At 61.8% G+C, this 55,783-nt stretch carries 56 protein-coding genes and 2 pseudogenes (1 of these 58 cut by a window edge); 16 read left to right on the top strand and 42 right to left on the bottom strand.

Annotated features, from left to right (window positions below):
- The 8 genes from ACOI1H_RS08375 to ACOI1H_RS08340 form a co-directional block, all read right to left on the bottom strand.
- Positions 1–654: the beginning of a phage tail protein gene (locus tag ACOI1H_RS08375; RefSeq protein WP_422436598.1), read on the bottom strand. It extends 2,805 nt beyond the left edge of the window; 654 of the gene's 3,459 nt are visible here — the first part of the coding sequence; its start codon is at positions 652–654; its stop codon lies beyond the left edge, outside the window.
- Between the two features lie 6 nt (positions 655–660).
- Positions 661–1,113, bottom strand: a complete 453-nt coding sequence (locus ACOI1H_RS08370) for a C40 family peptidase (RefSeq protein ID WP_422436597.1) — start codon at positions 1,111–1,113, stop codon at positions 661–663.
- Positions 1,103–2,158 carry a DUF2163 domain-containing protein gene (locus ACOI1H_RS08365; protein WP_422436596.1) on the bottom strand — a complete coding sequence of 352 codons (1,056 nt, stop codon included), beginning with the start codon at positions 2,156–2,158 and terminating at the stop codon, positions 1,103–1,105. Before ACOI1H_RS08365 ends, ACOI1H_RS08370 begins: the two co-directional genes overlap by 11 nt.
- Complete coding sequence (locus ACOI1H_RS08360) at positions 2,155–2,757, bottom strand: DUF2460 domain-containing protein (protein ID WP_422436594.1); 603 nt, start codon at positions 2,755–2,757, stop codon at positions 2,155–2,157. Before ACOI1H_RS08360 ends, ACOI1H_RS08365 begins: the two co-directional genes overlap by 4 nt.
- An 11-nt stretch (positions 2,758–2,768) precedes the next feature.
- Positions 2,769–5,219 (bottom strand): phage tail tape measure C-terminal domain-containing protein, encoded by a 2,451-nt coding sequence (locus tag ACOI1H_RS08355; protein WP_422436592.1) that lies wholly within the window; start codon positions 5,217–5,219, stop codon positions 2,769–2,771.
- Positions 5,200–5,370, bottom strand: coding sequence for a DUF7697 family protein (locus ACOI1H_RS08350; protein ID WP_422436591.1), 171 nt, complete (start codon positions 5,368–5,370; stop codon positions 5,200–5,202). The genes ACOI1H_RS08355 and ACOI1H_RS08350 overlap by 20 nt, the downstream gene beginning before the upstream one ends.
- A 68-nt stretch (positions 5,371–5,438) precedes the next feature.
- Complete coding sequence (locus ACOI1H_RS08345; RefSeq protein WP_422436589.1) at positions 5,439–5,876, bottom strand: hypothetical protein; 438 nt, start codon at positions 5,874–5,876, stop codon at positions 5,439–5,441.
- Positions 5,876–6,814, bottom strand: coding sequence for a phage tail tube protein (locus tag ACOI1H_RS08340; RefSeq protein ID WP_422436587.1), 939 nt, complete (start codon positions 6,812–6,814; stop codon positions 5,876–5,878). The genes ACOI1H_RS08345 and ACOI1H_RS08340 overlap by 1 nt, the downstream gene beginning before the upstream one ends.
- Before the next feature lie 68 nt (positions 6,815–6,882).
- On the opposite strand from ACOI1H_RS08340, the gene ACOI1H_RS08335 reads away from it, so the two are divergent.
- Positions 6,883–7,269, top strand: coding sequence for a bactofilin family protein (locus ACOI1H_RS08335; protein WP_422436586.1), 387 nt, complete (start codon positions 6,883–6,885; stop codon positions 7,267–7,269).
- Here ACOI1H_RS08335 and ACOI1H_RS08330 read toward each other — a convergent pair.
- Positions 7,242–7,661, bottom strand: a complete 420-nt coding sequence (locus tag ACOI1H_RS08330; protein WP_422436584.1) for an acyl-CoA transferase — start codon at positions 7,659–7,661, stop codon at positions 7,242–7,244. The two genes, ACOI1H_RS08335 and ACOI1H_RS08330, sit on opposite strands and share 28 nt — an antisense overlap.
- Before the next feature lie 236 nt (positions 7,662–7,897).
- Here ACOI1H_RS08330 and ACOI1H_RS08325 point away from each other — a divergent pair, with 236 nt between their 5' ends.
- Entirely contained in the window at positions 7,898–8,704 is an 807-nt protein-coding gene (locus ACOI1H_RS08325) for a class I SAM-dependent methyltransferase (RefSeq protein ID WP_422436583.1), read from the top strand.
- A 156-nt stretch (positions 8,705–8,860) separates the two neighbouring features.
- Here ACOI1H_RS08325 and ACOI1H_RS08320 read toward each other — a convergent pair whose 3' ends face one another.
- From ACOI1H_RS08320 to ACOI1H_RS08280, 9 genes are read right to left on the bottom strand one after another with little or no spacing between them, the layout of a single operon-like run.
- Entirely contained in the window at positions 8,861–9,490 is a 630-nt protein-coding gene (locus ACOI1H_RS08320; RefSeq protein ID WP_422436582.1) for a DUF6441 family protein, read from the bottom strand.
- The gene (locus ACOI1H_RS08315) at positions 9,487–9,798 is read right to left on the bottom strand and encodes a head-tail joining protein (protein ID WP_422436581.1); all 312 of its coding nucleotides are present in this window, start codon (positions 9,796–9,798) and stop codon (positions 9,487–9,489) included. The genes ACOI1H_RS08320 and ACOI1H_RS08315 overlap by 4 nt, the downstream gene beginning before the upstream one ends.
- Positions 9,798–10,811, bottom strand: coding sequence for a major capsid protein (locus ACOI1H_RS08310; RefSeq protein WP_422436579.1), 1,014 nt, complete (start codon positions 10,809–10,811; stop codon positions 9,798–9,800). The genes ACOI1H_RS08315 and ACOI1H_RS08310 overlap by 1 nt, the downstream gene beginning before the upstream one ends.
- A 25-nt stretch (positions 10,812–10,836) precedes the next feature.
- On the bottom strand, positions 10,837–11,214 hold the full coding sequence (locus ACOI1H_RS08305; RefSeq protein ID WP_422436578.1) for a head decoration protein: 378 nt from the start codon (positions 11,212–11,214) through the stop codon (positions 10,837–10,839).
- A 4-nt stretch (positions 11,215–11,218) separates the two neighbouring features.
- A complete protein-coding gene (locus tag ACOI1H_RS08300) occupies positions 11,219–12,313 on the bottom strand; it encodes a head maturation protease, ClpP-related (protein WP_422436576.1) in 1,095 nt (364 codons plus the stop codon).
- Positions 12,314–12,317: 4 nt separating this feature from the next.
- Positions 12,318–13,841 carry a phage portal protein gene (locus tag ACOI1H_RS08295; RefSeq protein ID WP_422436574.1) on the bottom strand — a complete coding sequence of 508 codons (1,524 nt, stop codon included), beginning with the start codon at positions 13,839–13,841 and terminating at the stop codon, positions 12,318–12,320.
- A 3-nt stretch (positions 13,842–13,844) separates the two neighbouring features.
- On the bottom strand, positions 13,845–14,060 hold the full coding sequence (locus ACOI1H_RS08290) for a phage head-tail joining protein (RefSeq protein ID WP_107718955.1): 216 nt from the start codon (positions 14,058–14,060) through the stop codon (positions 13,845–13,847).
- A 4-nt stretch (positions 14,061–14,064) separates the two neighbouring features.
- The gene (locus ACOI1H_RS08285; protein WP_422436572.1) at positions 14,065–16,065 is read right to left on the bottom strand and encodes a phage terminase large subunit family protein; all 2,001 of its coding nucleotides are present in this window, start codon (positions 16,063–16,065) and stop codon (positions 14,065–14,067) included.
- Positions 16,013–16,573: a hypothetical protein gene (locus ACOI1H_RS08280; protein WP_422436570.1), complete on the bottom strand. Its 561-nt coding sequence runs from the start codon at positions 16,571–16,573 to the stop codon at positions 16,013–16,015. Before ACOI1H_RS08280 ends, ACOI1H_RS08285 begins: the two co-directional genes overlap by 53 nt.
- A 111-nt stretch (positions 16,574–16,684) precedes the next feature.
- Here ACOI1H_RS08280 and ACOI1H_RS08275 point away from each other — a divergent pair.
- The 3 genes and pseudogenes from ACOI1H_RS08275 (at position 16,685) to ACOI1H_RS08265 (ending at position 17,786) form a co-directional block, all read left to right on the top strand.
- A pseudogene (locus tag ACOI1H_RS08275) lies at positions 16,685–16,954 on the top strand (hypothetical protein).
- A gap of 5 nt (positions 16,955–16,959) precedes the next feature.
- Positions 16,960–17,178, top strand: a complete 219-nt coding sequence (locus ACOI1H_RS08270; protein WP_422436568.1) for a hypothetical protein — start codon at positions 16,960–16,962, stop codon at positions 17,176–17,178.
- A 92-nt stretch (positions 17,179–17,270) separates the two neighbouring features.
- Entirely contained in the window at positions 17,271–17,786 is a 516-nt protein-coding gene (locus ACOI1H_RS08265; RefSeq protein WP_422436566.1) for a DUF3489 domain-containing protein, read from the top strand.
- Here ACOI1H_RS08265 and ACOI1H_RS08260 read toward each other — a convergent pair.
- From ACOI1H_RS08260 to ACOI1H_RS08180, 17 genes and pseudogenes are all read right to left on the bottom strand, one after another.
- Positions 17,768–18,088: a DUF7220 family protein gene (locus tag ACOI1H_RS08260; protein ID WP_422436564.1), complete on the bottom strand. Its 321-nt coding sequence runs from the start codon at positions 18,086–18,088 to the stop codon at positions 17,768–17,770. The two genes, ACOI1H_RS08265 and ACOI1H_RS08260, sit on opposite strands and share 19 nt — an antisense overlap.
- The gene (locus tag ACOI1H_RS08255; protein ID WP_422436614.1) at positions 18,085–18,570 is read right to left on the bottom strand and encodes a hypothetical protein; all 486 of its coding nucleotides are present in this window, start codon (positions 18,568–18,570) and stop codon (positions 18,085–18,087) included. Before ACOI1H_RS08255 ends, ACOI1H_RS08260 begins: the two co-directional genes overlap by 4 nt.
- A 202-nt stretch (positions 18,571–18,772) precedes the next feature.
- Positions 18,773–19,282, bottom strand: a pseudogene (locus ACOI1H_RS08250) (DNA cytosine methyltransferase); the annotation flags it as partial.
- Between the two features lie 3 nt (positions 19,283–19,285).
- Positions 19,286–20,539, bottom strand: a complete 1,254-nt coding sequence (locus ACOI1H_RS08245) for a site-specific DNA-methyltransferase (protein WP_422436612.1) — start codon at positions 20,537–20,539, stop codon at positions 19,286–19,288.
- Positions 20,540–20,956: 417 nt separating this feature from the next.
- Entirely contained in the window at positions 20,957–21,385 is a 429-nt protein-coding gene (locus ACOI1H_RS08240; protein ID WP_422436562.1) for a DUF6362 family protein, read from the bottom strand.
- Positions 21,378–21,578: a hypothetical protein gene (locus tag ACOI1H_RS08235; RefSeq protein ID WP_422436560.1), complete on the bottom strand. Its 201-nt coding sequence runs from the start codon at positions 21,576–21,578 to the stop codon at positions 21,378–21,380. The genes ACOI1H_RS08240 and ACOI1H_RS08235 overlap by 8 nt, the downstream gene beginning before the upstream one ends.
- Complete coding sequence (locus ACOI1H_RS08230) at positions 21,575–22,039, bottom strand: crossover junction endodeoxyribonuclease RuvC (RefSeq protein ID WP_422436611.1); 465 nt, start codon at positions 22,037–22,039, stop codon at positions 21,575–21,577. Before ACOI1H_RS08230 ends, ACOI1H_RS08235 begins: the two co-directional genes overlap by 4 nt.
- Before the next feature lie 408 nt (positions 22,040–22,447).
- The gene (locus ACOI1H_RS08225) at positions 22,448–24,823 is read right to left on the bottom strand and encodes an AAA family ATPase (protein ID WP_422436558.1); all 2,376 of its coding nucleotides are present in this window, start codon (positions 24,821–24,823) and stop codon (positions 22,448–22,450) included.
- The gene (locus ACOI1H_RS08220; protein ID WP_422436556.1) at positions 24,775–25,542 is read right to left on the bottom strand and encodes a hypothetical protein; all 768 of its coding nucleotides are present in this window, start codon (positions 25,540–25,542) and stop codon (positions 24,775–24,777) included. Before ACOI1H_RS08220 ends, ACOI1H_RS08225 begins: the two co-directional genes overlap by 49 nt.
- The gene (locus tag ACOI1H_RS08215; protein ID WP_422436554.1) at positions 25,542–25,967 is read right to left on the bottom strand and encodes a DUF6511 domain-containing protein; all 426 of its coding nucleotides are present in this window, start codon (positions 25,965–25,967) and stop codon (positions 25,542–25,544) included. The genes ACOI1H_RS08220 and ACOI1H_RS08215 overlap by 1 nt, the downstream gene beginning before the upstream one ends.
- Positions 25,964–27,655, bottom strand: a complete 1,692-nt coding sequence (locus tag ACOI1H_RS08210; protein WP_422436553.1) for a DEAD/DEAH box helicase family protein — start codon at positions 27,653–27,655, stop codon at positions 25,964–25,966. The genes ACOI1H_RS08215 and ACOI1H_RS08210 overlap by 4 nt, the downstream gene beginning before the upstream one ends.
- A gap of 10 nt (positions 27,656–27,665) precedes the next feature.
- A complete protein-coding gene (locus ACOI1H_RS08205; RefSeq protein WP_422436551.1) occupies positions 27,666–28,331 on the bottom strand; it encodes a hypothetical protein in 666 nt (221 codons plus the stop codon).
- A 14-nt stretch (positions 28,332–28,345) separates the two neighbouring features.
- Positions 28,346–29,245, bottom strand: coding sequence for an ATP-binding protein (locus ACOI1H_RS08200; protein WP_422436550.1), 900 nt, complete (start codon positions 29,243–29,245; stop codon positions 28,346–28,348).
- An 88-nt stretch (positions 29,246–29,333) separates the two neighbouring features.
- Positions 29,334–29,822: a hypothetical protein gene (locus ACOI1H_RS08195; RefSeq protein WP_422436548.1), complete on the bottom strand. Its 489-nt coding sequence runs from the start codon at positions 29,820–29,822 to the stop codon at positions 29,334–29,336.
- 44 nt (positions 29,823–29,866) lie between these two features.
- The gene (locus ACOI1H_RS08190) at positions 29,867–30,232 is read right to left on the bottom strand and encodes a hypothetical protein (protein ID WP_422436546.1); all 366 of its coding nucleotides are present in this window, start codon (positions 30,230–30,232) and stop codon (positions 29,867–29,869) included.
- Positions 30,229–30,441, bottom strand: coding sequence for a helix-turn-helix transcriptional regulator (locus ACOI1H_RS08185; RefSeq protein ID WP_422436545.1), 213 nt, complete (start codon positions 30,439–30,441; stop codon positions 30,229–30,231). Before ACOI1H_RS08185 ends, ACOI1H_RS08190 begins: the two co-directional genes overlap by 4 nt.
- Before the next feature lie 272 nt (positions 30,442–30,713).
- Positions 30,714–31,409 carry a hypothetical protein gene (locus ACOI1H_RS08180; protein WP_422436543.1) on the bottom strand — a complete coding sequence of 232 codons (696 nt, stop codon included), beginning with the start codon at positions 31,407–31,409 and terminating at the stop codon, positions 30,714–30,716.
- 106 nt (positions 31,410–31,515) lie between these two features.
- Between ACOI1H_RS08180 and ACOI1H_RS08175 the strand changes: the two genes are divergently transcribed.
- The 6 genes from ACOI1H_RS08175 to ACOI1H_RS08150 all read left to right on the top strand — a co-directional run bounded on the left by ACOI1H_RS08175 (position 31,516) and on the right by ACOI1H_RS08150 (position 41,974).
- Complete coding sequence (locus ACOI1H_RS08175) at positions 31,516–32,187, top strand: XRE family transcriptional regulator (RefSeq protein ID WP_422436542.1); 672 nt, start codon at positions 31,516–31,518, stop codon at positions 32,185–32,187.
- A gap of 75 nt (positions 32,188–32,262) precedes the next feature.
- Entirely contained in the window at positions 32,263–34,515 is a 2,253-nt protein-coding gene (locus tag ACOI1H_RS08170) for an ATP-dependent RecD-like DNA helicase (RefSeq protein WP_422436541.1), read from the top strand.
- Positions 34,516–34,672: 157 nt separating this feature from the next.
- A complete protein-coding gene (locus tag ACOI1H_RS08165) occupies positions 34,673–36,925 on the top strand; it encodes an McrB family protein (RefSeq protein ID WP_422436539.1) in 2,253 nt (750 codons plus the stop codon).
- Complete coding sequence (locus ACOI1H_RS08160; RefSeq protein ID WP_422436537.1) at positions 36,922–38,211, top strand: McrC family protein; 1,290 nt, start codon at positions 36,922–36,924, stop codon at positions 38,209–38,211. Before ACOI1H_RS08165 ends, ACOI1H_RS08160 begins: the two co-directional genes overlap by 4 nt.
- 304 nt (positions 38,212–38,515) lie before the next feature.
- Positions 38,516–39,514 carry an AAA family ATPase gene (locus ACOI1H_RS08155; protein WP_422436535.1) on the top strand — a complete coding sequence of 333 codons (999 nt, stop codon included), beginning with the start codon at positions 38,516–38,518 and terminating at the stop codon, positions 39,512–39,514.
- A gap of 264 nt (positions 39,515–39,778) precedes the next feature.
- Positions 39,779–41,974, top strand: a complete 2,196-nt coding sequence (locus tag ACOI1H_RS08150; RefSeq protein WP_422436534.1) for a S8 family peptidase — start codon at positions 39,779–39,781, stop codon at positions 41,972–41,974.
- 450 nt (positions 41,975–42,424) lie between these two features.
- Here ACOI1H_RS08150 and ACOI1H_RS08145 read toward each other — a convergent pair whose 3' ends face one another.
- The 3 genes from ACOI1H_RS08145 to ACOI1H_RS08135 form a co-directional block, all read right to left on the bottom strand.
- Entirely contained in the window at positions 42,425–42,901 is a 477-nt protein-coding gene (locus ACOI1H_RS08145; protein ID WP_422436533.1) for a hypothetical protein, read from the bottom strand.
- 161 nt (positions 42,902–43,062) lie between these two features.
- A complete protein-coding gene (locus tag ACOI1H_RS08140) occupies positions 43,063–44,244 on the bottom strand; it encodes a plasmid recombination protein (RefSeq protein ID WP_422436531.1) in 1,182 nt (393 codons plus the stop codon).
- 502 nt (positions 44,245–44,746) lie between these two features.
- Positions 44,747–45,229: a hypothetical protein gene (locus ACOI1H_RS08135; RefSeq protein ID WP_422436530.1), complete on the bottom strand. Its 483-nt coding sequence runs from the start codon at positions 45,227–45,229 to the stop codon at positions 44,747–44,749.
- 66 nt (positions 45,230–45,295) lie between these two features.
- Here ACOI1H_RS08135 and ACOI1H_RS08130 point away from each other — a divergent pair, with 66 nt between their 5' ends.
- Positions 45,296–45,895 (top strand): hypothetical protein, encoded by a 600-nt coding sequence (locus ACOI1H_RS08130; RefSeq protein ID WP_422436528.1) that lies wholly within the window; start codon positions 45,296–45,298, stop codon positions 45,893–45,895.
- On the opposite strand, the gene ACOI1H_RS08125 is transcribed toward ACOI1H_RS08130, so the two are convergent.
- Complete coding sequence (locus ACOI1H_RS08125; protein ID WP_422436526.1) at positions 45,892–47,121, bottom strand: DNA methyltransferase; 1,230 nt, start codon at positions 47,119–47,121, stop codon at positions 45,892–45,894. The genes ACOI1H_RS08130 and ACOI1H_RS08125 overlap by 4 nt on opposite strands.
- A gap of 823 nt (positions 47,122–47,944) precedes the next feature.
- Positions 47,945–48,583: a hypothetical protein gene (locus ACOI1H_RS08120; RefSeq protein ID WP_422436525.1), complete on the bottom strand. Its 639-nt coding sequence runs from the start codon at positions 48,581–48,583 to the stop codon at positions 47,945–47,947.
- A gap of 550 nt (positions 48,584–49,133) precedes the next feature.
- Between ACOI1H_RS08120 and ACOI1H_RS08115 the strand changes: the two genes are divergently transcribed.
- The 3 genes from ACOI1H_RS08115 (at position 49,134) to ACOI1H_RS08105 (ending at position 52,419) form a co-directional block, all read left to right on the top strand.
- The gene (locus ACOI1H_RS08115; RefSeq protein WP_422436523.1) at positions 49,134–49,685 is read left to right on the top strand and encodes a hypothetical protein; all 552 of its coding nucleotides are present in this window, start codon (positions 49,134–49,136) and stop codon (positions 49,683–49,685) included.
- A complete protein-coding gene (locus ACOI1H_RS08110) occupies positions 49,682–50,131 on the top strand; it encodes a hypothetical protein (protein WP_422436522.1) in 450 nt (149 codons plus the stop codon). The genes ACOI1H_RS08115 and ACOI1H_RS08110 overlap by 4 nt, the downstream gene beginning before the upstream one ends.
- A gap of 584 nt (positions 50,132–50,715) precedes the next feature.
- Positions 50,716–52,419, top strand: a complete 1,704-nt coding sequence (locus ACOI1H_RS08105; RefSeq protein ID WP_422436520.1) for a recombinase family protein — start codon at positions 50,716–50,718, stop codon at positions 52,417–52,419.
- A 570-nt stretch (positions 52,420–52,989) separates the two neighbouring features.
- Here ACOI1H_RS08105 and groL read toward each other — a convergent pair.
- Entirely contained in the window at positions 52,990–54,636 is a 1,647-nt protein-coding gene (groL, locus tag ACOI1H_RS08100) for a chaperonin GroEL (protein ID WP_422436519.1), read from the bottom strand.
- Between the two features lie 66 nt (positions 54,637–54,702).
- Positions 54,703–54,987, bottom strand: a complete 285-nt coding sequence (gene groES / locus ACOI1H_RS08095; RefSeq protein ID WP_422436517.1) for a co-chaperone GroES — start codon at positions 54,985–54,987, stop codon at positions 54,703–54,705.
- Positions 54,988–55,181: 194 nt separating this feature from the next.
- On the opposite strand from groES, the gene ACOI1H_RS08090 reads away from it, so the two are divergent.
- Positions 55,182–55,783, top strand: a 602-nt coding sequence (locus ACOI1H_RS08090; RefSeq protein ID WP_422436515.1) for a DUF1989 domain-containing protein, incomplete at its 3' end; no start/stop codon positions are given.

Here is a 55,783-nt window from a genome sequence, read left to right as displayed (position 1 = left end):
GCCGGTGGTGATAAAGTCCAGCACCTGTGCGGGTTTTTGCGCGCTGCTGCGGAAGGTGATCTCGGCGGTGATGTTCGGGATCCGGTTTCCAAAATCCTCCAGCGCCAGGTCTTCAAAGACGATGTAGCAAAGCCCGCGATGCGCCGGCACGTTGCCAGCGCCCTCGACAGACTCGATCAGCGGATCGGGCAGTTGCGTGTCCGAGCCCGGATAAAACCGCATCTTGAAGCTTGATTTTGCCACGCGCGTGCCGGTGCCGCGCTTGTCATAGATCAGCTTCCCGTCTGCCCAGAGGCGCAGCACATCCTCGGCGTCACCCTCGGCGAAGGCAATGCCGAAGGAGGCAAAGTAGGTATAGGTGGTAACCTTGGCCCCACCACCCTTGCCTTGACGTTCGGTGGTCTTTTGCTCGCGGATGCCGGAGGACCAGATGATGTTGCCGGACATGCGCAGGGTGCCCCAGCCGATCGGAACCGGCGCGCCGTAAGCCGATGAGGTGACCGACAGGTCCGCCAGACGCGGTCCCTCCTGATCGGGCACCTTGTTGAACAGGAGCGATCCGACCGTAGAGCCGAGAAGCCAGCCCGCTTGCCAGCCAAAGCCGAGCGCCGCCGAACCCCAAGCGCCCAGACCTGCAACCGCAAGAACCGCCATGAGGGTTTACTCCTTGATCAACTGCGCAAAGCGGAAGGCGAAGCGGGCCTTGGCGGGCCATTCGCCGAGATAGGGTTCTTCGATGACGCAGCGGCGCGGGGCATGGGCGTGGATGAGATGGGCCACGTCGTGGCGCTGCGACAGAAGCCCGGTGTGGCACGGATAGATCGTTTCGACGAAGATCAGGACATCGGCGGGGCCTGCTTCCGAGAGAGGGATCTCGGTGAGATGTGCCCGGAAATGCTCCAGAAACCCCATGCCCTCTGCGCGGCGCGTGTAGCCTGTGATATCCTCATGGGGCAAATTGAGGGCCCGGGCGATCGCGATGAGCAGGCCCACGCAGTCGAGGCCATCTGGCGTGCGTCCCTGATGGCGAAAGGGCGTGCCGAGATGGCGGCGCGCCTCTGCAATCACGGCGGCGCGGGTCAATCCGGGCGGCAGCGCGGGCTCAGCTTGCATCGGGATAGCTCAGGATCGAGTCCACGCCGGGCACAAAGGGCTCGCCGCGGAAGTTCAGGACATTGGCGAACTTGGTCTTGCAGGTCGCCAATCGCTTGTCGCAGCCTGGTGCCACCCTAAAGACATGGCCCGCCTCAATCGCATAGCCAACCGGCAGATAGAGCTCGAACTGACCGGTCTCGCTGTTCCAGGTCTTGACCTCGATTGCGCGGCCAGCGTTTGGCCCGTTCACCCAGGTCAGGACCCCGCCTGCAAACCAGTCGGCCGCCACATCAGCACCGCCGACAGTGGCGATGAACACGGTGCGGGCACTGACCGTCAGCACCTCGCCGGGCCGCGTCAGCGCTGCTTCAGCCACAAAGGTCGCTGTGCCGTCCAGAGTGCCGGCCCCGATGGTCGCGTCATAGGCCGGTTGCGCCGCCTCCGTTGTGCCTGCGCCAGTGCAACGAAAGACCACCGCACCATAAGGCCAGGGGCTGGCGTAGAGCGGCACCCGCATCATCGCACCGACCGCGTAGGCGGTGGCGCGCAAGATTACCGTTGGAAGCACCGGCACTTTGCAACGCGGATCGCCCAGATCGGCACGGCATTCTGCCGAATAGAGCTCGCCGATCTCTTGCTGCAGGGCTTGTGTGAGCCCGCGCAGCTCCGAGCGGAACATGCCGTTCTCGGTGATCATCAGCTCGCCCAACCAGCCGCGCCGCAATCTGAGCGCGCCCATGGCCGGATCGGCCCAATTTACCAGGAACAGCCGCACCTCGGCATAGTCGAACAGCCCGGCACGCATGTCTGCCTCGGTGATGGCCTCATCATCGAAAAACCCGTCGACGTCGAGATTGTCGACCGCAAGCTGCGCATCCGACGTGACCGCCGTGCGCGCGTAGCCAAAGCGCGCAAGATAGACCTCACCGTCAAAGGTGATATCGCGGTCATGATCGGTGAACCGAAACCTAGCACCGTCGCGGCGGGTGATTGACCAGCAGGTGGCCAACGTGGTGACAGGCCCGGCCAGATGCGTCGCGAGCGCGGTGGACACTTCCTTCATGGCTTGATCTCCACGATTGCGATCTGCGGCCAGGCACCGTGCTCGTAGTTGTCCAGGCTGAACGACATCTGATCGGTGTCAAAGCGCACTGGCACGTCGAACTCAAAAGCGGCGGAGACCACGACCGCCGCTCCCGGTGCCATCGCGAAGCTCGCTATCCCGGTCGCGGTGTCCACAGTTACCCCGCTGGTGACCAGCACTCCGTCGCGAAAGATATTGACCGTGCCCGCCACCGGCTTGGTGAGGGTGCGCAGCACCTCGACGCCGCCCGAGGCGTAGCGCTTCACCAGCTGAAAGGCCTTCTGTGTGCCGTTTCCGGTGCCGAGGATCACTGCCGGGGTGGCAAAGTCGGTCCAGTCCTTGAACCGAAACCCGTAGGCCCTGCCCTGCCGCGCCCGGAAGAATGCGATCAGCGCCTCAAAATCCGCGCGCCGCTTGATGCCGGTCCCGACGTCCCAACGCCCGCGCGCTTGCTGCCAATTGGCATTGCGGCGCTCATAGCCTGCAACGGTGGTGAGGATGGTGGTGTCATATCCCGGCCCGCCGGTCGCCCCGCGGGCGATGGCATCGGGAAAGCGGACCTCATGGAACCCGTTCATATTGTCCCCGCTCAGCTGTTACGCGATGCGCGGCCGAGCGCGCGCCGGGCATCTGCCATGATCTGGCCTTGCGACAGCCGGAAGGAGTTGGCGTCCGGTGTGGTGATGTTCATGACGACCTGCACGCCCCGCCCTTGACCTGCCCCTGCCCCTGCCGCGACCTCGCGGCGCGACAAGACGCGCTCGCCGCGCTGCAAGATGGCGGGGACCTCGTCGGGCCGCAGCCCGGCCCAGCCGCCGGTATGCATGCGGGGCGCGCCGGCGAAGGCCAATGCGGGCACCGCGCGCATTGGCGAGGGCTGGCCCACAATGCCACCCTGGTGAAACACCCCCGCCAAAACGCCGGTGCCACCGCCAAAGACCCCTGACATGGCATTTGCCAAGGGCCCGAGGATGGCCTGCCGGATTGCAATGCGCGTGACATCGGCGAGGATCGAATTGGCCAGGCTCTTGAAGTCGAGCTTGCCGGTGGTGACAAACGCCACAAAGGCGTCCTCAGCCGCCTTGAAGGCATTCACCAAGGCGCTGCCAATCTGCTTGCCCTGTTCCATGGCATCGCGGGCATAACTCGCGAGCGCCTCGGTGACGGCGCGCCAGCCGGTCGCAGCTTCTTCCGCTGCGGCCTTTGCGGCAGCGCCGGCTTCGCGGGCAGCAGCACCGGCGCCCTCTGCTTTTGTAGCGGTGTCTGAAAGCGCAGCGTCGAGCGCGCCAGCAGCCTCGGTGGCTCCGGTGAGTGCGTCTTCGCTGGCCGTGCCGGTATCCGTCGCTACGGCTTTCAGCGCATCCCAGGCTGCCAGCGGCCGGGTGGCGGCGTCGCTCAGCATGCGCTCCGCCTCGCGGTAACCGTCGGCCCGGGCGCGGGCATCCTCGGCTGCCGCACCGAGACCAAGGTCAGGCGCATCGACATAGCTGCGTGCCAGGGCCGCGGAAAACGCATCGGCCGCCGCAGATCCCGCCGCCTCGGCCGCGCCAGCGAACGGGTTGTCGACCCGGCCGAGGGCGACCGGATCGAGCGTACCGATCCGTACGCCGCCTGTCCCGATCGCCCATTCGGGAAGCAGGTCCAGAGCGCCATTCAGCGTTGTGATGAAGCCGTTGATGCGTGTAACGACGCCGTTCAGCATCGCCTCGACGCCGCCGATCAGACCGTTTGCCGCCTGGAAGGCGAAGTCGCCGATGGCGCCGGGGAGACGCCCCCAGATCGCCTTCATCGCATCGAACGCACCCTGAAAGATCGCCACCGAACGATCGCCGAAGCTGACGACGCCGGTGAGGGCGCCATCGAGCGCAGTCAGCGCCGTGGCCTTCAACCCCTCCCACCCTGCTGCCATGCGAGCCAGGGCCGCGTCGAGCGCGAGGCCCATGCGGCCCCAGACTTCGGAGGCCAGATCCGACAGCAGTCGAAACGCCTCGCCAAGCCCACCGACGCGCTCCACAAGGCGGGTGAACTGGTAGACGAGTTCGCCCGCGCCAACGATCAGCGCGCCGATGCCGGTGCGGATCAGCGCCCCGCGCAAGAGGACCAGTGCCGTGGCGAGGCCACGCACCGAGAGCGCGGCGGCGGCCATGCCCGCCACCCAGCGTCCCGCGAGTAAGGCCGCGAAGGTGGCAGCATAAGTGGTCAGACGGCCGATGTTGTCGAAGAGGCCGCGGATCGCGATGCCGAGTGGGCCGGTGCGGCTGGCCACCGCCGCCATCGCGTTGGCGACGGCTTCCAGCGCCGGAGCCGCGGCGACCGCGAGCTGGTTCGACAGCCCGCGCCAGATCAGCCCCAGCCGGGAGATCGCGTCGTTCGTCCGCTCGATCTGATCGGCATCCTGCTCCGACACGACGACACCGAAGGCGAGAACATCCTCGGTCGCCTGGCGCAGCGTCGCGGTGTCGATCCGGCTCATGGCGATGGAGCCTTCCTCGCCGAACAGCTGGCCCGCCACTGCCGCGCGTTCTGCGGCAGGCACGAAGCTTTCGATGGCGGCGTTGATCGCACCCACGCGCTGGTCCAGCGGCAGCGCGATCAGCTCATTGGCCGAGAGCCCCAGCCGATCCAGCGCGTCGGCGGCAGGACCGGTCCCGGCGGCCGCCTGGCTGAGCCGTCGCGTCAGATCCTTGGTCGCCTGTTCGATGCCGGAGATCGAGACGCCCGCGAGTTCACCCGCCCGCTCCAGCGTCTGGATCGAGGCGACCGTTGTGCCGAGCGACTGCGCGAGCTTCGCCTGCGCATCGACGGTCTGCAGGCCCGAGCGGACCATGGCGACGCCTGCAGCAGCGGCGGCGACAACGGCTGCTGCGGCAGCGACCGCGACACGCCGCGAGAATGCCGCAAGCCGGGTGTTGGCCGCTTCCATTTCCCGGCTAAGCCGCCCGAAGCCGCGCGCACCGGCTTCGCCGACACCTTCCAGTTCGGCGCGCACTTGCCGTCCGCCGACCGCCGCAAGGCGGACGCTAACCCGTTTCTCGGCCATGGGAATGATCCATCTGTTCGTTGAGTTTTGTGACCATCACCGCCTCAACGGCGGGCAGCAGTTCGGCCATGGCCAGGGGCGGGATGCCGAGCGCGTCCCCGAGGGCGAGCGCGGCCGACATATCCCAGCCGATCACCGCACCGGGCAGCACGCGGAGCTGGCCGCCGAGACGGCCGACCAGGTCCCAGACCTGCCAGCCTTCAAGGGTGGCGGGTCGGTTCAGCCGCGCCGGACAGTCCTGGCAGCTTTGCGAACAGGCTTGGCAGTATCGCTCGCCCCCGCCGAAGGACCATTCAGCGAGAGCGCGGAGACGTTTTTTTCCTGTTCCAGCAGCAGACCTTTGGAAACGTAGGTCAGCTGGAAGGCTTCGAAGATCGGCCAGATGTCGAGAAGCGCGTCGACAGCGTCGGGACTGGGGTCGATGGGGTTGCCAACTGCGTCGCCAATGCCCTCCCAAGCGAGCACCGCACGCCGCGCCAGCGCCTTGGCAAAGGCAACGCCGCGTTCCTCGTCGGAAGCATCCTCAGGAACCGTCTCCACGCCGGGATCGCTGCGCGTCGCCACCATCAGCGCCGTGGTCAGAGGGCGCAGCTGCACACGCACCCCGGGTGCGAGATCATGCCAGCGCGGCTGGTTCGTCAGATCGAGCGTCAGCATCAGTATACCTCAATGTCGTTGATCAGGGTGGCGGTGCACATCCGGCCGACCGTGCTGTCGCGCGCGGCCTGCCAGTCGAAGGTGGCCTGCACGCCCTGCGGCCCGGAGATCTCGATCCGGGGGCGCGGTAGGTAAACGGCGTGCACGGTGAAGGTGAAGCTCTCGCCAGAGGGCAGCACATAGGCGAACTCCAACTCGCAGGGATCGCCGTTGATCGCCTGCGTCACCAGCGTCTGGTCGGCGAAGCGCACCTCGATGGAGCCGGTCAGAGCCGCAATGGACGGGTCCGCGCCGTCGATGCGGCCGTCCGAGCGGATGGTCTCGATGCGGTCGAGATTGTTGGCGTAGATGATGTCGGCCGAGACAACATTGCCGAGGGCCGACCCGTTGCGGGTGATCGCGCCGTTGAAATGGCCAAACCGCTGCAATTCAAGAGCAGCTGGCGTCCCGGCGCTGGTCGTCGTGCCCACGGTCTCGCCCTGCGCCACCAGCCGCGCCGTCGCGGTCAGCAGACCTGAACGCTGCATCTGCCAGTTGATCTGGTCGAGAACGCATCCGGAATACATCGCGTAGCGCGGCACCTCGGGCATGCCGGTCTCGATGGACATGCTGGGCAGCGTCCAGGACCCCGACTGAAACTCGTGCGTCCAGGGGCCGGTGCCGGTCGTGGTCGGGTCACCAAAAGCCGCCTTCAGCCAGAACCCGAATGCCTCGGCGTCGAGCGGCAAGACGACATCGCCGTCCGCCGTCACCGCGTCCTTGATCGGCGCCAGCGGATCGCGGCCATAGCCCAGAAGTTCCGAGTTCAGCAGCGGTTGCTCCGCGCCGAGCGAGGTGCTGGCGAAGGGCATCTTCGTGAAGCCGCCCACGGGCGGCGTTCCATAAGTCGTCTCGAACGCAAGCGCCATCTGCGCCCGCGCCCCTTGGGCTCGTGCCATGAAGGATTCTCCTGTATATTGAAGCGGATGAGCCCGGGATGGGCCAGAACTCAAAAGGACGAGATTGAATGGCGGATCAAAACTACTCTGAGGCCGGTGGCCGCTCGCATCTCGGCTCAGGCTCGCGCATCACGGGCGAGCTGTATTTTCCCGGCACTGTCGAATTGCCCGGTTACGTAAAGGGGCGTGTGGAAGCGTCCGCGATCGTCATCGAGGAGGCAGGCGAAGTCGAAGGCGAAGTCCATGCAGCCAGCATCGACATAAAGGGGCGTTTCAACGGCCAGGTCACGGGTGGCAAGGTCAGGTTGCATACAAGCGCGCGGGTGACCGGCGAAATCACCTATGAGAGCCTGAGCATCGAGAGCGGCGCGCAGGTTGAGGGGACGTTCAGGTTCCGACCCTATTCCAAAGACGCAAAGCCGGTTGATCAGGCCAAGGAATCGGCCGTGGAATAGTGCAGCACCACCGGAATGACGGCCGCCTTGAGCGCCGCAGCACCCTCGATGGGCAGATCAACTGGACGGGGCGCTTCCGCCTCAATCCAGTCGCAGAGACCGCCCAGCGTGCGGTCAGCGGCAATCGCTAAGCCGATGCTGGCGCAGAGCGTGCCGAAGGCGGCGTCACGGTCAGCGCCCTGCACGACTGCCTCGATTTCGGCGCGATGCTGGTAGTGGTAGCGTAGCGGCGAGAGCGTCACCTCGGGCTCCCCCGGCTCGCCGTCACGCAGGATCAGCAGGCCATCGGTCGGGACGCGCTCGGGCAGCACCTCGCCGCGCAAGGCGGTGGCGGGCAGCGCATGCAATAAGGTGTGCAGCGCGGTGAGGATGGTTTCGCGGGAGGTGGGCATTCAACTTTTCCGGTGATCTCGTGAGGCTAGGGACTTGGTTCTGGCTTCAATGCCGACCTGATAAACCCTTGTAGATTTCAACGGTGTGGCACTGTACCGGCCGTTCGCTGCAGTCTGCACGAACGTTACAGGTGCGGACAAAGCTGCCGTTTCTTCAATTATTTGCAGGGTCTGCTTCCGATAAAATCGCCATAACCGTTTCATTCTGTTTCAATTCCCGCCTGCGAGGGACACAGATGAACTATTCATCATTCAAAGAGGGCGAGCGAGATGGCTGGACGTCACGCGCCCAAATATACAAGGACGCGACAGCGAGGGCGACGCTCCAAACCATTCCGACGCTGCTTGGCCACGCACGGCTTTTTCCGGGTGCGCGGGTTCTGGATTGTGGATGTGGTCCCGGATATGTTGCGGCTTGTGCGAAACTGCTTGGAACGGACGTTGAGGGCGTGGATTTCTCGGACGGCATGATCCGGGAGGCTAAGGCACAATTTCCCGACATCGGGTTCCATGTTGCTGATGTAGAGGATTTGCCGTGGGGGGATCAAACTTTCGACGTTGTCCTCAGCAACATTGTCCTTTTCCATGTCGTCAATCCAACACGCGCAATGTGCGAAACACGCAGGGTTTTAAAACCGGGCGGTCGTTTTGTGTTCAGCCAATGGCTCGGGCCGGATCGATCTGAGTGTTATGAGCTTTTGTTTAGCGTTCTTAATCGCCATGCCGATATGTCACGTGCTGATCCGGCACCCAACGCTTACCTATTGTCGAATTTTGACGATGTCTCGGCGATGATGCGAGAGGCAGGTTTTATGGACTTACGAAGCGAGGTCGTCGAGAACGTTCTTCATGCCCCGGGCTCAAGTTTTTTCGATTTTTTCATGAAGTTTGGTGTCCGTGTCCCGCTGATCTTGGAAAGACAAGACCCAGATGTTCAAACTTCAATCCGTCTGGAGATAGACGCATTGGCCGCCAAATATCTGTCAGATGGAACTTACAAAATCCCGATGCCAAGCGTTGTCTTCTCAGGGACAGCAAACTGAGGGGGCAAACTCATAGAGCCGACATGGGCCCCGCTGCAAAAGCTCAGTAGGATGGGTTCACTGCCACCGTTCGCTGCGCCGTCGACGAATGTCCGCAGCAAGCCGTTCGCCTCTTTTATGGCAATATCTTCGAACGCCGATCAGCGGCAACATTGATCACAGCCTCCCCTCCACCCATTTCGCCACGATCAGCCCCGGCACACTATCGAGCGCCCTCGCTGCATCCCGCGCGAGGTCAAGCCGCTTCGGCAACTTGACCTGCGGCACCAGCAGGAAAATCGGCGCGGTGACCTTTCCACGCCCGGTCTTCGAGCGGGACACCACCGCTTGGCCCTTCGTGTTCAGTCGCCCCTCCGCCACAAGCAGGCTCGGACCCGTACGGCGGTAGACGAAGCGCAGGCGTAGCCCGCGCCGCCGTTCCCATTCACCGGGGGTGATCCGGCCACCGCGCGTGGATTTACCTGCGGCGGGCAGCGGGATCGCAAGCCAGAAGCCGTCTTTCGAGCGGATAAGGGGACCGGTGTCGTGCGCGCCGATAATGACCGGGGCTTTGGACCAGACCAGCGCGGCGGCATCGAGGCTTTCGCCCGATCGCGGGAAATTCTGGTTGCGGATCGAGTTGGCAAGCCGTCGCCCAAGCCCCGCGCCATTAATCTGTGTGCGCCAGGCAGTCTTGAGCCCGCTCCCGGCCTCGCGCATGGCCGCTGTCACCGCCCGTTCGCCCGGCGCGACCTCCGCTGCCATCATGGCGACGATGTCGGGATCGATGTCGAGTTTCAGTTTCACGCGGGCCTCAGGTCCACGGTCCAGACCAGCCGCTCGCGATCACGGACGGGCTCGCCCTGAATGAGGAACGCCTCGCCGTCGATCTCGATGCGGTCTCCGGGGCGCGGGGCCGGAACCTCAGCGACACGCAGGTCGATCCGGGTCGTTTCCGACCAAAGCCGTGCGTCGCCGAAGTCGCTGATTGCATCCGCCTGCCGCGAGACGACGCGCACCAGCGTGGGCGCGCCGCCATCGGAGGTGTAGACCGCCTCTCGCCCGATGTTCGGGTCGGCGAACAGCAAGTCGACGGCGGCGTCGAAGACAGACATCACGTCCGCCGGGCGCTACGCAGCACTTGTGGGCGAGTGCAGATCGGCAGCGGATTGCTCTCGATCTCGAGCCGCACCCATTCGTCGCGATCCCGGTCAGGGATGGTGCGCGCATAAAGCGGCAAACCGAGCGTGTTGACCGTCTCGAACGTATCGGCGGGTGCGTGGTAGATCTCGAACAACCCCTCCACCCCTTCGGGGTAGAAGAAGGCCTTGTCGGTAGGCACGCCGAAGCCCGCCCCACCTCGATAGCGACGGAAGCTGATACCGCCGAAGCTGACCTCGTCGGCGACCCGGCCGCGCAGATCGGCGGCAGCGGCAGTGTTGAGATAGGTCTCGCGCACCTCCTTATGGGCGATGAGATCGGCGAAGAAAGTTGAGCCACATTCCGCGCGGACCTGCACAGCCCCGGCCGCGAGCCCGCCCATGCTGTCCTCGACGCTTTCGATCAGCGCCTGGCAGCGTTTGCGCAGCGCCCCGGAGCCAGGGGTCGCGTTGTCGAGATCGAAGTCGATCTCGGTGGCGGGCGTGATGCCGAACTCGGTGAAGTAGTTGATCACCGTAGCGCTGTCCTTGGGATCCTTCACGATGCCCTGAATGCCGTTCAGCAGGTGATATTCGAACGTCGCCTCCGCATCCTGGCGCAGACGGCCAAGCTTTCGGGCGACCTCGCTTTGCACCTGCTGGGTCGCACTTTCCGAGCCGAAGTCGCGGATGCCCTGAATTTCAGACGCCCAGAGCACGTCCTGCTTCTTGAACTGGCGGCAGACAAAGGCGCGCATGTCGCGGCGCTCTGGCACCTGTTGTTCGGCCGCCGAGCCGCGTTCGGAGAACGGGATCAGCGACAGCGTGCCGTCCCGGCTCTCGATCACGACGGTGCGCGCGCGCACGCCGCGCGGCGAGAACAGGCTGGCGCCCGACAGGATCGCGGGCTTGAAGGGGATGTTTTCCAGCGCACGAGTGAGTTCGATGATGGTGAAGGCATCGCCTTCGAAGATATCCATGGTGGTCATGGGAATGCCTCCTTTGAGGGTTTGATCAGCGGACGAGGATGCCGGTCGCCAGCAGCGCGGTATGGGCAGCCGTGATCTCGCCCTCGCTAGGGGTTCCCGCAAAAACGAGATCGTGGCGATTGACGACGGCGGGACCGCGAACCAGCGCAACGGCTGGCACATCGCCACCTGTGGCGTCGGCCTTGCCCCAGAGCACCGCCACGGCGGTTTCAGTACCGTCGACAGCGGCGGGATCATGGGCGGTGTATTTGCCAGACGCGGTGATCTTGCCCAGCACGGTGCCCGGATCGAGCGTGGCAAACGCTGTTCCTGTGGCGACGGTGATGGTTTCGCGGGTGTAGTCGCGGAAGGCTTCCCAGACGAGGAAGCCTCCGGGATGGGTGGTCTCGGTGAGCGTGGTCACGTGGTTATCCTTTCAGCTTGAAGGTACGGGCGACGATCTCGCCCCATGGGCGGGCCGTCGTGGTCCGGCCGGGTTGCGGGTGATGGGCGGCGATCTCGGGTTCGGCCTCGGCTTTTGCCGCCAGAAGGGCCATGCGGACGTCGTCGAGACCGGCGTCCTGTTCGAGGAAGCGCCCGGCCATCTGTGACTTGCCTGCGAGGTGGCAAAGATCGACGATAGCGCGGGCATGGGTGATTGCTTCGGCACGGATCGCGGTGGGATCGGGCGGTGCGCCATCCGGAGCCGGGGCTGGATCCGAAGGCTTGGGCATGTCGTCAACCTCAACTTGCCCCTCGGACTCAACAAGCGCTTCGTCGCTGTACGCCTCTCCAGTGCCGTCGGCAGGTTCGACATCGCCGTCCAGAATACTGTCGATTTCTTGGTGCATGTTGATGCCTGTCTCTGGATTGCCTTCGGCCGGAACGCCCTCTGCCTCGGTCGGAACACCCTCCTGGCCAGTAGCTTCCACTGCCTCGACGAGGTCGGGTGGCGCATTGCGGAACCGGCCGATGTCGAACCGTGCGGCCATCCTGACAGGGTCCGCCAGCCGGTCCGCCAAGCCCGCCGCCACCGCATCGGCCGCATCGAACCAGGTTTCAGCCGCCATCAGCGCAGCGATCTCATCGTCGGGCTTGCCGGATTTGGCGGCATATCCTCGGACAAGGCTGCCCGCGATCTTGTCCAGCGCTTCGGCCATTGCGCGCATGTCGCCCGCCGTGCCCAGTGCCAACCCCGACGGGTCGTGGATCATCAGGAACGCATTTTCCGGCATGACAATCTCGTCGCCCGCCATCGCGACATAGGACGCGGCCGAGGCGGCAATACCGTCGATCCAGACCGTGACCGTGCCCGCGTGCCGCTTCAGCGCATTGTAAATCGCCACCGCATCGAAGACTGACCCACCTGGGCTATTCAGCCGCAGATCGACCGGTGTCCCGTCGGGCAGTGCGCCGAGTTCGGCAAGGAACCCCTTCGCCGAGACCCCATAGGCACCGATCTCGTCATAGATCGCCACTTCCGCACCTGTTCCCCGGGCGCGGATCGCATACCAGCTTGTCATATCGTCACTCCTGTTCGGTGGCGGGATCGGTGGAGGCGGATCCGTCGCCTGTGTCTTCGCCTTTGCCATCTCCCGGATCAGGCCGCGCGGCGGGCGTCGCCCGCGCGCCCTGTGTCTCGCCGGGGCTGGTGCGGTAGCTCAGCCCCAGATCGGCGACACGCCTGGCATCTGCCGCATTTTCGCGGTCCACTTCCTCGACATCGTAGCCGGTGGCCTCGACCACCTTCCGGCGCGAGGTGATGCCCGCTTCCATGGCGACGACCTGCGCCTGGATGTCCTTCAGCGGGTCGACCCAGTCCCAGCGCGGCGGGATCCATTGCACCGGTCGCGCGACGGCGGGATTGCCGATATCCAGCGCCCCCGACAACACAGCCGTCTCAAGCCAGCGCCGCCAGATCGGCCGACACAGCTGGTGCGCCATCACCCCATGCTGCAGCTGGCCGATGCGTCGCCGGAACTCGACCAGCTCTGCCCGCAGGCTCGAATAGTTCGCCTGACGCACATCCCCGGTTACAAGGTGATACGGCAGCCCCAGTGAGGCCGAGACCGACAAGAGCGTCCGATATTGAAACGCCTCATAGCCGCCCCCAACATCTGCAGGACTGGAAAACTTCACATCCTCGCCCGGCAGCAGCACCTGCATCGTGCCCGGCTCGAGGCTGGCGATGGCCGCCCCATCGAGATCGGCTTCGGACTCGCCCATCATCGGGTCTTCAGGCGCGGTCTTGGTGATGAACCCAGCGAACATCGCCGCCGTCTTCTTCCGGTCCAGTTCAGCGTCGTCGTACTGGTCCAGCAGAAAAAGCCGCACCATCGCGGGTGCCACATGCGGCAGGCCGCGGATCTGGCCCGCATCAATGGGGCGGTAGATGTGCAGAACATCTTCGGCTGGCACGCGAACCGTCTCCGGGATCACCGCCCCCTGATCGGTGGTGTCGCCCGGATGGCGACGACGGAAGTGATAGGCCACCCGGCGGCCGATGCCGTCAAACTCGATACCGCAGCGGATGCGATTGCCATTTGCCGCGGTCTCGGTCTTCTCGAAGGGCAGCATTTCTGACTGCAGCAGCTGTAGTTGCAGCGGTACAAGCAGGCTGTCCTCGGCGCGGCGGGGCCGCAGACGCACGAAGCATTCGCCCGCAACAAACATTTCCCGCGCCACCATGGCCTGCAGGCCGTAGAAATCGGTCAACCCGTCGGCATCGGCCTCGTCGGTCCATGCGAGCCAGAGCTGCTGAACACTGTCACGCAACGCCGCATCTGCGATCAGCGACGACGGCTTGATCCCATCGCCGACCATGTTCGACGCAAACGCCTCGCAGGCGTTGGCGGCATAGCCGTTGGTCACAACCAGTTCCCGCGACCGTGCCAAGAGACGCGGGCCGCCCGAGGCGACCAGCGAATTGATGTTTTCCAGCGGCGGGTTCCAGCCGCGAAGCCGTCGTTTGGCCATTGCGCCTTCGAGGCGCGCAGACACGGCTGCCGGGCCGCCCGAGGATGGGCGGCGAAAACGATCAAACAGGCCCATGGATCAAAGACCCTTCGTCGTTGTTACACGCACCTGCCGAACGATCCGCCGTCCCTCTGCAGCCGCGATCTCGCGGTCGAGCGCCTCGATGGCCCGGTCGATTTCCGCGACGCTGCGATAGTCCACCGTCTTTCCGTCGTAACTGACACGCGCCACGCCAGAGGAGCGTTGAACGGCCAACGCCTCGCGGCGGGCACGGAGCTCGGCAATCGTAGACATCAATTCACCTCATGTAGCTTGAGCGTACGGTTCGCCGCTGTGGTCCCGCGCGCCGAGAAGCGGGCGTGGTGTTTCCCGCACCGTCCTCAGCCATGTCCTCCGCCGTGATCCCGACCTGTGCTTCCAGATCAGTCCACCGCGCATCGGACCAACGGTCAGCGCCCAATATCCAAGCGGCTGCCCGGGCATAGACGCGACAATCCAGAGCTTCATTGCGTTCGCGCAGCTTCTGCCATTCGAGCCGGGCGAAGCCGCGCTTGGTGCGCACCGTGATCAGTTGTTCGGCCGTGAATTGCTTCAACCACTCGCCGTCCGCCCAGTTTGGCAGATGGATGGTTCCGGGCGGGCAAAGATGCCCAGCCTCGATTTCCTCCCGCGTCGGGCGGTCCTGCCGCAGGAAACGGTAGGTCTCGGTCTTGAAGGTCGACGTGGCGACCGTCCAAAGCCGTGCCCCGCGCCGCAGCCGTTTGCCTGCGATGGTCGCGTCCACATACGTCGGTCCAGTGACCGGGCTCGAGCGGTTGAATCCCTCGACGCCTTTGACCGGGGCCACCTGCGCGAAGCCGACCTGTCGCGACCAAGCATACACGGCACTCGTCTCGTAGCCCGTGTCGATGGCAAGTCGTGCCAATGTCATGTTTTGACCGGAAGCATGCTCCCATGTCTGCCCGAGCAAATTGGTCAGCTGCTGCCAGCACGCCGGGTCGCCGGGTCCGCCCTCGATAACCAGGTGATCGATCAGCCAACTCTCCAGCCCGCGGCCCCAGGCCCAGACATCGACCTCGATGCGATCCTTTTGAACGTCCGCCCCGGCGGTCAGGAACAAACCCCGCTCTGGAACAGTGCCTCCTTCCCAAGTCTCGCGCTGGTCCGCCAAGCGCTGCCAGTCCGGTGCTTCGCCAGTTTCGACCCATGTCTCTCCGAGGATCGTATTGCGGAATGCCTTGATCGCCTCGTCCGACCCTTGGGCCGCGTCCCATGCCCGTACGATCCGCTCCCAGCTCAGCCAGCCGATCGGCGAATAGAGGGCCGAGAGGTGATACCCTGCCGTAGTCGGATCGGCGGCAACGGCCGTCGCACGCCATTCGCCCGCTTCCAGCATTGCCGTCTTATGATGCTCAGCGATGGGTGTCTCACAGCCCTCGCAGTGATACTTCGCCGTTTCCGGACGACCCTTCTGCCAGCGCAGTCGCTCGAACTTCAGCCACTGTTCCTGACCGCAGTGCGGGCATGGCACAAAGAACCGCCGCTGATCGGAAGCTTCAAACTCCCGCTCAATGCGCGACAACCCCCGGATCGTCGGCGTCGAGACCAGAAAGACCTTGCGCCGGTGGGCAAAAGTCAGCGAGCGGGCCTCGGCCAGCGTGACCGGATCGCCTTCGTCGTCAGCGGAGGCCGGATAGGCATCGACCTCGTCGAGGAAGATGTAGCGCGCCGGAGTCGAGCGCAGACCCACGGCCGAGTTCGCCCCCGTCATGATCAGGATGCCGCCCGCGAATTCCTTCGACAGCATGGTGTTACCCGCGTCGCGCGAGCGCGCCGGTTTGACCCGCTCGCGCAGTTCCGGGCTTTCATCGATCAGCGGGTCGATCCGCTGGCGCGAGTTTCGTTTCGCCAATTCCACCGTCGGCTGGACCGCGAGCATTGGCCCCGGCGCCTGGTGGATTGCAAAGCCGATCCAGTTGTTGCCTGCCTCGGTCGCGCCAACCTGCGCCGCCTTCATGAACACGATCCGCTGCGTCGGATCGCTGGGCGACAGCCGGTCCATGATTTCGCCCATGTAGGGCGTGCGCGCCGTGCGATACCTTCCCGGTTCGGCCGATGCGCGACCCGAAAGCATCCGGTGCCTGTCCGCCCATTCCGACACGGTCAGGTCCGGATCGGGCGTGAGGCCCGCGCCCCAGGCACGCAGGATCTCTGCCGCGCCGTCGAAATCCGGCATATCGTCGGCATCACCGGAGATCGGGTTTGACCTCGGCAAGATCGTCGAGTTGGGCACGGACATGTTTCTCCAGAACCTTCTGCATTGCGGCGGACTCCACACCCAGATCGGCCGCCATCAGCGCCGCCGCGCGGGCGGGCCAGTTCACCCAGACGTCGCGTTCCTGCCGCGCCAACCGGAAGACCAGCGACAGCGCACGCGCCCGGTCGATCAACTCGCATTTCAGCTTTTGTAACCGGAGGCGGCGCTCCTGCGCCTTTAGCACTTCGTTCGCGGTCTTGGCCTGCAGGAACGTGGTGCCGCTGCCGATTTGTGGCGCCGCTAACCCCTGTTCGCGGAGCGTCTCGCCGACTGCGGACACTGCCGCCTCCGGGACAGGCTTGAGTTTAGGCTGCGGCGCTTTCCGGGTCTTCGACGGATCGGTCGCTTCGGCGCGCAAGGCATCGCTGGCCACCGCGTCAATGCTGCCATCGCCGTACAGAACCAGCCGCCCTGTCGCTTTGGCCTTCTGGATTGCACCACGTGAAAGGCCGACGCGGGCGGCATACTGGCGCTCGCTCAGACCCTCCATTGCGCGCTCCGATTATCATTCAAAATCATGTGCTTATAGTGTTGATAAGCCTCCGCACCAGAGCGAACGTGGTTCCACGAAAACGATGCAACTCACCATGGAGCCGCCACGATGACCCGCCTGAACCCGCAGACAACGCCCCGCCACCAACTGCGCGCCGAGAAGGCCGCGCGGAACAAGAAAGCAGCACTCAACGCCTTTATTGGCAAGAAGGCCGAGATCGACGAGAGGCTCGCCCGCCTGCAGGCCCTCAGCGACGACCATTTCAACTGCGCCCCTGACGAGGCGGGCTGAGCGATGGTCGGCACCCTTGAGGATTACGCCAGCCTTCTGAAGCGCATCACCGACAGCGCCTTCAGCGAAGGCGAGCACGCGGAGTAAGCACCATGGAAACCAGCACCATCCGGATTGCCATCCGTAAGCTGCCCGATCATTTCGACCCAAGCCGCATCACCACTGTCCTCGACGAAATCGAAAGCGCCCTGATGGACGACGGCGGCGTTTATGTCCGCGCCTACGCTGACAGCATGACCATCACCATCAAGGTTCCGACCAGCCAGCTGATCGATGCGGCAACCTGCCTGAAAGACCTCGACCTGATCTGAATTGGGCACGGTCAGCCCGCAGGCCCGCAATTGCGGGCTTCAGCCGGTAGAAGGGGCCGCATCCCGCGTTGCCCGAACACCGGAGACAACCAATGACCCAGATCCAGCTATCCGACCCACAAGCCATCATCCTGTCCGCCGCCTGCGCGCGGGAAGACGGGGCAGTGTTCCCCGTCACCGCCAGCCTCAAGGGCGGCGCTGTTGGCAATGTCTGCAAGAGCCTCCTGAAGAAGGGGCTCATCGAGGGGATTGCAGCCACGGACCTGAACACGGTCTGGCGGCACGACGAAAAGCGCGGGCCGATAACCCTGCGTTCCACGTCGCTGGCTTACAGCGCCCTCGGGATCACCGACGAACCCAACGACAATGCCCGCACCGATAGCGCAAGGGAACCCGTCCAGCGTCGAAATGGGACCAAACAGGCAAAGCTAATCGAGATGCTCCGCGCTGAGGGCGGCGCGACCATCGAGGAAATCATGGTCGCAACCGGATGGCAGTCACATACGATTCGTGGTGCCATGTCCGGCGCGCTGAAGAAGAAGCTCGGGCTCGAGGTCACCTCAGAAAAGACAGAGGAACGTGGGCGCGTCTATCGGATCGAAGACTGATCCCGCCCTGCTGCGCCGCTGAAATCCCGGCGGTAGGGAAGCCGCCGCCGAGCAGAGTCGCCGCTCCTCATGGGCGGCGGCTTCGTCGTTTTGACCCGGATTGCCTCGAATAGCCGCCGCAGCACATAGGACCGCGCTATGCTCACCACTGTGAACACCGCGCCCATTTTCAGGTTCTGCGCCAGCGTCGTGTGCAGCCCGAAGATGGGGAAGATCAAGATCTGCGTGACGACCGCGACGCCGTAGCCCACGATCACATTGGCGACGGACTCCACCAGCGACATGAGGCGCGACTGCTTCATACTGGCACCCCTTCATCCATCGGCCAGAAGTTCAGCTGCGAGAGTTCGCAGCGCATGCGCCGCAACCAGGGGGACCACGCCGTTGCCACAGAGGCGAAGCCGGTCCACCCGGTGGGCCAGCCCATCAGAGCCTCGACGAACAGCGGGTTCAAGGTCCGGCGCACATCGGAGGTATCGTTCCCAGCCATCGGCGTCACCAGGACCTGGCGGCCAAGCAGGCCGTTCACCGGTGTGTTCGCCAATGTCGTCGCGCCATCCTTGTGATCCCGCGCCGTCGGCGTCATCCACATGCGGCTGGCATGGGTCAGATCGGCCGTCTTGCGATTGCCCGCGCTCGGCTTGCACCCGTCGTTCGCCATCGGCGTCGGCCAGTCCCGCGCCATACTGCCCAGACCCTTCTCGTGCTTCCGGTCGCCGCCACGGCTCCGAAAGCTGTCGGTCTGCGGTGTCGGCCAGAGCGCAGCAGTCGTCGCGAGGTTCATCCCATGCTTGCCCGCTTCCTGCGAGGGCGTCGGTTTGGTCTGCCGGTTCTCGTTGGCGCTGGCGCGGGGCGTCGGCCATAGCCGCAACATCTCGGTCCGGTTGCCGCCACTCGACCGAGTTCCAGAGCAGGCGCGCGGGGTCGGCCAGGTCGTCCCCCTCGCGGATGGCGAGTATGAACAGCCGCTCGCGTTTGTGCGGCGCTCCGACTTCCGCCGCCGTAAAGAGGCCTGCCGCAAGCTTGTAGCCCATGCCGACCAGCCCTGTGGCGACTTCGGGGAAGCCGAGGCGGAGATGATGGCCAACATTCTCGAGGAAGACGAAGGGCGGCTCGACCTCGTTGATGATCCGGGCAACATGGGGCCAGAGATGGCGCGGGTCATTCGCGCCCTGTCGTTTGCCTGCAACCGAGAACGGCTGGCACGGATAGCCCGCAGTGACGATGTCCACCGCGCCGCGCCACGGGCGGCCGTCGAAGGTTCCAACGTCGTCCCAGACAGGCGCGCAATCCAGGGACGCGTCTTCCATCCGCGCCACGAGAGTGGCTGCGGCGAAGGTTTCCCGTTCGACATGGCCCACAGTTCGATATCCGGGGATGGCGATAGTGAGCCCGAGGTCGATGCCGCCAGCTCCGGAACACAGAGAGAGGCCGAATAGGCAAGCGTCTTCGGTTCCGGAAGTGCGCCCGGAGGAAAATAGAGCCAGGTCATGCATGCCTCAATCGTCTTTGATCTTGATTTCGTTGAACGTCTCATCGGAGCCAGAGAGAACGGCGTCCTTTCCCGTGAACTGTTGCCACCGCTCCACGGCGACATCGACGTAAGCCGGATTGAGTTCGATCCCGTAGCAGACGCGACCTGTCGTTTCGGCCGCGATCAAAGTGGTGCCGGACCCCATGAAGGGCTCGTAAACGGCCTGTCCGGGGCTGGAATTGTTCAGGATCGGGCGGCGCATGCATTCCACGGGCTTCTGGGTCCCGTGGACGGTTTCGGCATCCTGATCCTTGTTTGCGATCTGCCAGAGCGTCGTCTGTTTGCGATCACCCGCCCAATGGCCCTTGCCGGTTTTTTTCACGGCATAAAGGCATGGTTCGTGCTGCCAGTGGTAGTCGCCGCGGCTCAGCACCAGGCGGTCCTTGGCCCAGATGATCTGGGATCGGATGTTGAAGCCTGAGGCAGTCAGGCTGTCGGCGACGGTGGTCGCATGCAGTGCTCCATGCCAGACGTAGGCGACGTCGCCTGGGAATAGCGCCCAGGCCTCGCGCCAGTCAGCGCGGTCATCGTTCAGCACCTTTCCGGTCCGCTTGGTCGCAGCGGCACCTGCCTTGTTTCGCCAGCCGGGATCGTATTCGACGCCATAGGGCGGATCGGTCACCATCAGGAGCGGCTTCACATCACCCAGCATCCGCTCGATATCGGTGGCCACGGTGGCGTCACCGCAGAGCAGTCGATGCTTGCCAAGCACCCATAGATCGCCGGGACGGCTGATCGGGGTTTCAGGAGTCTCCGGAACATCGTCCTCGCCCTCGCGGGATGCGGTTTCAGGATCGACATCTCCGGCCAACAACGCCTCGAGTTCAGCGTCATCGAAGCCAATGAGCGACAGGTCGTAATCCTCGGCCAGCAGGTCGTTGAGCTCGGCCGACAGCAGCGTCTCGTCCCATGTCCCGAGTTCCGTCAGCTTGTTGTCCGCGATCCGGTAAGCCCGGCGCTGCGCCTCGGTCAGATGCCCGAGCACGATCACCGGTGCATCGGTCAGCCCGAGTTGCGTTGCGGCCAGCACCCGGCCATGGCCCGCGATCAACTCGCCGTCGTCGGCAACCAGACAGGGAACGGTCCAGCCGAATTCGGCCATGCTGGCGGCGATCTTCGCGACCTGATTCGCCCCGTGCGCCTTTGCGTTTTTCGCGTAGGGCTGGAGCTTGGCCAGCGGCCAGGTCTCGATCGCGTCCGGGGCAAAGCTCAGCGTCATGATGTCGGTTCGCCTCAATGGGGTGAACCCCTGGACTCCGGACACCGGCCGCCAGCCTGGACTCCGCAAAGGGTCCAGCGGCCGCCGGGGTGTCCGGGTCCAAGAGTTTGTTTTGTTGTGGTTTTCAGAAGATCGCTTGTGGATGCCCGCCAGGGTGGCTTCCCAAAAAACCGGCCCTGTCGCTGGCGATATTGCGCGCTGCGCCCCCCCGTATACGTTTATGTGCAGGAAGGACCCGTAAAGTCAGTGGGTTAGACGCCTGGACCCCAGATGGACCCTTGGTTGGACCCCGGGGTCCAGCGGCGCGGGCCGTCCCGCGCGCGCCTCTCCCGAGTATATCCAATTCATACCCTCAGGAGCCGGTTTATGTCCCTTCGAAAAGTGTCCGGCGGACACTTTCCTATCCAGCGCGATCCTCTACACCGCTCCCGCAAGCTTGATCACGGCCTGCTTCGATAGGTTGCGGCTGAACCGACGGTTGTTGAGGCGCAGCGAGATGACAGACAGCCCATAGAGCCAGTGCTGGTTGGCCGCGGATCGCTGCAGCCCGACGGTCCAGCAAACTTCTTTCCAACGCGTTCCATAGGCGCGCAGCCAAACGATCTTGCCGTCGATGGGCTCGAGGCAGGCGGTCCAGGTCAGCGTCTCCTCCATCCGGCTGATTGCCTGCGGCGAGGGCAGCACCCGCATGGGCTTGGGTTCCTGTTCGACCTTGTCCGCGAAGCTGTAGACGAACTCGGGCCAGGTGCTGAAATACCCCGACAGGCGCGGCTCGGGCATGCGCTTGAGAACCCATGCGGCCTCGGCCAGCCGGGCTTCGACGATGCTTGGGGTCCAATCAGCCATTGCGCACCTCCAGACCTTCGGGCCGCTTGCCATAGAGTTTCTCGCCGATCTGGCGAATGAGCTCCCGCTCAGGCCAGGTCAGACGATGGTCATCGACGGCAACAGCCAGCACGCCCTGTTCCTTCCAACCCTCCCGCTTGACTTGATCGGGATCCCGGCGCTGGCCGCCATAGCCTTTGGGGTAAAACCTCATGCCACACCTCCGCCGGTCTCGATTGCCCAGAGCAGGATCGCGATGGCATCGGCCTCGTTGTCGTCCGCAGGGCTGAACCCGCGGGCTCGGGCCGCGTCGATCATCGCCTGCTTCGGTGCATTGCCCTTGCCGGTGGCGTGGCGTTTGATCGTGCCCACAGGCACGCCCTGATAAGGCACGCCGCGCAGCTCGGCCCATGCGGTCAGGGTCGCCATCAGGCCTCCATAGACATGGGCCGCGTCGGTGCCGGCATGGCGCCGGACCTCCTCGAACCAGATCGTCTCCACCGGGCCCGACAGCCGATCGATTTCAGTCAGCCAGTTGGTGAAGCGCAGGTAGCGCATGCCGCCACCGTCGAAGCGGCCGGGCCGGAAGCTGGCTGTGCCGCTGGTGATCAACCCGGTGTGATCGCGCAGCGCCCAACCGGTTGCTGTGCCGAGATCAAGCGCGAGGGTTGCCATGAGCCGGGAGGATGCGCCCGACAATGGGGGCTTTGCCTGGGGCTCGGTCAGAGTCAGAGTCGTCAACGCCATGATGGGTCTCCGTTGAGTAAGGGGGGATTCGTTTTTGGTGGAGGGCGACGGTGGCGTTGTGCTTGGCGGTACGGGCCATCGTCGTCCGACTGATCCGCCCTCAGGGGGGAGCGCGCGGATATCCCATACGGATGGGGAAAGGGGCCAAACCTGCGGGTTGGCCTCCCCATACGTAGTATGGGGGTTTGACACCTAACTGTTCCGAGAGAGACAAGGTGCTGATTTCATTCAGAAATAAGACTTCATGAAGTCTTCGGGTATGAGTTAGGGACCTAACACTTATTTTCCCGCAAGCCATTGATTTCATTGAGTGCGCTGTTGGTGAAGACATATGTGCTAGGCCTCACTCATATGTGTGAGGTCGCCTTCAAGCCCCTCCGGGTAGACCCAGACAGCAGGGTTTTCGACCTGAAGGCTGAGCCCGGATTGGGGGCATTTGAAGTGGCTGGGCTGGACTGACCGGGTCGTTGTCGTGACCTCGCCAGTGGTTGGATCGACCTCATCGACGGGTGCGCCAAACTGCATGCCTTCGACGCAGAGATAGCCAAACCGGGACCGGGTGATGGGGAAGCCGAACCCCGAGGGATCGCGCAGGAATTTCACGAACCCCTTAGTGGAGAGGACGCTGAGGCGCTCTCGGATGGTATGCTTGCTGCCCAGACCACCCCGGTTCTCAAAGGTCTCGGAGAACTGCATCGCGGTGTAAAGCCGCTCGCCCGCTGCCTCGTCCAGCAACATACCCAGAATGACATCATGCTTGCGCAGCCGTTCGGCATCGAGCCTTGCGCCCACTTCCTTGCGCACCAGGCGCTCGCTCATCGGGTTCAACTCAACCCAACGGCCACCTACCTTGTCGATCAGCTTTCCCGCCAGCGCCGGGCCGTTTCGCAACTCGATCTCCAGCCTGCGTTCGCTTCGGTCTTCATCGGGGCGATGCATGAGCAGCCCCGAGGTGTAGAAACCGCGCAGTGCGCTGGCCCCGGACAAGGCCAGAAACGGATCGTCCTTCACTTGCTGCTTGCCGAGCTTCTTTGTGTGGTGGGCCAGGATCACGCCGCAGTCGGGATTGATGACATCGCGCAGCACCTCGACCCGGTCCTTGAGAAAGAACATCATGGCGTCGTTGTCGTTCTCGCCGCCGCCGTCCGGGCCACCGTCAAAGAGGTTGCGGATCGGGTCGACGCAAAGAATGTCGGGCGGTGCATCCGGGAACGCCGCACGCATTGCCTCGATGACCTTGGCGATGCCCGCCTCATTCAGCAGCAGCTTCAGCTTGGGCGTCGCGACAAAAGTTTCGCGGGCAGCGGCGATGACCTCCGGCGGAAGCGCGATCTGCTGAAGGCGTTCGCGCAGATAATGATACTGGATTTCCGCCTGCAGGTAGAACACCCGCAACTGTCGTGGCGGGGTAAAACCGAGGAACGGGATCCCGGCTGCCATGTGCACGAGCCAGGAGATCAGGAAATCGCTTTTACCGACCTTTGGGGCCCCGCCGAGCACTAGCATGCCGCCGGGGGTGAGCACCCTTGGCGCAATGATATCCTCCGGCATGGGGGATCGGTCGTCGAGCAAAGCGCCCAGCATGAACGACGACAACGGCCCCGGCTGGTTTTGTGCTGCGGCGGATGTCTCAAGACGGATCAGCGGCGGGCCGTTCTTTTCGATGTGTCTGGCCCAGAGACGCTCGGATTCCGCTTTCAGGCGATCCTCCGGCCAGCTCGGGCGCAGGGCGGCTGCATTGTAGCCACGGATCGCCTCCCATCCTTCATCAGGCGACATCCTGCCGTCATGGACCATGCGCAGGAAATGACCGATGGCGACGCTGGCCCCTGTGAAGCGGCTCCAGTCATCCTGATCACCCTCGCGCACCGGCGTTGTCAGCACCGCGTCCAGCGTCGGCTTGCCGGGTGCAGCAGCATTGGTAGTGGCCATGCCAACGCCCGACATGGGCGGCATCTCCGCTACCTTGTCTCCGAACTCCTCAAGATCGACCTCAATGGGATGGTGTTCGCGGATTTGCACAAGGCGCTGATGGCCATGCTTGTGATGAACCGATCCCGCCACGCGGATCGGCTGGTGGGCGGAGCGGAAATGCGTGTCGCCGCCAACCTTGAGAGCGATCTCACCCCGCAGGCGGCAAAGCTCAGCCAGTGCAGTTCCTTCGGCGGGTTCGGTCATCCGCCACCAGACATGCAGCTTGTTGGCCCCTTGAGAGGTGCGCCCGCCGCTCTCGATGATCAGAGTGGGCTGACCTAGGTGGTGCAGCAGATGATCGAGTTTGGCGGAAATATCGCCGGCATCGAGATCGACGACAAGCGCCTGCATCTGCAGCACATCGGCGGATTTGGCCTGTCCGGCCCCAGCGACCGTGCCGGGGATCACATAGACGGCTGCCCCTTCGCGCCAGGCCCAATTGGCGAAGGTCGCGAGCTTGGTTGGCGCTGTGGCGTCGGCGTCGATCCAGATGTTGTGTGGTCGGCCCTCTTTACCTTGTCCCATATCGACAAAGCCTCGGACCGGGATCTGGCCCTCACAATAGCCGAACACGACGTCAATGAAGGTTTCGATCTGGACGAGATCGGGCTCGACATCGAACGGATCCTCGAACGAGGGTGCGTCGTTGAAATCTTGCCAGGGACTGAAGTGGATGATGTTCTCGTCGCTCACACCGCAAGCCCCCAGCAGCGCATCGCCCATGGGCAGAAACGGCATTCGAAGAAGTCGCGGTTTTGTGCCACACGCGGCAGTAACTCACCTGCGTCGGTGGCCTGCAGGATCCGAACGCCGCGGTCGGACATGCGCTGCGCCAGATCGGCATCGAAGGGCACCAGCTCGTGGTGCAGCTCGGCCGTGTCCTTGTTGATCGCGGTGAACAGGGCTGGCGCGGCGCTGATGCCAGGCACGGTTGCCTCCATGTACGCCTGATAGACAGCGATCTGCGCGGCATAGACCGGCTTTGATTTGGTCACGCCCTCCTTGACGCAGGCGCGCCAGTTCTTGGCGTTCATCGTCTTGCATTCCCAGAGCGCGGGAACGGCCAGCCCGAGACCTTCTGGCCCTGCGGCGATGATGCCGTCGACATGGCCGCAGATGCGCCCGCCAGCGACAGAGAAGCCGAATTGGCCACCATCGGGGCAATTGCCCTTGCGGGTATACAGATCGAAGCCAGCGCCGCGCAGCCAGGCCACTGCCAGATCCTCGAGCGAATGGCCGATGGCGAAGATGCGCAGCAACTGCCCGGAGAACTCCTGGCCCTCGTCTTTCGGTGCGTGGGTGAACTCGAACTGCAAGGCGCGTTCGCAGGCGTGGCCAAGGCGTGACCCGCCGAGATAATCGCGCGAGGGGCGTGTGGCATTGTCAGCGGTCAGGGCTGCGTCGACGGCGACGTTCACCTTCTCGGCGAAGCTGGGCCGGTGATTGTAATCCAGCATCAGAAGGGCGCCTCCTCGGATCTTGCGATGCGCGACATCTCGGCACCGTAGCCTTCGAGCACCTCCTCGATCAGGGCGGTCACCTCGGTCTCGTTCAGATCGCACAGGCGTTTGTTCCAGCCGATCTGGTCCATGGTCTGGCCGAGACGCTTCATCACGAGCGCAATGGCGAGACGTTCTTCGTCGGTCGTTCCGATCATGGTCATTCCTTTTCTGAAGCGCATGGCGAAGAACCCCTGGCAGGGCATCGAGCAGAACCAGCGGTGTTCGCGCGGGCGCAGTGTGTGGGGGTTGAAGAAGCCGAAGCCGCTCGCGGGGCGCAGGCAGACGGCACAGGGCATGAAGCGTGGATGCCAGTGGCGATCAGGGCCCGAGCGATCCGCAGCCTTGGTGGTCGGGGGCGGGATTTGCGCGACATGGCTCATGCGGCCCTGCGCTGTTCGGGCGCGGCGGTCATGACGAGATGACGGATCGCCCGCTTGTTGAAAGTGAATGTCATCAGCGCCGAAGCGTGATAGCGGGTCAGGCCGTAATCCTGCCGATAGGCGGGCGGCAGATATTGCAGCTGCTTTTCCGTGGCGGCCTGGTTCAGCCAGCCACGGGTCTTGAAGGCGCTTTCATCGGTCTCGACCTCGTTAAGCCAATCATCGGCCTGCGCGAGGCAGACGGTCCGTTCGCCGATGCCCAGCAAGCGGGGGCTTTGGCCCTTTGCGCCGCCGACCGCATGCCAGCGACCTTCTAGGAAGAAGATGCCGCCCCAGGCGTTGAACCCGTTGGCCATCAGCGCGTCATCAGCCCCGAAGAGATCGATCCAGGCGAAGCTTGATCGCTTCAGAAGGTCGATCTCCGTCATGATGAAGCCGGTCAACTCGGCGCGTCCCTGCGCATCGGCCTCGCCGTCTTCATCGTCGCCAAGAACCTCACCGCAGAGCAGGCATTCAAAGCAGGCCAGAGGAATGTCGGCGCCACAGGCCGGGCACACTTTGGTCGGGGCCTCACCAGTCTCGGTTTTGCCGTCGAGATCGACATCCTGCTCAAGTGTGCCGTGGATCAGGCTGGACGTGCCGAAATCCAGCACGACGCAGTCGGTCTTGACGACGCCGGGGTGTTCCTCCGGATCAATGGTTCGCAAGCCGCGCCCGACCATCTGGATCATGGTGGATTTGTAGGATGAGGGCCGAAGCAGCACGACGCAGGAGGTCGGCGGGTGATCCCAGCCTTCGGTCAGCACGGCCACGTTTAAGATCACGCGAATCTCTCCGGCGGCGTAGGCGGCCAGAATATCGCGGCGATCATCATTCGGCAGATCGCCATGAATCAGCCCGGCAGGCACATCTGCGGCGTTGAAAGCCTCCGTGACATGGGCGGCGTGGGCGACGGTGGAACAGAACACCACGGTCTGACGGTCACCTGCTTTCTCCTTCCAGTGTCGGATCACTTCGTCGGTCACCGGAGCGCGGTCCATGATCGACGCAACCTCTGCCATGTCGAAATCCGCCAGCGACTTGCGCACAGCGCGCAGCTTGTCCTGCACACCGACATCGATCACGAAGGTGCGCGGCGGGACCAGATGGCCCGAGGCGATCAACTCGCCCAGACGCACCTGGTCGGCGACATTATCGAACACTTCGCGCAGACCCTTCTTGTCGCCCCGGTTCGGGGTTGCTGTGACGCCGAAGATGCGGGCGTCAGGATTGGCATTGCGGACATGGTCGATGATGCGGCGGTAGCTGGCCGCCACGGCATGATGCGCCTCGTCGATCACCAGCAGATCAAGCTGCGGCATGGCGTCGAGATTGCCGATCCGAGCCAGTGTCGGCACCATGGCGAAGGTCACCTGACCCGCCCATGACTTGGCGCTGGCATCGACCACCGACGTGGTCAGGCCGGGATTGACCCGGGCAAACTTGTTCCGGTTCTGATCGGTCAACTCGTCACGGTGGGCCAGCACGCAGGCCTTGGCATCGGTATTGCCGATGCTTTCGCCGGTGACCGCCGACAGCATGATCGTCTTTCCTGCGCCGGTCGGGGCGATGCCCAGCGTATTGCCGTGGGTGCCAAGCGCAGCAAGGCTGCGCTCGACGAAGGTTTTCTGACGAGGACGGAGACGCATCGTTCAGCCCTCACTCGGCCCAGCTGGGACGCCCAGCAAATCCGGGGGTCGCAGCGGTTTGCGGTGCCTGAGGTTGCGGCGCGGGTGCGGTGTGGTCCTGAGCCGGGGCGACATGCACCTGCTGCGGCGTGCTGGTTGCCGGGGGTTGGCCGTATACTTGCGCTGGGGCAGCCGCTCCGTGCCCCATCAGCTGGGCATAATCGCGGTGGCTAGGTGTGACGGCGCTGCGAACCTCGTTCTTGTCCTCACCGTTGGTGTCGGACCCGATGTCCATCCGGGCGATGAACTCGATCCCGTCCAACTCGGCAAAACCGCTGATCCGGCGCTTCGCCTGTGCCTGTGCCGAGTTGTCCTTGTCGGCAATGCCACGCGCCGAGTTCAGGATGCCCTTGATCAGGCCGCGCCCGGCATTGCCCCAATCCGGGCCCTTCGGGCTGTAAAGCCCGATCAGCGACCAGATCTTGCGTTTGGCATAAGTTCCCTCGAGCACGGTGTATTCGGCGTCAAGATAGACCGCGCCGGTCGCACCGCGCTTGGCATAGCCGCCGGTCCAGCCTTGCGACGGATCGTCAAAGCCGCCGGGGCGGATCGTCAAGCGCACCTTGGCCAGCGTGCCTTTGGGGATCACATCGCTGTTGGAGGTTGCGTCGTTGAAGTCGTTCCAGAGTCCAGTCATCGGGTTTGTCCTTTTCAGTTTGCGTTCGGGGTGTTGGATGGGCCGGTGCCGCCGGTCGCCGATGGCACGGGCAGCACCGGCGGTTTGAAGGTCAGGCGACGCTCCGCGGGGATCAGAGGGCCGCGGATCTTCTCCATCAGCTGACCCAGATGCGGGGGTTCCAGCAGCTGAAGTCGCCCAGAGCGGTCCTTGGCCGGATAGCCCCAAGGGTTCAGCGTCTGGCAGACAAAGCCCCGCTGGGGCTGACCCTGCGCATCGGGCACATCGATCATGGTGATGACCTGATCGACGATCCCGGGCAGCTCGAGGCCGGTCTTGGCGCCATCGATTTGCGGCACGAAGATCTTGCGATTGAAGTCATCGAGCTTTTGGTCGAGGATCCCCACGAACCAGACGTTCTTGCCGCGGGTGTGCTGCAGGTGCGTGAGCCAAGCGATCATCTCGCGGCCATGCAGACCGTAAGCGCCCCGCACATCCGGCTTGCCGGTCTTCTCCGACATCGCCTCGGGCTGGCCCTTGCACCACTGAAAGCAAAGCCGCCCCGCCACAGTGATCGAGTCGATGAAGACCGTGTCGTATTTACCGAGCACGGCCGGATCGCCAAACCGACCGCAGACCTCGTCATAGTGCGCCTGGCTGTAGGGCTGTTCGCCGCGCAGCGCCGGATTGGGCCCGCCGATGAACACCGCAAAATCGCGGCATTCCTTCCATGTGCGCGGGCGGATCACGTCGATGGCAAGGCCCTCGATCGCCAGATCCCCGGCTTCGAGATCGAAGAACAACGTCGTGGTCGCCATCAGCGTCCACAGCAGCGTTGTCTTGCCAATCCCGGAGGGGCCAAAGATCACTCCCTTGATGCCGCGCGTTTCGGCCAGCCGCTGATCGGCCGTGATGATGGGCAGCGCGCCGGTCATGGCCGTGTCCTTTCGGGGATGGGTTTTGCGGCAGAGAGTGGGAACGCTCGCGAGGAGACGTTTTCAGCAGTGCGGAGAGGCAGCGCCGTCATTGCCGTTTCTCCGCCGGGATCAGCGTGACGGACAGCGTGCCAGTGCGAACGGTGCGCGCGGGCTCAAAACCCTCGCGAATGGCATCGGGCCAAGCGCCGTATTTGCGCTCAGCAACCTTGTAGGCGATGTCGACATACTGGGCTGGATCGTCCCCGGCCGCGATGATGCGCGCGACCATGGAACTCAATTTCGCCTGATCCCAATCAATCCGTTTCGGAAGATCAGCCACGATTGTGCAATCGCCATCTTCAAAGCGGACAGTTCCAGTGTCTTTGCCGGAAATGCGGCGCTCCTCGGCGGCGCGTGCAGCGTAACGAACGTCAAGTGCTGCGTTGAACCGTGCGGCAACGGTTTTCATCTGCTTGCTGGCGGCGCTGATTTCTCGCTGCATTGCAGCCAGCAGATCGGGTGACAGCAGAGCAATCTCGGGCAGAGGAAGATTCAGCAGGTCATCAACGCTCGGCGCGTTCTGCGGAAAGGGCATGGGGTTCACTCCATTTTTGTGGGTTTTGGGTTGGGGCGCAGACATCAGGCGGCCATGCGCTGGAGCAGGCGGACCGACAGAGCGCCGGGCAGCTTTGGCTTGCGCCGGGCGACGGCGATGTAGGCGAATTGGCCGGGGCCAAGCCGGGCCTGCACGAGATGGACGAGGTCCTGTTCGGCTGCGCGCATGGCTGCGGCGGCGACGTCGCGCAGGGCGCGCTGGCGGCCCGGAGGCAGGTCCGACAAGAGCGCCATCGCATCGAAGGCGAGAAAGCCACGGTGATACACCAACCTCTCGCCAGCCATCGCTTGCGCAACCCAGGCGCAGAAATCGATCTCCCCGGTGCAAGGATTATCCGAGGGAGGCTGCAGAGCCCCCACGCCGGGCATGACTGCGTGAAGGCGGCTCATGCCCTCGACCCTGCAGCAGGCACGTGCGCGGTGCTCTGGCGTTCCCGGGCCTGTTCATAGGCAAGGATGTCCTCGATCCGGTATACAACGCGCCCACCGAGCTTCAGGTACGCAGGCCCTTCTCCCTTCCAGCGCCAGCGCTCGAGGGTACGCGGGCTGAGATGCCAGCGGCTGGCCAATCGCGATTGATTTAGAAATGTGTCGGACATCGGCGTCTCCATCGGGATGTGATGGAGCAGTGATGCCAATCCCTAGGTATGCGGTCGTCCCACATGTGGGATGCACATTCGGTTTTTCTTACGCCTTGTTTATCCAATGGAATTTCCATCCGGACAAACAAGCGCAGACGAACGCGTACAAGCACCTACGAGGTGCAGTCGGGATGCATACGAGATGCAGACCGACTCGAGCCTTCAAGCCGAATCCCCAGAATCAAAAAAGCCCGCCATCAAGGCGGGCAGGATCCAGTGTAGCGGGCCGATCAGGCGCTGCGGGTCAACCAGACGACAAAGGCCGGGTCGAGATAATACCATCCGCGACGACCGGAGGTCCTGAGCAAGAGCCGGGTCCACGAGGGCTTGCGGCTGAAGAGGCTGCCGATCCGCTGGGATGCCGATCCGGCGGCTTTCAGAATCTCGAGGTAGTGCTGATCCGGTGCGCCGGCACGGGTAGCGTTCAACGCAAACTCCAGCGCGCGGGCCTGCTGGAACGTGAATGCAAACTCCTCGCCGTCATAAACGAACTGCCTGAAATCAAATGCGTCCTTCCCAGAGGGACCGCTTTGGTTCAGTACATTGCGCTCAACCACGTCGAAGTGTTCCCGGCGCACCAGCGTATCGGCATGGGACAGGAGCAAGCCGTCACCACCCCGCAGGCTGAGGCGGATGCTGTCCGGCAGAAAGACATCCCGGACGACGGCCTCGCCGTCCCGAACAAGAAGAAACGCGTCCCGCAACGACAGGTCGGCAAGCCCGTTGAACTCCCGTTCTTCAAACGGAACCCACATCGGCTCCCCTTCCTGTGTCTCCTCCATGCTCGACAGGCGGGCCCGCTGCGCCACGAGCCGAACCGACAGTTTTAGCGTGCCATTGGCAACGAGATACCGGATCTCCGCGTCGGAAATTTCCCACTCCTCTGCGACCTCCCCAAGTTCGAAACAGTCCCGCTCGATACGCATGCCAACGATTCCCTTCGCCTCTTTTTGTTCTACTTTTGTTCTATATTCTTGACAGGCGTGTCGCAATCCTGTTTTTTCCACAGAACTACCAATGTTGGGGATAAAGATGTCAGTGCAAATGCACGAACGGCTCAGAGCGCGGATACGCCAGCTTGGCATGTCGGTTGCCGACGTGGCGCGAGAATCTGACCTCAACCGATCCTTCGTTTATGACATCCTGCGCGGCAAGTCGCTGGTGCCCAACCTCGAGAAACTCACCCGCGTTGCAGGTGTCGTGAAGGTCGAGCTCGAATGGTTGCTTACTGGGAAGGGCACGGTCCACGGCGATGATCCGATCACCGACGACTACCACAACGAGTTCGTTGCAATCCAGTATGTCGCGGTGCGTCCGTCGATGGGTGGCGGCGCCGTGGTGGAGCAGGCCGAGGAACGCTCCGGTCGAGATTTCCATTTCCGCAGGGCCTGGATCCGGGATCGCCTGAAAGCCGCGCCATCCATGCTGCGCGTCATGGCCGTTCAGGGCGACAGCATGTTGCCGACGCTCAATGACGGCGACACGATCCTGGTCGACATGAACCAGCGCAACCCATCCCCTTCCGGAGTATTCGTCTTGCATGATGGCATGGGGCTGGTAGCCAAGCAGCTCGAGCATGTCCCCATGAGTGAACCGCCCCGCGTGCGCATCATTTCGGACAATGCGCGCTATGCGCCTTATGAATGCACGGCAGGAGAGGTCAACATCATTGGTCGCGTGCGGTGGTACGGACGCGAGATGTGACAGGTGGCTCGGATATGGGCCGATGTCGCGCAAGAGACATTGCAAGCTATGGGGCAAGCGTTGAACGGGAGCGGGATGGACGATAGCCGTAAGGATCGGGGCATGTGGGAAGCGCCAGCGGCATTCGTTGCCGCAGGTGATCTGCGCCAGGAGGTCCTTGCCGGGCTCGTCGAACGCGTGACCTTCCACAGCCAGGACTCCGGCTTCTGCGTGCTGCGTATCAAGGCGCGCGGGCACCGCGACCTCGTCACCACAATCGGTCACGCGGCGATGATCTCGGCCGGGGAATGGGTCACCGCATCAGGCGAATGGACCAACGATCATACGCATGGGCTGCAATTCCGTGCACGCTTCCTGAAGACCTCCGCACCGACATCCCTTGATGGCATCGAGAAATACCTGGGCTCCGGCATGATCCGGGGCATCGGGCCGGTCTACGCCAAGCGGATGGTCAAGATGTTCGGCAAGGACGTGTTTGACCTGATTGAGGCCGAGCCCGCGCGCTTGCGGGAAGTCGATGGCATCGGGCCGAAGCGGGCCGACAAGATCACGTCCGCCTGGGCAGATCAGAAGGTCATCCGCGAGATCATGGTGTTTCTGCACAGTCATGGGGTTGGGACTGCCCGGGCCGTGCGCATCTTCAAGACCTATGGCGTCGACGCCGTTCAGGTAATGAGCGAAGATCCCTATCGCCTGGCGCGGGATATTCGCGGCATCGGGTTCCGAACGGCAGATGTCATCGCCGAGAAACTCGGGATCGAAAAGACCGCCATGATCCGTGTGCGAGCCGGAATTTCCTACGCGTTGACCGAAGCTATGGGCAACGGTCATTGCGGTTTGCCGCTTGCTGAGCTGATCCCGCTATCCATCAAACTGCTCGAAGTTCCCGACGACCTGATCCAGACAGCCATCGACCTGGAATTGACCGAAGGCACCGTGACGGCCGATACCGTGGCCGATACCCCGTGCGTCTTCCTGAGCGGGCTTTACCATGCAGAAAAAGGTGTCGCGGATCGTTTCCGCCATCTCGTCTCGGGCCCTCGTCCCTGGCCTGATATCGATGCCGACAAGGCACTTCCCTGGATCGAGAAGAAGACCGGTCTGACCCTTGCTCCGACCCAAGCTGAGGCCATTCGTCTCGCGCTTCGCTCAAAGGTCATGGTGATCACGGGCGGCCCCGGCGTGGGCAAGACTACCATCGTGAACTCGATCCTGCAGATCCTTGCGGCGAAAGCGGTCATGCTGCTGCTGTGCGCTCCAACCGGGCGGGCGGCCAAGCGGATGAAGGAAGCGACCGGCATGGAGGCAAAGACCATCCACCGCATGCTTGAAATCGATCCGAAGACATTCGGTTTCAAGCGCAACGAGGAAAGCCCGCTCGAGTGCGATCTGCTGGTCGTTGATGAAAGCTCGATGGTCGACATCTCCCTTATGCATTCGCTGCTCAAGGCTGTGCCAAATCACGCTGCGGTCCTGATCGTCGGTGACATCGACCAGTTGCCCTCCGTCGGCCCCGGACAGGTGCTGGCCGATATCATCGGATCGAACGCGATTCCGGTCGTGCGGCTGACGGAAGTGTTTCGCCAAGCCGCCCAGAGCAAAATCATCACCAGCGCCCACCGGATCAACCAAGGCCAGATACCAGACCTGACCAAGCCGGACAGCGAGAGCGATTTCTATTTTGTTCCGGCCGAAGACCCGGAGCAGGCCGTCGCTCGAACACTGGACTTGGTAAAAAACCGGATCCCCAAGCGCTTCGGTTTGGACCCCATTCGGGATATTCAGGTTCTCTGTCCAATGAACCGTGGCGGTGTCGGTGCCCGCTCGCTCAACATCGAGCTTCAGGCCGCCCTGAACCCCTTGGGGGAAAACAAGGTTGAGCGCTTCGGCTCGACCTTCGCGCCAGGCGACAAGGTCATGCAGATCGAAAATGATTACGACAAAGAGGTCTACAACGGCGACATCGGCTACGTTGAAAGTGTCGATCTCAACGAGGGAGTACTGACCGCCAGTTTCGACGGCCGGACCGTGAGCTACCTGTTCGGGGAACTCGACACGCTCGTGCTGGCCTACGCCGCGACGATCCACAAAAGCCAAGGATCGGAATATCCCGCCGTCGTCATCCCGGTCCTGACGCAGCACTACGCAATGCTGCAGCGCAACCTACTCTATACCGGGATCACCCGGGGCAAGCGCCTCGTGGTGATTGTCGGCCAACGAAAGGCGGTCGCCATCGCCGTGAAGAACGTATCAGGACGACGCCGCTGGTCCAAACTGGATGAGTGGCTTGGACGCCCTCCGGCAGATGCACGTCAGCTCATGGAATGATTCCACGTTCCGCAATGCGAAGAGGGCGGGCAAAGGACAGATGCAGGCGCGACTTTGCACTTTTTGGGGAAGCCGCTAGAGTACAATTTCGAAGAATTAGCAGCGAATTGCGCTGGCTAATTCAGGTATGAAATTCGGCGGATAGGAGCGATAGAGAGTGTCAAGATTCAATCCTCACAGAGAATTCTCTCCGATCTATAGCGCCGCAGCTAAATGGAAAAATCGCAGCCTTCTTGCGGATGACTCAATATTATCAAGCGACGAAAACCTCTGGTCGCTGGTTCACCTTGATGAACTCGACCAGAGGTTCGTGAAAAACCTCGACGCGGGAGAGGGTGACTTTCTATCAAAGCTGAAGGTGCAGTTATCGGAAGGCTCACCAGATTGCCGCCGGTTGATGGCCGAATGTTTATGGTTGCTGCTCCTCTTTCCGTCGAATATTGGCGCTGCCAAAAAACGGGAAAATGTTCGTGAGATCTATTCATGGTCAGGAGAGGAACTGGACGCAACCCATCCGCTTCTGGATAATATGGTCCTGGAGGGGATCGGCTCCGCCGGAACCGCCTACAACACGCACAGGTGGCGCGAGTTAGTTTTCCTGATCGGTGCGCTGCGCGATTTTAAGCGTTACGATGCCGCCGCCCGCAAGGAAATAGTCTCGGACCCATTGGTATTTTCAGGTTGGCTGAGCGGCTTACCGGAAGCGCGCCAAAGGCAGCTGATCCATATTCTTTCGCACCTTCTGTTTCCTGACAGCTTCGAGCGCGTTAGTTCAGAAGGCGATAAGCGCCGGATCCTTGCTGGGTTTGGTGACACACCGGAAAGGGAAATTCGGAAGTGGAGTACCACTGAAATTGACCGGACCTTGCTCGACCTGCGCCGTCGTCTCGAAGAAGAACACGGTGCCGAATTCGACTTTTACGAAGAGGCGTTTGAGGCCCAATGGAAGACCCAGACCAAAAACTGGCTGCTGAGCTGGAACCCCTCTAAATGGACCTGGGACACGCTTGCATTTGACAGGGCCACGACGATCACAGGTGAGAAAGCCGACAATCGGTGGCGCTGCGGATCGTCGAAGCCTCGCGAAGGCGACCGCGTCTTCCTGATGCGGACGGGTACAGCGCCGAAGGGCGTCGTCGCCGTTGGCAAGGTAACCCGCGCGCCTTATGAGGCCGCGCACTGGGACGAGACGCGCAAAGAAGCAGGCGATACGACGCGGTTCATCGATGTCGCTTTCGATGCCATCCGGGACGCAACGTCCGACCCCATCGTGACGCTCGAAGAACTGGAACGCCTGGAATCTGGTCAGGAGTGGAATCCGCAATCCTCGGGGATCGAGATCAAGAGCAAGTCTGCACGGACGCTCGAGAGGCTCTGGAAGGCGCTGTCCCTGATTACGGGATCGTCAGCTGTCACCGATGAGATCGCCGCCGTTATGAAGCCAACACGCCCGGCCGGGGAGGCCCTGAACCTGATCCTCTACGGCCCGCCCGGAACCGGCAAGACCTATCGGCTGATGAACGACTATCTGCCGGACTATCAGGAACAGGCGGCAGACCGCTTCGAGTTCATCACGTTCCATCAGAGCTACGCCTATGAAGATTTTGTAGAGGGTATCCGCCCGGTGACCGAGAAGGGCGTCATCACCTACGAGGTTCGGCCCGGTGTGTTGAAGCGCCTCTGCGAACGGGCGCGGCGGTCTCCGGACAAGCGCTTTGCCCTCTTCATCGACGAAATAAATCGCGGCAACATCGCCAAGATCTTCGGCGAGCTGATCTCGCTGGTAGAGGTCGACAAGCGCATCGTGACCGATAGCTCAGGCAAGAGAGTGCCCGGCTGCAAGGGCCTTGAAGTGACGTTGCCCTATTCTGGCGAGCGGTTCGGCGTGCCGACAAATGTCGATGTGATCGGCACGATGAACACTGCGGACCGCTCAATCGCGCTCCTCGACAGCGCACTGCGTCGGCGTTTCCGGTTCGATGAGCTCACACCCAAGCCAGAGCTTCTGGGCACTGTGGAGGACGGCGCTGGGGGCACGATCGACTTGCGGCAGTTGCTCGGCGCATTGAATGCGCGCCTTTCTCGCTTGTTGCATCGCGACCAGACGCTGGGGCACAGCTACCTCTACAAGGTAAAGTCGTTCGCTCAGCTGCGTAGGGTGTTTGCGCGCGAAATCCTCCCATTCTTGCAGGAGGCCTTCTACGACGATTGGCGTCAGATCCGACTCGTACTGGCCGACCAGACTGTCGGCGAGGAATTCCAGATCGTGCGCGCGCACACGCAAAGGGCCGATCTCCTGTTCCCGATGGCCGACCCAAACGAAATTGGCGGCGGCGAGGTGTTCGAAATCGTCCGTGAGGACGACATCACCCCTGACGCGATCCGCAAGATCTATGAGATGCCGGAATGAGACCGCTGACGTTTCAAGAGCGTGACACGGTAAGCATCGGGCCTGACAGCGATTTAACCGAGGCAGAGGCGGAGAGCATCGCGCGCCTGACATCACGATTGCCGAACGGCGCACTGAGCTGGGGCCGCCGGGCGCTGCGGTTCGGCCCCTTCTGTGGGGTCATCCAAACCCCGCACGTGATGATCGAGATACTTCCGAAGGTCGAGAGCGGTCCCCAAGCGCCAGAGGACATGCGTGGACTGCTCATTGGCCTGCTTGCGCGGGCCGGCGAACTGGGGCCAAAGCGGGTGGGCGAAGCCACTCTAGGTCAGCAGCGCAGTCACTTGCTCGACGTCTTCATCGAGGACTTCTGCGACCAAATGAAAACAGCACTGCGTGGCGGGGCAATTGCGCGATATACTGAGAAAACGGAGAATTTGAACGCAGTCCGTGGGCGACTCGAATTGACGGACCATCTGCGGGCAAACGCCTTTGACCGATCACGGCTGCTGTGCCGGTTCGACGAGCGGAGCATTGACAACGTCTACAATCGCGCGCTCAAGGAAACTCTGAGGGGCCTTTATGGCCGCGCCCTAAGCCCGCGGACACGCGCAATCGTGGCATCCATTCTGCACCGCTTCGATGACGTGGCCGATGTCCAAATTAGTGTCAGCGATCTGGATGCGCTCCGCCTCGACCGAACGATTAAGCACTGGCAACCAGTGTTCCAGAAGGCCGCGTGGCTGCTGGCTGGCCTTTTCCCGGATGTTCGCATTGGAGACGCCTCTGGATCTGCTTTGCTCTTCAACATGGAGAAGCTTTTCGAGACTGTCCTAGGCCTACGCATCCGACGCGAATGCCAGTCGATCAGTGAACCGCGCTTTTCTGTCGGACTACAGCGCCCGCTAAAAAATCTCGCCACTTCGGGGTTCCAGCTTCGGCCGGACATCACTGTTCTTGAAGGCGACGTGGCGCTTGCGATTTTCGATGCGAAGTGGAAGCGCCTTGAGACCGGCAAGTCGAATTCCGGTGTTTCAAGCGCCGATGCGTACCAGATGAACGCCTATGCCGATCGCTATAGCTGCGATCGCCTGGCGCTCGTCTATCCAGCCACAGCGGAAGTTCCTGCGGGGCGCGTGACAAATTTCGTGCTGTTGACTGCAGCGCGGCCGGTGCTTGAAGTTCTCACGATTGATGTCCGCGACTTGGCCTTCGGTAGCGGCCTGCCGCCTGGCTTTGATGCGGTGCTGCCGAGCGCGTACGAGAGACAGCAATCACCTGCGCCATCGGTTTTCGCTGTGGCATGAAGCAACTCCCCGCTCTTTCATTGCCATAGTATCAAGCCTGCGCGAGCAAGTTCGGACGGTGAACCGTTCTCCGCTGCTCCAAGCGCGAACGTCAGCGATGCGCAGAAAGCGGGAGTTTCAAAGTCTCCGCCGCGTCCCGAAAGCTCTCGTTGACCGCAGCCGTAGCGATGGAAAGGTTCGAGGAAATCCTAGGCTATGACTGCACGTCGGCGCACAGGCATCAGGCACGGTCTATCAGGATTCCTATATCTAAGATTGGCAACGGATGTGCCTTGGTCTAGCTTCGGGGAAAGGATCATGAAAGATGTCGAACGCCAAGCAAATTCTGTCCATGCTGCACAGCCGTGCGGAGGGGGACGAGGACCGGTTCCTCGCCATCGCGCTTCAGGTTGCGGCAGGCGAGGCGCGTCAAGGTCATCGCTCGAACGCCGAGGAGATCCGGGCGGCAGTCGAAGCTCTGCGCGGAGAACGTGCCGGTGCGCGGAGCGTTCGGGTGGCGCTGGCCGAACCGCGGGGCAATCTGGCAGGCCTGCTAACGCTGCGCGAACCGGCTGTCCGGCTGGGGGATGTCGTTCTATCGGCCGGGCTGCGTACGCGGCTGGACGTGGTGCTGGCCCAACAACGTCGTCGCGCCATCCTGCGCGAGCATGGGCGAGTGCCGACAAGACGCCTTCTCTTCGCGGGTCCGCCGGGATCGGGCAAGACGATGACGGCGGAGGCCTTGGCGGGGGAACTGAAACTTCCGTTGATGGTCGTCCGCTTGGAGGCGCTGATCACGCGATTCATGGGGGAGACGGCGTCACAGATGCGATTAGTGTTCGACGAGACGCTACGACGCCGGGCGGTCTATTTGTTCGACGAGTTCGATGCTGTCGGGGGCCATCGACGGGCGACGAACGACGTAGCCGAAATGCGGCGCGTCCTTAACAGTTTCCTGCAGTTCATGGAGGAGCCGACGACGACGGACAGCCTGCTAGTGGCCGCCACGAACCATCCCGATCTCCTGGATGGGGCTCTGCAGCGCCGGTTCGACGAGGTCGTGCTGTTCGAGATGCCGACGACGGATCAGGTGAAGGCGGTCGTCCAGGCCCATCTCGTACCGATGAAGGCGCCGCGGATCGCATGGAAGAAGGTCGCTGACGCCGCGACGGGGCTGAGTCAGGCGGAGATCGGGCGCGCGGCCGAGGAGGCCGTGAAAGCCGCGATCCTGTCCGAGCGGGAAAAGGTGGCCACAGACGATCTCCTGCAAGAACTGGCGGCGCGACAGGCGATGCGCGGCGTCTTCACCATGGAAACCGGGTAAAACATGCCGGACTACGACTTGCGGCATCTCGAGTTCGGCGGGTTCGTCTCGCGTGAGCGGTACGTCTCCCGCAACAGTGCGCCGCGCGAGCGTGCCGTTCGCAACCGGGTTGCCCATGCACAGAGGTTGCGGGAGGAATACGCGCGCGCCTTTGAGGGTGCGGAAGCGATCAAGAGCGAGTTGGACCTTCCCGCCGAAATCAAACGACCCGAGGGCACCTACGTGGTCGTCACTCAGACGGCCGACGGCAACGGGAAGGTTGACTTGCCGAGCAAGGGGATCCGGCAAGGAACGCAACGGGCGCGGGAGGATGGCGGGCGTGACATCGTCGTCCACGTTCCGCAGGACAAGCGCGACGTCCTCGAAGCGATCATCGCGGAATACGGGGGGGGGCCGCTGTCGGTGAAGGGCAATCCGCCCAATCAGGCGCGGGTTGAAGCGATCGAAGCGTTCCGCGCGTTCACCCTTGCGGGCATATGGCGCGAGGACCGAGCCAGATTGCCGCGTCCCGACGCAGACCCCGTCTGGTGGGGCGTCTGGTGCTGGCCCGACTGTGCAACGGACGTCCGGGCCCTCTCTGAGCGCTTGCAGCTGACCGTCGGAGCACCCGAGCGCGACATGGTTTTCCCCGAGGCCGTAGTCGTTCCCATCCATGGCAGCTGTGTCGGCATCGAACTCCTGATTTGGGCTAGCGACGGTGGTGTCGCGGAGCTTGGGACCTGGGTAGACGACGCGGCGGTGCTCGATACGCTCGATCGCACCGAGCAAAGCGACCTCGTCATGGACCTTGCGGACCGAGTCGTTTGGCCAGGGGACGACGTGCCGGTGGTGTGCCTCCTCGACACCGGGGCGAACCGCGCGCACCCGTTGATCGAGCCGGCCCTGTCGCCCGACGACCTCCATACGGTCGAACCGGGATGGGGCGTCGACGATCACGACGGGCACGGCTCGGGGATGAGCGGCATCCTATTGCACGGCGATCTCTCGTCTTGTCTTGGGGATCATTCCGTGCCGGTGCTGCGCCACCGGATGGAAAGCGTAAAGCTAATGCCACCGCCGGGTGCCGCAGGGCACGAGGGACACAACTACGGGTCCATCACGCAGGCGGCGGTCTTCACGGCGGAGATCGCACGCCCGGACCGGGCCCGCGTGGTGTGCTCTGCCGTTACCGCTCGCGACGTGGCAGGGGACTATCCGACGCGGTGGAGCGCGGCGTTAGATCAACTCGCCTGCGGCTGGACCCCCGACCCGTCGGAGGAACCCGAGCCCCGGCGCCTGATCGTTCAGGCGATAGGGAACATCCCAGACGGGCGCACTGCCAACGAAGAGGATCCAGCGAACCATCCCGGCGAGGATCCGGCGCAGGCCTGGAACGTCCTGACCGTCGGAGGAGTGACGTTTCGTACCGAAATCTCGGATGCGGGCTACGAGAGTTGGACCGCGCGCGTGGATGCGGGAGAGGCGAGCCCGCATGCCCGGACGTCGGAGGCTTGGCCGCGTAGAAGTCCGGTGAAGCCAGACGTCGTCTTCGAGGCCGGCAACCGGGCCGACGATCCAGCGGGCATGCCGCCACAGGGCCGTCTGCCATCGCTGTCGTCGGTGACGACTGGGCGGGGCGGGACCGGACCTTGGGTGCAGCCGTTCAACGCCACAAGCGCGGCGACAGCGGAGGCGGCACGGATGGCGGCGCGGATCATGGCCGAGCATCCCGATTATTGGCCAGAGACGGTTCGCGCTTTGATGGTACATTCGGCGCGTTGGACGCCGGCGATGCACGCCCGGCTGGATGCCGTGGGCAGGTCGACGGCTCGCTCGAGCCTAAGACGAGTGTTCGGTTATGGAACGCCCAACCTTGAGCGAGCTTTGGGATCGGCGCGGAACGACTTGGCCATGGTGGCGCAGGCCGAGATGCAGCCCTTTGCCAAGGGGGCGGGGTTTGAAGAGGCGCACTACTACCCTCTGCCCTGGCCCGTGCGGGAGTTGCAGGATCTCGGCGACAAATCAGTACGGCTGAAAATCGTGCTCTCCTACTTCGTCGAGCCGAACCCGTCCTCGGCAGCAAAGCTCGACCCCATCGCCTACCAGTCGCATGGGCTGCGCTTCGATCTTCAGAGGCGCTATGAGGGATACAACGAGTTCCGACACGCAACGAACAAAGCGATGTCGAAGACAGCCCCCAAACGGGAGACCGATGAAGGCTGGCTCTTCGGAGAGAACTCCGTCTCGGCTGGGTCGCTGCACGTTGATATCTGGGAGGGACCTGCCGCCGTCCTAGCGGCGCGGCGCGCGATCGCCGTGAAGCCCGTCGGTGGGTGGTGGGGCGAGCGTGTTCGAGCTGGGCGACGCGAACGCAAGACGAGATACGCGCTCGTGCTGGGGCTGGAGGCGCCGGGGATCGACGTCGACCTATACGCACCGATCGAAACTGCCATCCGAACGATGGTGCCCGTCGGCGTCTAAATAGCGAATACATCAACCGGCCTGGGAATTTGTGCCCGGTTGAAACGGACCTTCGTGCACCGCGCAACGACGCCCCCATTCTCCGCACATTAAACAAATACCACCAACTTTATTCTGCTCTGCTCTGCGCACGACTGGCAGGAAAGAGGCTGGGACCAGTCGTTAGACGCTGGTTACATGAATTCTCGCTGTTAGCCGGGTTCGTCGTTTGCCACTGCGCATACATTGGCCGCCTTGCGCTCCCTCTTGCTTCCGCAGTGCTTCCGGGCGAAATAACAACGCAAAAAGCGCCCCGAGGCGCGCTTTGCAAGTAACTGATAACACGATAATATTTGGTTGCGGGAGAGCGCATTGCACTTTGGCGAAAACAACTCTCTTTGCGCCGGTCGCGCGATAGGCAATGGCCCAGCCGGGGCGGGCGGCCCGCGCGCCCTGCCCTACCGGCGCCGGTCAGGAGCCCGACGCGTCGGCCGCTGCCTGCTCTTTCGGCGTAGCTTTCGCCGACTTGCCCTCGGCAGCCGCCTTGGTCTCGAAGGCGATTTTTGCCTCTGCGCCCTCTTGCTCTTCCGCTGCCAAGGCGTCTTCTTCATCCGCCTCGATGTGCATCTCGTCGACGATTTCCGTCCGCAGAGCGTGCTGTGCGATGCGACGGCGGTTCGCTGGGGTCGCGACGCGCTCGAGCGAGAAGAAGAATGCATCGAGGGCATCCTCGTTCAACGCCGCGATGAAGTCGTCCATCGTGTCATTGATGGCCTTCTTGATCACGCGATCTTTGTTGTCGGACCTTTTAAAGTCCCTCCCCAACGCTCGTTGGAGCGTCACAACGGCGCGCTCCGTCGCCGACGATTCCACAGGCAAAGCGATTTGCTTTCGCTCCTTCCGTGCAGCTTTCGAGGAGGCGAGTGCGGGGTTCAGAAACTGGGTCATTTTATCGTCCTTTGTTGTGTTCAATGGTCCAGATCAAGCGCCGCTGACGGTGACGTTCTCTCTGGCTGACCCGAATATTGCTCGACCTCAGCGGACAAAATCGTGGTTTTGGAAAACTTTTTTCCGAGATTCGCGCAAGCATCTGATAAAAATAGATTCTTTTATTCACGACGCGGTTTTTCGGGGCCTTTCCCATCCTGCTTTTGGTCGTCTAAAACCGGCTTCACGCGCTGCTCCAGCCGCCGCATGATCGCGGGGATCGTCTGCCGGATCTTGGCGATGATGGTGCGGGTCTGCTGCGGCAACAGGGCGGAGGCCTTGGCAATCAGTTCATCGGCTTCTGCGACCTGCTGCATAGCATCCGCGACCCCGGCGGCGGCCTCGGCCTCCGCACTCACGCGTGCCTGTCCGAACATCCGCTGCCACGCACGACCGAACACACCCGAGGCGCGGGCAAAGCCTACAGGCGACCGTTTCCTCAGTGCATCGAGCGTCGGCGACGATGGCGGAGTCTCTTTGGCCACCGGTGCCTCGATCAAACCAGGCTGACCACTTGCGCCATCCGCAACGAATGCGCCAGAGGACACACCTTCGGCGACGGCGAAAACCGTCTCGACCTCGTCCTCACGCTCCTGAACCTTTACGACCCGTGCATCCAACGCCAGCCGCTCGTCCTTCAGCGCCCTCGCGTCGGCCTTCAGACGGAGCTCCTCCTGCCTCCGCCATTTCCAGGTCTTCGCGTGATACCGACGCTTGGGTGGGGTTTGGCCGATTTCGCGCGCCTCACGGATAGCGGCAGCCGTGCGCTCACCCCGCACCAGCCCAAGGCCCCCAAACCATTCGCCGACGCTGTCCTGGGCGGCCTCATAGTTCTCGATCAGTGGGTGAATGGATGGTTGAAGCATCCGACGCGTGGCCGTTGCCGTCGGAACCTTTGCTTTCGGCTTTGCGATCTCCACCGTCGCCCGCGGCATGATCACCGCATGGATGTGATAGGCAGCCTCGTCACGGTCGGCACGTGCGTGAATGACGTCGTCGCCAAAGTTCGCCTTCAGCCAGGCCACTGCATGCGCTCCGAACTCGTTCTCCCGCGTCGCTTGGTCATCACCGAAGAACGCGGCATCCTCCGAGAACCAGTCCTTGTTGACCGTGAGGATGACTTCCCGCATGGGTCCATGCCGAGTGGGCCGCCAAGGTTGCTTCGGTCCCTCGATTATGCGGCGCTCGATGTCCTTCTTCCGTTTGCGCTTCTCGAGGGACTCGAGCTCGGCCGCAAAGTTCTCGGTGGTCATCTCGCGAATCTCGGCGAGCGCTGTCGCCGCCCAATCCTCGCGCCCGATCATGGGCGGCCCGTTCAACTCAGTCCGGGACCGATCAACGTGGCTGAGATCACCGCCTTTTCGGAGGCGGTGAGCCTCGTAGCCTGCGAGGTGGTGGGGATAAAGCCCTTGGAACCGTAGCACCACGGGGTAGCCTGTCTTGACGTTTGAACCGTCCATCGTCGAACTCCTAAGAAGTGGAGTTCAGGAGTTCGGTCGATGTGTGGTGATCGGGGAGCGGCAAAATCAAATGCCGACAAAGTATCAAACACAGAGACTCACATTTTACACGTCGGCCGTTTCGGGATGGCTCTACGGCAAGCACGATGAAAGAGTTTACACGTTAGTTTACACGCAACCAAGTTGGCTCGGACGTCTTCAACTACAGCGAGCGCTTACAGAAAAGCAGACGATGGCATTCAACAAGTCGCCTTCATACCGCTATATAATACAGCGAGAAGATCGAAAACTTACATTACCGCTCCCGGAGCCGGTAGCCTCTCTCACCGGCACTTTTAATTAAAACTCAATACCGAATCTCATGCGAAAGAACATTCATGAATTTCGCGCGCGAGACCTTGGCATTTGCTCCAAGTATACGGTCACGGTGCCAGCGCAGAATATTCTCAACAGGCACCACGAATACATCTACAATCGGAAAGCCAACGATGTCAGACAGAATGAAGCCCTTGATGCCTGACAGTTTGGCCTGAAATCCGTCCTCGTTAAACATACGTCCCGACCCGACTTGGTTGCTAGGATTGAAATATACACCTTGGCGCGTGATAGACCGGACTTCCCACATGCCTCCATCAGGATCGAGCAGGTCGTAGCCAGCACCTTCGGAGGGGGCAAGTTTCCAGCCTTGGTGCTCCCACATTAGGCGCCGCTCAATGATGAAAGACACGCGGCGACCATCCGTTAGGTATTCGCGGACATCCTTTGTTGTGACTTTGAACGCGCGCGCGAGTTCTTCCTCGTCCCATCGAAGCTGAAAACGTCTTTCCATCAATACCATCCTTTTGCTACTCACAAAGAAGTGCCATGAAAGACGGCATGGATCAAGGAGGATGAGTTGCCAAGATTTGATGATTACTTAGCTGAGGTGCAACAGCGCATGAACCTCAATCCCATAATGATGTTGGTCCGTGCATGGACACCCCAAGAAATCACAGCGGTAGAAAACGCTATTCGGGTCGCAGTCGTAGCAAGCGGCATTATTGGCCTACAGATTCCAAACTTCACTGGAACTAATCAAGCCAAGGGAAACAAGGCTGCAAATCACTTCTTAAACACCGTTTCTCCGCACCTCGCTAGGCCCAATAGTATCGTCCTAGCGACCGGCTCGGGCTATCCCGACCGCATATTCAGGTTAGGCGGCATCTGCTTTTGCATGGAAATGAAAGCAACGAGTAATTGGCGAAATGCAGATGGAAATCGTCGAGTCCTCACAAGCTCCCCGACTAAAATGCGAAACTTGATTATCAATAGACAACTTGCATCGCCCCCAGCGCATCTAATTTGCACCGTCCTATACAATGAGGCGAATTCAACAGTGACAGGTATCAGATTGGACTTCCTTGAGCCAAATTCTGAAATCAAAATTCGTCTTGAAGCATCCACCACCCAACAACTACTTCACAATGGCGCCCAAACGACCGCAATCATTCCTTAGTGCCGCTGCAACAGCACTATCCGGTTTGTATTCGTGCCTTTTGATCCGTTGGCAACGCCCCAGCAATTGGCCGTTTTGGTAAAGGTCTGATCGTTCACCATCACGCCCAGGCGGTAGAACGGAAGGTCCTCAGCGGCCTTCCAGACGAGTTTTTCTAGCAGCACCTTGCCGTTGCGAACCTCCCCAACTTCGAATGCAACATATCCCCCAGAGCGCAGGATACGAGCCTGTTCGGCTAAGACGCGGTGAACCATTTCGGTCCAAGCCAATTCTGTCTTGTGCATGTCGATAGAAACGGTAGTTGGGTCAATGCCCGCGAACCAACAGCGCAGCCAGTTGTCGGCAGCATACTGGACAATGTCCAGAAACGGCGGGGACGTTACGACAAGATCAACCACACCATCAGAAATTCTCGGTGTGGCCGATGCAGATCCGGTATTCAGGCTGGATTGAACTTGGCTTGGCGAACAGCCGTTCTTGAGCAGAGTTCGGGTCTTTTTCAATATTACCTTCGGAATGTCACGCTCGGGTGGCGTGACACCTAGCTTCGTATTGATTTTAAGTTGAGCCTTGACCGAGACCGCCTGATTGGGGGGCATCGACCGCCCCGAAAAGAAACCTGGAGAATGACCAGAAAGTCGATTGATAGCGACCATCCTTATCCAGTCAGCCACTGGGTCGACATCGGTAGCACCAAGTGGCGCACGTTCTGCAATCCAGAGCCTCAGGGCCTCAAGCCGCTTAAGGGTAACAGGATGATAGAATGCAAGAAGGTCTTCGCTCTCGATCTCGCCCAGCGACCAGTCCACTGTCTGAAGGGCAGTTGCAACAGCTTCGACCGAGATTGGGCGGAGGCGGGGGCGGGTCAAAAGAACAGACAGAGGGTTTACATCGTTGCCGAACGCCTGACGCCCCATCAGTGCTGCCTGCACAGGTGTCGTGCCGCGGCCCATGAAAGGGTCGTACACAACATCGCCTGGGCGGGTAAGTCTCTCAATGAAGAACTCTGGGAGCTGTGCCTTGAAGCAAGCTCGATACGAAACCTCGTGAATCGAATGAGCTTGGCGTTGGCCCGCCGTCCAGAATTCGTTCAGAAAATAAGGTATGCCATCCAAAGTTTTTGAAACAGTGGCTTCACCAAACTCTCTGAAAGACAGGATGTCCGCTAAAAAAGACTCGGCATCATCTGAAAACTGCGCTTTTTCAAACATCGAAAGTTGCGTCATAGCGATTCCTCTTTTTTACTGACTAACCCATCGGTGAGCCGAGTACAAGGTCAAGATGACCGCTGTTTGCACAAAACTTCAGACCTGTCGACGCCGCGGGTGCCGGGCGTGTGGAAGAAAATGAAGTTCCACAAAACTCTTGCGGGGAAACTTACTCACTAATCAGCTGGCACTCCGGCCCTGCGGGCCTGCGTTCCAGCTGACGTTCGCCGGGGGCTCCGCCCCCGGACCCCGGCGGCGCTGACGCGCCGCCCGGGTGGCGCTCCGCCCTCCCGAACCCGCCAAGGGCCTTCAGCCGGACCAGAGAGCGATCCACCCCTCTGGACACCCAGGGCAGGGTCGTCGCTCGCCGCTCCCCCTGCACCCCCTGGCGTCTCCCGACTGGCTTGGGTCATCGTTCCGCACTCCCCCAAGACCCCCTGCTCTCGGAGGATGCCGCTCCGCGCTCACCTCCGAACCTCCCCCACTCCCGGGCAGAGCGTTCCGCACCTCTTCCCGAACCCATCTCTGCTCTTCCTCTGGACCAGTTCGGGGCGATAACTGCTTCGACGCTCTTCATCACGCCGTGACCACGGCGCACATAGCTGACGTTCGCAGCACAAGGCAGCAAGGTCTGTTATGCGGGGCGGTCTCAACGGTTCGACGCAAAATATAGGTTAGAACGCTCTACGGGCGTTTCGTAGCTCAGCCTTTTCCGCGGTCGTCCGTTAAGCTGCAACGAAGGCTATGATGTCCAGATGAAGACTTTCGGGCAAAATCGCTGCGACAGAGCTGGAGAGCCAAAACGGTTTGCGGACACGCTCTAATTTATGACAGGATTGCCCTAACAGCCGTCCACTTGAGAAAAGCTTTGTTCGAACTCCACGACCTGGGATCCGTTATATAGCTTTCTCTCATAAAAGGTGTTTCCTTCAAAACCTTTTGAAGTACCAGATATGCAAAATACTATGTCGCCATTGCCGATATCGTCGGAATCAATGAAATAATCTACAGTCTCGGAGGGCGGGAGGATCGCGTTTTTATTAAATACATCTTCGCCACCTAACTTAACGCTAATAGAAAAATCTATAGAATAAGGGGATGGATTCCTAAGATATAGGTGGGAGTAATATGCCTTTGCACCCGGACGATTTTCATAGTCGTAATCTGTACTACGAACCAATTCAGGAGGCACAATAAAATTCATCCAATATGGAATGGCATCAACCATTTTAGCCGTGTTATCAGACGTTTGAGCAGTATTGACAACAGTTTCCTCAGCTGCATCAGCTATGCGCGTAATGTCAACTCTTGCATCTTCGATCAAATCCTGAAAGCTAGCAACTTTTTTCGCTGCCTCTCCGGGATAGATGAATGCGTATCCTGCAGTTACTGCCGCAACAAAAAACGTAATGATACCTGTAACCGATGCCAAGGAGGATATAATCCTCTCGCCTCTTAACATCTTATCCTGAAAACTCATGTCTAGACTCTCTGAATGCACCTACACCTTAATTATCGTGCAGAAAATAAAGAGGCAAGAGCGATTGAACAGCGGGACGCAAGCTGTATGCCCCGACAGTTTGTGGCCAAGGACATCATAAATCTTTGCCGCTTGCCGCTCCTCAACCATGTTCCATGAATCGCCGAACGGCTTCGCGATGAGCTCGAATCGGACCTTCGCTGCATTTTCCGTCGAAGTTCGCTTTGAGCGTCTGAGTGGATTTAGGCATCTTTCGTGGCGCATATCGACATGGAAACTGCCCTGTCGCAGTCCACGGCCACCACAGTCAATCTTTGCTACGCCCCGGCACATCACAAACAGGTAAAGCCTCACGCGCGATCTGAGCGAAGTCGAGAGGGACACCCTCTCGACGCTCTCCCGCAACATACAGGGAGCAAAGCAAATTCGGGAGGCAGGCCAGCCCCTTCCGCCGTGCGCGCGCTTTGTGACGCGCACGACGGAAGCTTCCGGCCAATTGAGGAAGGGGAAGATCGCGCGCGTCGGACATCCATCATTCAAGGACCCGACAATGCTCGACACGACCACCACCGTTCACACGATGACACCCGCTTGGCGGGACCACCTTTCCTACGGCGATATCGTCTCGTTTCGCTTTCCGCTCGCGGAGGAGGGCAGCACCGGACAGCCGAAGGCGCGTCCCTGCCTGATCATCGACATCGAGGTGCGGGGCGACCAGCGCTATGCCCTGATCGCCTATGGCACCACCTCCCGGCGGCGATCCAACGTCGGATACGAGATTCACGTCCGCCGCCGCGCAGACTACCTCGCCGCAGGGCTCAACGAGCCGACGCGCTTCGTCGGCGCGCGTCGCCTGTTGGTGCCACTCAACCACAGCGGCTTCGCGATCTGCCGCGCGACAGGCTCCGCCGTGATCGGCCGAATCGAAGGCGCGCCGTTTGACGCGATGAACGCGGTGCGGGGACGGATCCACGCTGAGGCGGACATCGCGGACGATCGGCGGTCCCGGCGGCGGGTCGGGCTCCGGCGCGGTCGCAGCTTCGCTCTCGACGAGCGGAAGCCGCGAATGGGCGCGTCGACCGGAAAGGCGGTGCACCAATGAAGGAGCTGCTCCCGCAAACGCTGTTCGAACGCCAAGTCGAACTCACCAAGTTCCTGCTGGAACGCATGCACGGCATCGACAGCCACCTGACCGCACGCGTGCAACCATACCTGCCCGAGGCCGACCAATACGACGTGACTGAACTTATCGAGGTGCTGGACGATGAAGAGCAGATCGACCCGAACCTCCATTTCTACGTCGACGCCGTCCTCGGCGAGATGCGCCTGGCAATCGCCGCCGGAACGCACGACGAACAGGTTCCCATCTCACCCGAACACCTAATCGGCTGCGCCGAGGGGTTCGACACTCGCAAGGTGCGAACGCCTGAGGCAGAAGCGCTTCACGCTGCCCTGCCGCCGCTCGAAGGCCTCTACGTCGCGGCGCGCGAGGCAATCGAGTTTGCGACCGCGATCCGGCTGAGCCTACACCTCCTTCACGCTTACTGAACCCAGCGGCACCCGAAAGGGTGCCGTTCTTGAGGGCCATCACGGCCCCGCTGGCGGGACTGGATCCCCCGTCAGTCGGCGCGCCGGCGAACAATGCTCCGTCGCTGCTACGACGATGTCGGCGCGCCTCAACTCCGCCTTGGGAGACTTCAAGATGTCATTCGTTCGACGCATCGCAGCGGTTCTGCACGCGCATCCGACGCTGGTCGTGCGCGCCGCGATCATCCTGCTCCTGCTCGTCCACGGCGCAATGCTGTTCCGCTGAATGGAGCGCGCCCGCAGGTTGCCCTGCGGACGCTATCGGCCACGGTTGTGCGAAGGATCGGGTGGGCGTCCGCCTTGTCGGTTGTTTGATGCCCGAACAGGAAAGGACTCCGCCGATGCCGCTCGACAGACTGATAGACCTTCTCGCAGAAGCCGCGGTCCGCAAGCTCTCGCAGGAGCGGGAGAAGCAGGAAGCGACACCTGACGCGATATGCGTTTTTCGCCCGTCTCGGATTGAATGGCCACAACATTTCCGCATTGTCGCGCGATATATCGGGCGACTGCTTCACTGACGCCACAACTTGTGGGAAGAATACCTTATGACACAACACGCCCACCATGCCCCGCGCCGCGTCGCGATCTACGCCCGCTATTCGACGGACATGCAGAACCCCAAGTCGGTGGAAGACCAATTCCGACTCGCTGAGCGCTACGCGGCCCGGGAAGGCTGGGTGGTCGTCGAGCGTTTTTCAGACCGGGCCATCAGCGGCACGGCGAGCCACGACCGTGCAGACTTCCTACGGCTGATGGACGCGCTCGTCGCGAAGGACCGCACCTTCGACATCGTGTTGGCCGAGTCTCTCGACCGCGTATCGCGCGACGCCGAGCACTTGGCGCGGTTCAGCAAGCTCGCCATCCATGCCAGAGTCGAGATCCACACGGTCGATCGCGGCAAGGCAGACGCCCTTGCGGTCAATCTGTCCTCGCTTTTGAGCGGTATGTTTCTCGAGAAGCTATCCGCCACCGTCCACCGCGGGATTGAGGGAAACGTGTCGCGAGGGCTGAGCGGTGGAGGTCGCATCTACGGCTACAAGCCAGGCACCGACCAGCGCGGTGCCCCCTTAAAAGGGCAGCTCGCCATCGACGAGATCGAGGCAGCAGTCGTCCGGAGCATCTTCCGCGACTATGCCGCCGGTATTTCACCAATCAAGATCGCAACGCGACTGAACGGCGAGGGTATCGCCTCTCCATCCGTGGGATCGGAACGCGAATCATCGGGACACTGGAAGCAGAACACGATCAACGGCAATCGCGGACGCGGCACCGGCATCATTAACAACGAGCTTTATATCGGTCGCCGCATCTGGAACCGATTGCGCTACAGCAAAGATCCGCACACCGAGAAGCGGACATCGACGCTCAACCCTGAGAGCCAATGGCAGACAGTCGAGGTTCCGGATTTGCGGATCATCGACCAGGAGCTGTGGGATGCCGTCAAGGCGCGTCAGGCGGCGCTGGCGAAGCGGAAGTCCACGCTGGAAAGCACGGACCGCAATCACCTGTCCACCGGCCAGGCGCTGCGGCGGCGCAAGTATCTGCTGTCGGGCCTGCTGCAATGCGGCCAGTGCGGCGGGAATATGACCGTGGCCGGTGCGGCCAAATACAAGACCTACTACTGCGCCAACGCCAAGGAGAAAGGCCCCAGCGTCTGCGCAGGCTTCCGCGGCCTGCGTGAGAGTGTCGCCCTGCCACTGGTGCTGGATGGCCTCCGCAGCGAGCTGATGAAGCCGCAGGCCTATGCGGCGTTTCGTGAGAGTTTTCACAAGCGCCTTGAGGCCAGTCAGGGGGCCTCCGTCGACGCCTTGCAACTGCACGATGCCCGTGTCCGCAAACTCGAGACGACGCAACGCAATCTCGTGCGCGCCGTCGAGGAGGGCAAGTTCGCGGCCGCAATCATCGACCGGCTAAACGCCGTCGATGCCGAACTGAAGGATCTGAGGGGAAAGCGCGACGAGATCGTCCCGTCAACGGTGGAGCTGCCCGAGAACCTGCCTGAGCTCTATCTGGCGATGATCAGCGACCTTGCGTCCAGCCTCTCGGACGAGGCCGTGGCCGGCCGCGCTGCCGACGAGTTGCACGAGATCATCGACCGGGTCGTCGTGCATTGGGACGGCGCCGCGTACGGCCACCGTCTGGAGATGTCCGGCAATGTATTGGAGATGCTACGCAAATCGGCCCCGAGAGAACTCGAGGCCGTGAGTGGCGTTATTTTAGGGGAAGTTGGTTGCGGGAGTAGGATTTGAACCTACGACCTTCAGGTTATGAGCCTTATAATCCCCGTGGACTCAATAAATTGCCCACTCAGAAAAATTCCTCTTCGCAAGCCGCCCACTCATGACAAAAGTCACATTTTGTCACCAGTGCGATGTGCCGAGGTATTCGATACGCGCAGGGCCTCGGTACACGCGAATAGGGAGTGTCGGAGAGATCGCTGAACTGCCGCAGTAAAAGCAACCTTAAAATACGGGGTCTGAAACTCAGAGTCGCTCACTGGGCCCATTCAGGTTTTAAATAAGGTCAGGCGTCGGAACGCCCTGCGAATCCAATGTTCAGCTGATTGCGGACCGCAACTGCTATGAGACAGGGCCATGCCGCTATGACCTTCACCGGCAAGCAAACAACATATGACGGTATAGGAAAAGGCGGTCCGATATGGGACCGCCTTCTTTATCTGGATCGAATGCATTCACTCGCCTCACAGTCTTGATCGAAGAGGTATTGCGCTACAAAGCAACGCTCTGACTTTCACGTTGGAAGCGGCGACTATCACCCCTTGTAAAGACTATTTCAGGCCAAAGGCCCGAAGCCGGTTCTTACATCATGCCGCCCATGCCGCCCATGCCGCCCATGTCGCCGCCGCCGCCGTTACCGCTGTCCTTTGACGGACGATCGGCAACCATGGCTTCGGTGGTGATCAGCAGGCCTGCGACCGATGCTGCATCCTGCAGCGCGGTGCGGACAACCTTGGCCGGGTCGATGACGCCGAACTTGAACATGTCGCCATATTCTTCGGTCTGCGCGTTGAAGCCAAAGGTCTTGTCGTTGGAGTCGCGGATCTTGCCCGCAACAACCGAACCGTCCACGCCGGAGTTTTCGGCGATCTGACGCAGCGGTGCTTCGAGTGCCTTGCGGACGATGGCGATACCGACGTCCTGATCAGAGTTCGCACCCTTGAGACCGTCCAGCGATTTGCCAGCCTGCACAAGAGCGACACCGCCGCCTACGACGATCCCTTCCTGCACCGCAGCACGGGTTGCGTTCAGTGCGTCGTCGACGCGGTCCTTACGCTCTTTCACTTCGATTTCGGACATGCCGCCGACGCGGATCACGGCAACACCGCCAGCCAGTTTGGCCACGCGCTCTTGCAGCTTCTCTTTGTCGTAGTCAGAGGTCGTCTCTTCGATCTGACCACGGATCTGGGACACGCGTGCCTCGATCTCGGCCTTCTCGCCAGCGCCGTCGATGACGGTGGTGGTGTCTTTCGTGATCGTGACGCGCTTGGCAGAACCCAGCATGTCGATGGTCACGTTTTCCAGCTTCATGCCGAGGTCTTCGGAGATGACCTGACCACCGGTCAGGATCGCGATGTCCTGCAGCATGGCCTTGCGACGATCACCGAAACCCGGTGCCTTCACGGCGGCGATCTTCAGGCCGCCACGCAGCTTGTTGACGACCAGTGTGGCCAGTGCTTCGCCTTCAACGTCTTCGGAAATGATCAGCAGCGGCTTGCCGGACTGGATGACGGATTCCAGCAGCGGCACCATCGGCTGCAGCGAGGACAGTTTCTTTTCGTGCAGCAGGATAATGACATCCTCTAGCTCAACGGTCATCTTTTCAGAATTGGTCACGAAGTAGGGCGACAGGTAGCCACGATCGAACTGCATGCCTTCGACGACATCGGTCTCGGTCTCGAGGCCTTTGTTCTCTTCGACGGTGATGACACCCTCGTTGCCGACCTTCTGCATCGCGTCCGCGATCTGACGACCGATTTCCGCTTCGCCATTGGCAGAGATGGTGCCGACCTGCGCGACTTCGTCGCTGTCGGTCACGTCACGCGCAGCGGCCTTGATCGCTTCGACGACTTTGGCCGTGGCCAGGTCGATGCCGCGCTTCAGGTCCATCGGGTTCATGCCGGCGGCGACGGACTTCATGCCTTCGCGCACGATGGCCTGTGCCAGAACCGTGGCGGTGGTCGTGCCGTCACCGGCCTCGTCATTGGTGCGCTGGGCAACTTCCTTGACCATCTGCGCGCCCATGTTCTCGAACTTGTCTTCCAGTTCGATTTCCTTGGCGACAGTCACACCGTCCTTCGTGATGCGCGGTGCGCCGAAGGACTTGTTGAGGACGACGTTACGACCCTTGGGGCCCAGCGTCACCTTGACGGCGTCTGCGAGAATGTTCACGCCCTTGAGCATGCGATTGCGGGCGTCGGTGCTGAATTTGACGTCTTTAGCTGCCATTTTCATGTGCTCCTTGAATGTTCAGTTATTGTGGAAAAGCGGCGGGCCATCAGGCCCCCTGCGACATCACATGATGCCGAGGATGTCGCTTTCCTTCATGATCAGCAGGTCTTCACCATCGAGCTTGACCTCGGTGCCGGACCACTTGCCGAACAGGATGCGGTCGCCTGCCTTCACGGCCATCTCGATCAGCTCGCCGTTGTCCTTGCGGGCACCGGTGCCGACGGAAACGATCTCGCCTTCGGCGGGCTTTTCCTTGGCGGAATCAGGAATGATCAGACCGCCCTTGGTCTTGTCTTCGCCTTCGATGCGACGAACCAGCACGCGGTCGTGCAGAGGTTTGAATGCCATCTTGTGAACCTTCCTTGAAGCGTTGCGATTTTCGTTAGCACTCACCTTGGTCGAGTGCCAGTGAGATTGACCTAGTCAAGCTTGCCAAGGCTGTCAATTAGAGACGTCTAGCTTATAGGTTAATCCTACAAACACCGGCGGGGATCGCCTGGCGACCCAGCCGATAACCGCGCACATGGCAGAGGATGCAGGACATGACAACAGACCTCCAAATTGTCCCCGCACGACGCGGCCGCGCAGTCCGGGTCGCCAAAGGCAAAGCCATTCAAATTATCAATACACACGGCAAGCAGGTTGTGGACACCTGGTGTTTTAATGCCGACGACATGTCCGAGTTTATGTCAATGGAGCATCTGCATGCGACAATTGAGGGCATTTTTCCGGCGAAAGGTGATGCACTGACAACAAATAAGCGACGGCCGATCCTGCATCTGGAAGAAGACACTTCACCAGGGCGTCATGACACCGTCATCGCAGCCTGCGATGTGCACCGCTACGCCATGCTGGGGTGCAGGGAGTATCACGACAATTGTACTGACAATCTGCACTCAGCTTTGGCGCAGATCGATCTGCGCGCGCCGGACTGCCCGGCACCACTGAACCTATGGATGAACATTCCCGTAGAGCCTGACGGCAAGATCGTATGGGGCGAACCGCTCAGCAAACCTGGAGACTATGTGACGCTGCGCGCTGCGATCGACTGCGTTGTGGTTATGTCAACCTGTCCTCAGGATATCATCCCGGTCAACGGGACCGACTGCAAACCGACGGAGGTTCATTGTCGATTAATTGACTG

The organism is Loktanella sp. DJP18 (genome assembly GCF_049310965.1).
In the GTDB taxonomy this organism is placed as follows: domain Bacteria; phylum Pseudomonadota; class Alphaproteobacteria; order Rhodobacterales; family Rhodobacteraceae; genus Loktanella.
This window is presented reverse-complemented; position numbering and strand designations above follow the sequence as displayed.

Bases quoted from the DNA above. Each gene is read 5' to 3' on its own strand.
- ACOI1H_RS08325 (WP_422436583.1), top strand. From the start codon at position 7,898: ATGAACTATTCATCATTCAAAGAGGGCGAGCGAGATGGCTGGACGTCA.
- ACOI1H_RS08175 (WP_422436542.1), top strand. From the start codon at position 31,516: ATGTCAGTGCAAATGCACGAACGGCTCAGAGCGCGGATACGCCAGCTT.
- ACOI1H_RS08185 (WP_422436545.1), bottom strand. From the start codon at position 30,441: ATGTCCGACACATTTCTAAATCAATCGCGATTGGCCAGCCGCTGGCAT.
- ACOI1H_RS08310 (WP_422436579.1), bottom strand. From the start codon at position 10,811: ATGACCACCATGGATATCTTCGAAGGCGATGCCTTCACCATCATCGAA.
- ACOI1H_RS08245 (WP_422436612.1), bottom strand. From the start codon at position 20,539: ATGACGCTGAGCTTTGCCCCGGACGCGATCGAGACCTGGCCGCTGGCC.
- ACOI1H_RS08190 (WP_422436546.1), bottom strand. From the start codon at position 30,232: ATGAGCCGCCTTCACGCAGTCATGCCCGGCGTGGGGGCTCTGCAGCCT.
- ACOI1H_RS08195 (WP_422436548.1), bottom strand. From the start codon at position 29,822: ATGCCCTTTCCGCAGAACGCGCCGAGCGTTGATGACCTGCTGAATCTT.
- ACOI1H_RS08200 (WP_422436550.1), bottom strand. From the start codon at position 29,245: ATGACCGGCGCGCTGCCCATCATCACGGCCGATCAGCGGCTGGCCGAA.
- ACOI1H_RS08180 (WP_422436543.1), bottom strand. From the start codon at position 31,409: ATGCGTATCGAGCGGGACTGTTTCGAACTTGGGGAGGTCGCAGAGGAG.
- ACOI1H_RS08355 (WP_422436592.1), bottom strand. From the start codon at position 5,219: ATGGCCGAGAAACGGGTTAGCGTCCGCCTTGCGGCGGTCGGCGGACGG.
- ACOI1H_RS08315 (WP_422436581.1), bottom strand. From the start codon at position 9,798: ATGTCTGTCTTCGACGCCGCCGTCGACTTGCTGTTCGCCGACCCGAAC.
- ACOI1H_RS08135 (WP_422436530.1), bottom strand. From the start codon at position 45,229: ATGGAAAGACGTTTTCAGCTTCGATGGGACGAGGAAGAACTCGCGCGC.
- ACOI1H_RS08170 (WP_422436541.1), top strand. From the start codon at position 32,263: ATGGACGATAGCCGTAAGGATCGGGGCATGTGGGAAGCGCCAGCGGCA.
- ACOI1H_RS08270 (WP_422436568.1), top strand. From the start codon at position 16,960: ATGGAAACCAGCACCATCCGGATTGCCATCCGTAAGCTGCCCGATCAT.
- ACOI1H_RS08260 (WP_422436564.1), bottom strand. From the start codon at position 18,088: ATGAAGCAGTCGCGCCTCATGTCGCTGGTGGAGTCCGTCGCCAATGTG.
- ACOI1H_RS08340 (WP_422436587.1), bottom strand. From the start codon at position 6,814: ATGGCACGAGCCCAAGGGGCGCGGGCGCAGATGGCGCTTGCGTTCGAG.
- ACOI1H_RS08255 (WP_422436614.1), bottom strand. From the start codon at position 18,570: ATGAACCTCGCGACGACTGCTGCGCTCTGGCCGACACCGCAGACCGAC.
- ACOI1H_RS08160 (WP_422436537.1), top strand. From the start codon at position 36,922: ATGAGACCGCTGACGTTTCAAGAGCGTGACACGGTAAGCATCGGGCCT.
- ACOI1H_RS08215 (WP_422436554.1), bottom strand. From the start codon at position 25,967: ATGAGCCATGTCGCGCAAATCCCGCCCCCGACCACCAAGGCTGCGGAT.
- ACOI1H_RS08360 (WP_422436594.1), bottom strand. From the start codon at position 2,757: ATGAACGGGTTCCATGAGGTCCGCTTTCCCGATGCCATCGCCCGCGGG.
- ACOI1H_RS08335 (WP_422436586.1), top strand. From the start codon at position 6,883: ATGGCGGATCAAAACTACTCTGAGGCCGGTGGCCGCTCGCATCTCGGC.
- ACOI1H_RS08235 (WP_422436560.1), bottom strand. From the start codon at position 21,578: ATGAGGTTTTACCCCAAAGGCTATGGCGGCCAGCGCCGGGATCCCGAT.
- ACOI1H_RS08290 (WP_107718955.1), bottom strand. From the start codon at position 14,060: ATGTCTACGATTGCCGAGCTCCGTGCCCGCCGCGAGGCGTTGGCCGTT.
- ACOI1H_RS08365 (WP_422436596.1), bottom strand. From the start codon at position 2,158: ATGAAGGAAGTGTCCACCGCGCTCGCGACGCATCTGGCCGGGCCTGTC.
- ACOI1H_RS08330 (WP_422436584.1), bottom strand. From the start codon at position 7,661: ATGCCCACCTCCCGCGAAACCATCCTCACCGCGCTGCACACCTTATTG.
- ACOI1H_RS08280 (WP_422436570.1), bottom strand. From the start codon at position 16,573: ATGGAGGGTCTGAGCGAGCGCCAGTATGCCGCCCGCGTCGGCCTTTCA.
- ACOI1H_RS08240 (WP_422436562.1), bottom strand. From the start codon at position 21,385: ATGGCTGATTGGACCCCAAGCATCGTCGAAGCCCGGCTGGCCGAGGCC.
- groES (WP_422436517.1), bottom strand. From the start codon at position 54,987: ATGGCATTCAAACCTCTGCACGACCGCGTGCTGGTTCGTCGCATCGAA.
- ACOI1H_RS08265 (WP_422436566.1), top strand. From the start codon at position 17,271: ATGACCCAGATCCAGCTATCCGACCCACAAGCCATCATCCTGTCCGCC.
- ACOI1H_RS08370 (WP_422436597.1), bottom strand. From the start codon at position 1,113: ATGCAAGCTGAGCCCGCGCTGCCGCCCGGATTGACCCGCGCCGCCGTG.
- ACOI1H_RS08205 (WP_422436551.1), bottom strand. From the start codon at position 28,331: ATGACTGGACTCTGGAACGACTTCAACGACGCAACCTCCAACAGCGAT.
- ACOI1H_RS08300 (WP_422436576.1), bottom strand. From the start codon at position 12,313: ATGACAAGCTGGTATGCGATCCGCGCCCGGGGAACAGGTGCGGAAGTG.
- ACOI1H_RS08285 (WP_422436572.1), bottom strand. From the start codon at position 16,065: ATGTCCGTGCCCAACTCGACGATCTTGCCGAGGTCAAACCCGATCTCC.
- ACOI1H_RS08155 (WP_422436535.1), top strand. From the start codon at position 38,516: ATGTCGAACGCCAAGCAAATTCTGTCCATGCTGCACAGCCGTGCGGAG.
- ACOI1H_RS08230 (WP_422436611.1), bottom strand. From the start codon at position 22,039: ATGGCAACCCTCGCGCTTGATCTCGGCACAGCAACCGGTTGGGCGCTG.
- ACOI1H_RS08105 (WP_422436520.1), top strand. From the start codon at position 50,716: ATGACACAACACGCCCACCATGCCCCGCGCCGCGTCGCGATCTACGCC.
- ACOI1H_RS08125 (WP_422436526.1), bottom strand. From the start codon at position 47,121: ATGACGCAACTTTCGATGTTTGAAAAAGCGCAGTTTTCAGATGATGCC.
- groL (WP_422436519.1), bottom strand. From the start codon at position 54,636: ATGGCAGCTAAAGACGTCAAATTCAGCACCGACGCCCGCAATCGCATG.
- ACOI1H_RS08120 (WP_422436525.1), bottom strand. From the start codon at position 48,583: ATGAGTTTTCAGGATAAGATGTTAAGAGGCGAGAGGATTATATCCTCC.
- ACOI1H_RS08145 (WP_422436533.1), bottom strand. From the start codon at position 42,901: ATGACCCAGTTTCTGAACCCCGCACTCGCCTCCTCGAAAGCTGCACGG.
- ACOI1H_RS08210 (WP_422436553.1), bottom strand. From the start codon at position 27,655: ATGCGTCTCCGTCCTCGTCAGAAAACCTTCGTCGAGCGCAGCCTTGCT.
- ACOI1H_RS08225 (WP_422436558.1), bottom strand. From the start codon at position 24,823: ATGCCGTTTCTGCCCATGGGCGATGCGCTGCTGGGGGCTTGCGGTGTG.
- ACOI1H_RS08140 (WP_422436531.1), bottom strand. From the start codon at position 44,244: ATGATCGGGCGCGAGGATTGGGCGGCGACAGCGCTCGCCGAGATTCGC.
- ACOI1H_RS08220 (WP_422436556.1), bottom strand. From the start codon at position 25,542: ATGCTGGATTACAATCACCGGCCCAGCTTCGCCGAGAAGGTGAACGTC.
- ACOI1H_RS08345 (WP_422436589.1), bottom strand. From the start codon at position 5,876: ATGCTGACGCTCGATCTGACGAACCAGCCGCGCTGGCATGATCTCGCA.
- ACOI1H_RS08115 (WP_422436523.1), top strand. From the start codon at position 49,134: ATGCTCGACACGACCACCACCGTTCACACGATGACACCCGCTTGGCGG.
- ACOI1H_RS08295 (WP_422436574.1), bottom strand. From the start codon at position 13,841: ATGGGCCTGTTTGATCGTTTTCGCCGCCCATCCTCGGGCGGCCCGGCA.
- ACOI1H_RS08110 (WP_422436522.1), top strand. From the start codon at position 49,682: ATGAAGGAGCTGCTCCCGCAAACGCTGTTCGAACGCCAAGTCGAACTC.